The following is a 57,671-nucleotide window of genomic DNA, read 5'->3' as shown; positions in this document are numbered from 1 at the left end:
TCCGTCCAACGTCGCGTATAAAAAATGCACGGCGCGCGCAGGCATCTGCTGCAAACTGCCGTGCAACATGCTCATCATCGGCGTGATGCCTACGCCTGCACTAATCAAAATCAAGGGCACGCTAGTGTCTGTACCGATCACAAAGTCGCCGCAAGCTGGACTGACCCACAATTTATCGCCGACGTTGACTTCTGCGTGCAATAAATTAGACACCATTCCGGCTGGATTTCCTTGCTCATCCTTATCTTCCCGCTTGACGCTGATACGCCAGTGCGTCTGATGAGTGGCACCCGACAAGCTGTATTGCCGAAATTGCCGTAAATTCAAAGCAACTATGGTCGTTGCAATACTGATGTACTGGCCGGGCACGAAGGCAGGTAACGGCAAACCATCGGCCGACTCTAAATAAAAGGATGTAACGGTTTCGCTTTCTATTTGCTTGCGCGTAACGATCACCTCGCGCTGTTGTCCTGGTGTGATCTTGTGCGATGCATACAACTTCTTTTCTTCGGCGATAAACGTGCTGGCCAATGCACCATAAGCCTCAGCCCATGCCGCGATTAGTTCTGGCGTTGCCGCTTCACCGAGTACTTCGCCAATCGCCGCAAGCAAATGATGACCGACGATGGGATAGTGTTCTGCCCGAATACCGAGGCTTACATGCTTATGCACAATCCGACTAATGACCGGTGCTAGTGCATTAGCATTATCGATGTTTGCCGCATAAGCAAACAATGCGCTCGCTAAGGCTTGCTGTTGACTGCCATTTTCCTGATTCGCCATATTAAAAATATTTTTGAGTTCAGGATGCGCCTTAAACAAAAGGGTATAAAAACGCGTGGAAATAGCCACGCCGTTGTCACGTAATACTGGTACGGAGGCGTCAATGTAAGGACGAGCGGCTGCAGAAATCATGAATACTCCTATTAGTATATTTAAAATACTACAATTAGAATAAAAAAACAGCGCGACATAAGCGCGCTATTGACCAAAAAAATAGGAGGCCTGTTGGGCTAACTCTGCGCGTTACTAGTTGCGCTGTCCCAGTGCGCCACCTTATTGCGCCATCGTTGGTTGAAAATGCATGCGCGCAATGATGGCAGCGGTTTCAGGTCCGGCAGTTGCCGGCTGTACCAACTCGGCCAGGGAGTAGCGATTCATGTTGGTGTAAAACTCGCGCTGCCCGTTATCGAGTACGCGCTTCAAATAACAGTTCCCTTTCAAAATACATAAAGGCTGACTGCAATCAACCAGTTGCGTATGCCCTTCCATCACATTTAAAATATCGCCCAAATGTAGCGTCTCCGGCGCTCGCGCCATGCGCACGCCACCGTTACGCCCTGGGGTCGCCAAAATCCATCCTTGTTTAACCATCCGATTAACAACCTTGTTCAGATGATTTTTGGGAATATCAAAACGCTGCGCCAGTTCACCCACAGTGACTATTTCACGCGCAGGCATTGCGGCCAGATACATTAGGACGCGTAAGCCGAAATCGGTAAATTTAGTTAGCTGCATGGCGCTGATTCGTCAGTACAAAGGTAAGCAATGTAAGCAATGTAAGCAATGTAAGCAATGTAAGCAATGTAAGCATCATACATAAGTAGCATTTCATATGCAACAATTAGATGTGCAGAACTTTTACTGTGCATGCCTCTTTCGGAACCATGCATGGGCGGATGCAGATGGACTTACCCAGCAAGTCATTGCAACTCATTGCGCCATAAAAAAACCGATCCTAAGATCGGTTTTTATCAATCAAGAGGGGTTTAAAGCCCAAACTTTAATCAAATTTCTTCGTATAGCGGCAATGTCAAAAATTCTGCAAACGAAGACGAGGTCGACATCTCTTCAAAAATCGTGGCAGCGCGATCATAAGTAGCACCATCGCCAACCAGCGCTTTGACCTTAGCCAACTCTTCCGGAATCATCGCAACGACCATTTCAGCGGTGACTTTCTTGCCATTGTCGAGCACGCCTTTGGTTGAACGAATCCACTGCCAGACTTGTGCACGGCTAATTTCCGCTGTCGCCGCGTCTTCCATCAAGTTATGAATCGGCACGCAACCATTACCTGACAACCATGCGCCAAGATAGTGAATACCGACATTGATGTTGTAACGCAAACCAGCTTCGGTGATTGGCGCTTCTGGCTTGAAATCCAGCAGTTCTGCGGCCGTGACGTTGACGTCGGGACGTTGCTTGCTGATCTGATTCGGCTTATCGCCCAGTACTTTTTTGAACTCGGCCATCGACAATTCAACCAGACCCGGATGCGCAACCCAACCGCCGTCATAGCCGTCAGTCGCATCGCGTGCTTTGTCAGTACGTACGCCGCCCATGGCGATATCGTTCTTCTCCGGATCGTTTTTGATTGGGATCAATGCAGCCATACCGCCAATCGCCGGGGCATTGCGTTTGTGGCAGGTCTTCAGCAACAGCAACGCGTAAGAGCGCATGAACGGCGCGGTCATGGTGACCTTGGCGCGATCGGCCAGACAGAAATCCTTGTCCAGCTTGAATTTCTTGATGCAGGAGAAAATGTAATCCCAACGACCGGCATTCAGACCACTGCTGTGTTCGCGCAACTCGTACAGGATTTCGTCCATTTCGAACGCAGCCAGAATGGTCTCGATCAATACAGTCGCCTTGATCGTGCCTTGTGGCAGACCGAGTTCATTTTGGGTCATGACAAAAATGTCGTTCCACAAACGCGCTTCCAGATGTGACTCTAACTTCGGCAAATAGAAGTATGGGCCAGCACCGCGCGCCAATTGTTCTTTGGCGTTATGGAACATGAACAAAGCGAAATCGAAAATACCACCGGAGACGCGCTTGCCGTCAACCAGTACGTGCTTTTCATCCAGATGCCAACCACGCGGACGCACGACCAATGTCGCCACTTTGTCGTTCAGTTTGTAGGATTTGCCGTTTTGTTCCAGCGAAATCGTCTTGCGGATTGCATCACGCAGATTGATTTGACCAGTGATCTGATTATCCCAGACTGGCGAATTGGAGTCTTCAAAATCCGTCATGTAGCTGTCAGCGCCGGAATTGAAAGCGTTGATCACCATCTTGCGCTCTACCGGACCGGTAATTTCAACACGGCGACATTCTAGCGCCTGAGGAATCGGTGCAATCTTCCAGTCGCCGTCGCGAATATGCGCGGTATCTGGCAAGAAGTCCGGGCGCTCACCGGCGTCCAGACGAATAGCGCGTTCAACGCGGACCGCGAGTAGTTCCTGACGACGTGCTTCAAATGCGCGGCTGAGTTTAGCAACCAGTGCAAGCGCATCCGGCGTAAGAATTTCCGCGTAACCCGCCTGAATGGCACCGTTAATTTCTAAACCTGCTGGTAGTGTGAGTTGTGTCATTGCAATGCTCCTGTTTTTCGATATTTTAATGCTAGGTTTCAATTAAATTCTGGCAACTTTGATGCCGCTAGTGCATTAAGCCGTGGAGGCGTATTGTGCACTGCTACATTCTGGTTTGCACCATGTTCGGTATTCTAATTACGAAATGCCATTATTTTGATTTTACGTTATAGAGTATATTTAAACTAAATCGTCATAGGTGACCGCATTTATCATATGATCTATGCGTTTTAGTCACAAGTGGTAGAAACTTGTAAGTATTCAGAAATAACCGAGCCCGTGCCAAGTTGTGACCGCCATCCGCACCCTTCGGTCGAAAATAGAAACTAATTACAGCATGGATCAATTTAAGCAAATTTCAACCTTTGTAGAAATAGCTGCCAAAGGTAGCCTTTCGGCAGCGGCCCGGGCCGAAGGCATCGCGCCAGCGATGATCGGTCGGCGTCTGGATGCTTTGGAGGAGCGTCTGGGCGTCAAATTGCTCCAGCGCACGACGCGCAAGATCGCGCTGACCAATGAAGGCGAGGCGTTTCTGGAGGATTGCCAGCGTATTCTTTCCGATCTTGAGGATGCAGAGACGGCCGTCTCCGAACGAAGCGCGCATGCGAGCGGACATTTGCTCATTTCGGCACCCGCTGGATTCGGGCGGCAGCACGTTGCGCCCCTGATGCCGTCTTTTTTGACCGAACACCGTGATGTTACGCTCACTCTTAATCTGAATGACCGCGTGGTGGACTTGATAGGGGAAGGCATTGACGTCGCGATTCGGATTGCAACGCTCGCCGACTCCACATTGATCGGCACCAAGCTAGCCGATAACAAGCGCATCGTGGTCGCATCGCCTGCGTATATCAAGCGCCACGGCAAACCCCATACATTGGACGAGCTAGCCAAGCATAATTGCCTCGCCATGAGCAGCGACGGCAGTCAGCGTGGCTGGACTTTCCGCCAAAACGGCAAAATTGTGACACTTAAGGTCACAGGTAACCTGTTTTGTAATGACGGTCAGGTACTCCACGACTGGGCGATCAACGGCAAAGGCCTGGCGTGGCGCTCAATGTGGGAGGTGGGAACGGAGATAGAGTCCGGTCAACTGGTCACGGTGCTAGATGACTTTGCTGCGCCGGGGAACGACATCTACGCCGTGTTTGCGCAACGACGGCATCTGCCGTTGCGGATTCGGGCTTTTGTCGATTTTTTAAGGCATGCGTATGCGCAGGCGGATTATTGGGGTAAGGGTTGATTTTGGGGCTTGTATTTACCGAGTTATGCCCAGACAAAAATAGACCAACAACAGGTCCAATGATAGAGATTGAAGAGGTGTGCTTAAGTTACGCTCAGCCCCAAATACGGACTTTGGTTTTGAACAATGGGCTACCCGACCTTTTAGGTTGAATCCATACCAAGTTGAATTTTAATGATGTTTCAACAGCACGCATATCTGCCTGACTTAACTTTCCAAGCAGATCTTTAAGCCGTACTTTGTCGGCTGTCATGATCTGGTCGGCCATTACCTTACTTTTTTGACAAGCTAAAGTGATTACCGTCTCACTCGGATAAATACGTTCGACATTACTGCTTAATGGTACGACTTGTACTCTCGACATATGTCGGTTAGCTGCATCGTTACTTACAATCACCGCAGGCCGTGTTTTACGAATTTCAATGCCAACTGCCAAGGCAAACTCTACCCACCATACTTCATCGCACTTCATTTTCAACGTTTGGTAGGAGGGCATCACACCACTCACTGGCCTCTGCTTCCCGCGCAGCATCTGCCGCCATTGCTTCATAGCCGGCATCCAGAGAATCTTCTTTCAAAACATATGGACGCGCTAATCCTTCTAAAAACTTGCTAATATTGCCACGTCCAATAACTTTATGCAGACCAGCATAAACGGTCTCGTCAATCGTAATTGTCATCTTCCGGTGCATGATTTCACCCAATTTATATATGTGTACGTGTACACACTACTATAAATTGCCTATAGGTGCCGCCATCATATGAACTGCCGATCAGCAATTCTCCCCCTAAAACGCAATATCAATATTTCCTGCACTTAATTGTTATGTAGTACACTACTCACCAGCGGTACCACTAAGGTGCCGCGCCCTCCAAAGGGGAGTAGCTCTCAAATGCTGATGTGGTCCGGATATTCTCTGCGACATTGGCGTTTTACACGGTAGTCGTCATCACGGAACAAGCACAACGCTTGCGCCCGGTTACCATGACAGATGCAGGTAATCTGTTGAGCAAGACCTTTGTCAGCATGGAATCCATGCAGGCATTGTGTCGACCTTTCTCCTCACTACTCCTGTCATCCTCCATTCTGTTCGAGTTTAGCGTTGTTTACAGCTTAAAAAGCACCTTAAATGCGGCTTTAATACGGCTTGCAAGCGGCTTTTACTTTACATTTATGTTGACGGAGATTTTATGGATTTTTCAGCTTTATTTTCAATGCTGGGCATGGCCGACTGGGACATGGCCAAATTTTTTACCGCGCTTTTATCTATCGTAGTCATTGATCTGGTGCTCGCCGGGGATAACGCTATCGTGATCGCGATGGCCGCTCGCAATCTGCCTGATCATCTTCGCAAAAAGGCGATTATCTGGGGCACGCTGGGCGCTGTGGTTACCCGCGTAATAATGACTATCGCGGTCGTCTGGCTACTCAAAATCCCTGGACTGCTACTGCTCGGCGGCGCTGCGTTGCTATGGATTGCTTATAAGTTACTCAGCGATTCGAGTGGTCACACCATCGAAGGAAGCAAAATTACCAGCATGGCAGCGGCATTGAAAACCATCATTATTGCGGACACTGTCATGGGGATAGACAACGTTCTGGCCGTCGCGGGCGCAGCACACGGCAGTATTTTCCTGGTCATCGTTGGCTTGCTGATTTCGGTGCCTATTATGGTGTGGGGATCAACGCTGGCGTTAAAGCTGATCGAAAAGTTCCCGGTGACGATTTACATCGGTGCTGCGATTTTGGTGTATACGGCGGTGCACATGATTGTTACCGAACCGCTTATCGCCGGTTTTTGGGATAGCGTGCCCTGGTTGCGCTATGTCGCTTATATCTTCGGAATGGTCGTAGTACTGGGTGGCGGATGGATGGCATCCAAGTCTACAAGACAGGATAAAGCGGCATCGACAAAAACTGTTTGAAATAGATGGGGATTACGCAGGGTGGGAAGACCGAATCCGCCGAATCGGAGGCGGATACCGCACCTTCTGACGCGTCCTGTATAGCAGTCATTCTAAAATTCGCTGGCTAGGTGTGGCCAGCGTTTCCTTTACAACTATGCAGGTTACTGACGTTAAAGTGCCAGTAACCTGCTTTATCTTAGTGTTGCCCTCCTCCTAAATATGCCGCTTGCACTGCGGGATCGTTGCGTAATTTCTCCGCTGGGCCATGCACGGAAATACGACCGTTTTCCAAAACATACCCATAATCCGCAACGTTCAGTGCTGCCGCTGCAAACTGCTCAACCAGCAACATCGTCATGCCCTCCTGTTTTAAGCGCATGATGATTCGAAACACTTCTTCGACCAGAATCGGTGCAAGTCCCATTGATGGCTCGTCCAGCAAAATAACCTCAGGATTAAGCATCACCGCACGTGCCATCGCCAGCATCTGCTGTTCGCCGCCAGATAAGGTGCCTGCAAGCTGGGTTTGCCGCTCCTTCAGGCGTGGGAAAAGCTCCAGCGCTTTTTCCAGATCGTGCGCAATATCGCCGCGCGGACGTGCCTTAGTAAAACGAGGAAACGCGCCTAGCAACAAGTTATCGGTGACACTCATCGTCGCAAATACACGACGGCCCTCAGGCGAATGCGCCAGACCGGCGCGGGCGATCTTATGCGAGTCCAGACCGGTAACATCTTTGCCAGCCAGCATAATGGTTCCGGTACGAGGTTTTAGCATACCTGAAATGGCCCGCATGGTAGTGGTCTTACCGGCGCCGTTGGAGCCGACCAGCGTCACTACCTTACCTTTAGGTACCTCTAGAGAAATACCATGCAGTACTTCCACCTTGCCGTACGCGGCGTGTAAATTAGAAATTGTAAGCATCTCAAGCCCCCGCTTCGCTGGAAGTGTGTAGTATGACGTGGGCATCCGCTTCTGGGTCGCTAACGCTGCCCCCAAGGTAGGCTTCGATCACCGCAGGATCAGCCTGTACTGCAGCTGGCTTGCCTTCGGCAATTTTCTGGCCGAAGTCGAGTACAGTCACGGTGTCTGATATCGTCATAACGACATCCATATGATGCTCAATCAGAATAATAGTGATGCCATGTTCGCGGATCTTATGGATGATGGCAATCAACTCTACAATGTCCGGTGCAGTTAAGCCTGCGGCAGGCTCATCGAGCAGCAGCAACTCGGGGTTTAACCCCAGAGCCCGCCCGATCTCCAACAAACGCTGTTTGCCATATGGAAGGTTGCGCGCTTCTTCGTTCGCCAAATCTGCCAGGCCGACAAATTGCAAAATGCTGGCGGCCCGCACGCGCGCGGCCTGCTCTTCTTGTTTATAACGACGCGTATGGAACATAACGTCCGCTCCATTGCTTTGGAACGTGTGATGCAAGCCGACCAGAACGTTTTCTGTTGCCGTCATTTCACCAAACAACTGAACGTTCTGGAAAGTCCGCGCCACGCCACCCAGAGCGATGGCTGAGGGCGTCGACCCAGAAATTACCTTGCCATTAAATTCCACCACGCCAGCGGTCGGTTTATAGATGCCAGTCAGGACGTTCATCATCGTACTTTTGCCCGAACCGTTAGGGCCGATCAGTCCATGGACCGACCCTTTGACGATATTCAGGTCAACCTGATTCAACGCCTTCAGGCCGCCAAATTGCATTAATAATTGCTTGGCACTGAGCAAAGTGGTACCAATTTCAACGGTGCCGGAAGCTCCCGCCCAGACGGTATCGGCGACAGCCGTCACTGCTACCGACTTGTGAACTGAGAGGCCTTTTTTGGCAAATACGCCACGTACAAAACCTACGATACCGTCCTGAAGGTAATACACCACGAATAACGTCATCAGGCCGAATACCGTCAAACGCCAGTCCGTAATATTTTCTAACCGGTATGCAAAAATCGCCAGACCAATGGTCGCTAATACCGGCACCGCGATCTCACGCGCAGTTTTACGTTTTTTGAATAACAGGTACGCGCCTGACGCCACCCCTGCGACCGCAATCACTGTGGCAATATCTCGAAACAGGCTAATGTCCGACAGCAAGCTCGGCAACATCACCACAATGACCGCGCCGATTAATGATCCGGTGCGGCTCTTGCGACCGCCCATGATCACAGCCAGCAAGAACAGAATTGTCAACTCGAAGTTATAGGTATTTGGCGAAATGTACTCTTCCGAATACGCATACAAACTGCCAGCCAGACCAGCCAGTGCGGCGCTGATCACAAACGCGTAGACCTTGTAACGATATACCGACACGCCCATACAATCGGAGGCAATCGGACTATCGCGTAGGGCTTCAAAGGCGCGTCCGAGATGCGATTTCAGAATCCGATGGACTACCAACAGCGACAGCGCCATCAGCACTGCAACCAGATAGAAATATTCAACCTCGCTAAGCTTGTAACTCCCAAAGGATGGCTTGCTCAGCTTGATACCCATTGGACCATCAGTAAGGAATGACATTTCATTGATTAAAATGCCGGTGATGGTACCGAAGGCCAGCGTCACCATTGCCAGATATGGCCCGGTAACACGTAGCGCTGGCAAGGCCATAACAGCACCAAAGAATGCGGTCACCACCAAGCTGGCAGGCGCTGCGAGCAGAAACGGCCAGCCTAGCTTGAACACCAGAACGCCGGTAGTGTAGGAACCGATACCAAACAATCCCGCATGACCGAGCGATACCTGCCCGGTATAGCCGACCACGATGTCCAGACCAAACAAAAGGATGGCGTAAATCAAAATGGTTTCGGCAAGATGAATGTAATACGGATTATGGAATACCAGCGGAAACCCGCCCAGTACCACGATCCCGAGCAAGCCCAGTGCGAGTGATTTTTTGTTCATCATCACACCTTCTTAATAGCAGTTTTACCGAACAGGCCGGCAGGTTTAACGGCCAGAACCAGCAAAAGCAAAACCAAACCTGGCACTTCCTTGTAACCCGTGGAGACATAAAAGCCTGTCACTGTCTCGGCAATGCCCAAAATAAGGCCACCCACGATCGCGCCCATACCCGAGGTCAAGCCACCGATGATGGCAACCGCAAATGCTTTCAACCCCAAAGCCGCGCCCATCGTCGCGCCGGTTAAGGTCAATGGTGCCACCAATACGCCCGCGAAGGCGGCGGTTGCGGACGACAATGCGTAAGAGAACGTAATGACCATACTGGTGTTGATACCCATCAACCCCGCCGCATCCCGATCGTTGGACGTGGCAACAACCGCTTTACCATAAATCGATTTGCGGTTGAATAGCTCGACCGCCAGCATCATCCCGAGCGCGCCAAGAACTACAACGATTTGCATCGGTTGCACGCTTGCGCCAAAAACCTCAAACGGGGTAGCTGTCAAGGGCGTAGGAAACGTCAGGTCATCTTTGCCCCAGATGTTTTCTGCAACATTTCTAAAAATGATCGCCAGCGCGATGGTCGACATGATCCAGCCGAACTCGGATTTGATTTTGATCGCCGGACGCACGCCGATCCATTCCACCACGACGCCTTGCAATGCGCCAAACATAATGACTATCGGAATCATTAACCAGTAATTTAAAAACGGACCGCCATGAATGTTACCCACCAGACTCAGACCGACCAGCGCGCCCAGCATTAATGCTTCGCCCTGTCCAAAGTTGAGAGTGCCGGAGGTGGCGAAAGTAAGTTGATAACCGAAAGCGATGACAGCGTAGATCATGCCCAACGCAATGCCGCTAAAAACCAGCTGGAGAAAAATTTCCATATGTTTACCTCAAAGACTAAAAAATACAATAACAAATGCCAAGGTGTGGCAAGAAAAAAGCCAGTCCCCGGATCGCAAGGACTGGCCTGATCGTCAATATACGTTCATACAGCAAAGCCAACAAACGTATCTTGGTGGTGTCACTTAGCTAAAACGACACGGCCATCCTTAACAACACCAATATTTACCATTTCAGGCTTGATTGCGTCATGGTCGTCGTGGCTAAAAGGTTTGTTATACGTAGTAATGACACCCTCAACAGGCGTTTTCAAATTTTCAAGTGCTTCGCGAACTTTCGGACCGTCGGTTGTGCCAGCTTGCTTCATCGCCGCCGCTAGCAAGTAAATCGCGTCGTACCCTTGGGCAGCAGAGACGGCAGAAGGCATCCGATCTACCTTATAGGCTTTTTGATACGCAGCGATGAAGGTCTTGCGGACTGGCGTATTACCGTCTTGAATGAAAGTTTGCGGCATACGTGCACCGTCGCCGTTTTTACCTGCGTTGTCGATAAAATTACCCATCGACAAAGGCCAGCTGCCGATGATAGGCACCTTCCAATTGATTTTTTGCATGCCGTTTGCGATTTGGGCTAATTCTGGACCAATACCGTAAGTCAACACTACTTGCGCGCCGCCCTGCTTGGCTTTGAGCAGTTGCGCGGTCATGTCAACATCTTTCAGATTGTATTTTTCAACAGCAACCGGCTTGATGCCCTTATCTGCCAGGGCTTTCTCCAGATCTTTTTGCCCCAATTGGCCGTAATTGGTGGAATCTGCAAGAATCGCTACCTTCGTATATTTTAGACGTCCAACTGCTTCGTCAACGATCATTTTTGATTGAATTGTATCGTTGGCAGAGGTACGGAAAATATAGTTGTCTTTATTTTCCGGCGCGACGAATTGCTTGGTAATGATAGACCCGGTGGCCACGCTATTCATGACGGGGATTTTGGCTTCCTGATAAAAACGTTGCGATGCGAGCGCTACGCCTGTATTGGCAAAACCTACCGTGGCTACTACTTTTTCTTTATTGATTAATTCCTGCGCTACTTGCACGCCGCGTTCATTTTTTGCCTCGTCGTCACGCTCTACCAGTTGCAACTGACGACCCAGAATCCCACCTTTTGCATTAATGTCTGCCACGGCCAGCTTCACACCGTCACGCATGGAAACACCCATTGGTGCTGAACCACCGGTGAACGGTCCTGTAATGCCAATTTTGATAGGCTCAGCGGCAACGGCTGCGGTAACACCGACCATCGACCAGGTGAGTAATGCAGCAGTGACGAATACGTTAGTTTTATATGCCATGGTCTCTTCCTCTTTCCTATTATTTAAGTTCATCCTGCGCGCTTGACTTTGGTCACTGTCACGGCATGGAGACAATTCTTTGTTAGTCCGATTTTATTAGTATAAATTTAGCTTGGGCCTGCCCGAGGTTCTCAAATCAACACATTCCCGCATTCAACTTTGTCAAAATCTGCATTTTTGTTTTATTACCTAAAAATATCGGACAACGCAGCATTTCAGCCCACCCTTACAACTTCCTTACAAATTGGTTATTTTTAAAATCATTACATATATATTACGTACTATCCGCACAATCGGGAGCAAAGCGATTAAACCTTTTCATCACTTTGATGAAGTGTTTTCATGTATGCGGTTTCAAATTAATTTTCGATATCCGGATGGAATCGGGCACAAGCATTTTGATGCCTGCTGAGAAGGCTAAAAACGAGATGGAAATTTGTTTACGAGAAACATTTTGCGAAAAGTAAGTATAAAAATAGCAAAATCTGAATGCAATATATGGGGCGGCGAAACATCATTGCAGTCAAGTCAGTTAGGGCTCTACAGGTACTTCTGGCGTAATTTCATCGCAATTTGAGGGTACGGTATTTTCATTATTATTTTCCCTGTGGCAAACTATAAGGATCACGGGATCAATTATTAATGGGAAAGTAAGTAATGTTTGCATTACAGTGGTCGTCCATTTTTCTTGCCGCTTTCATGACATCGTTTTGTAATTTTCGATTGTTAAGTCTGGCGCTGCTCATTTTTGGTTATAGTGCCGCACTGGCGAACGGCCAACTCAGCTTAGCGGCAACTATCCCCATCATTTTGCTTATTTTAGCTGCCAGCGCTGTATCGGCGTACCGCAAGTGGCCTTGGAAATATTTCGGGCATGCCCTATTTATTGTCCTCGTCCTTGCGCTCGGTTTTCATTGGTTTCCAGGTTTTCATAACCCCAAGGTTTTTGGCCCAGAACACATCACGGCAGATGCGACCCCCTTCACCATGTACCTTAACCTGGATAAACCGTTAGCCGGTTTCTGGCTGGTGCTGCTCTTTCCGTGGATTCGACCATTGCACGAACTGCGGGTGTCGCTCATCTCGGGCATAAGCTGCATGCTAATCGCGACAGGAGCATGCATGACCCTGGCAGTATCGCTGGGGTTAGTCGCGTGGGCGCCTAAATTTCCTTCAGTCAGCTGGGTGTGGGCGCTCAACAATCTTTTGCTGGTTTCTTTTGCTGAAGAAGCTTTTTTTCGTGGCTACTTACAAGGTGGAATAAGCCGCATACTTAAACGATGCCCCTATAAAAATGCTTTGGCGATCAGTGTAGGGGCCGTTTTATTCGGCATGGCGCACGCAGGAGGTGGTTGGCAATGGATTGTACTGGCAAGCATGGCTGGCGTCGGTTATGGCGTGGCATATCACTTTGGCGGCTTTCAGGCTGCGATCCTGGCGCATTTCGGCCTGAATGCCACACATTTTTTTCTCTTTACCTACCCAATGCTACATCCAGCTTAAGCCGCCTCTACTAAGAGCATATTTTTATTTATATTCTTTGAAAAGTGTTGTCAGAGCACGAGGCGATGGCCTGTTCTAGCAATGTAAAATAAAGCCGGTCAAAAACACCGCAAGCAACGCATCTGGAAAAGAAGAAACCTTTACAACTTGCAGCGAGCACGCGCAGCAACTGAAGCCCTGTCGGTCAGGCAGGATAAAGAGGAACGAGAAGGGAACAATAGAAAAAGCAGGACGAAAAAAATCCCCAGCGCACCGGGGATTTTTAGAAACCGCTTGCTTCAGCTATTAGATAGGCTGAATGTTCGAAGCTTGCTTACCCTTAGGGCCAGCTGTAACTTCGAAAGAAACACGTTGGTTTTCTTGCAACGACTTGAAGCCGTTAGATTGGATTGCGGAGAAATGCGCGAACAGATCTTCACCGCCTTCATCAGGAGTAATAAAACCAAAACCTTTTGAATCATTGAACCATTTAACAATACCAGTTGCCATTACATTTCCTATTTCAGTTAAGTTGGGCTTGCGCCCGTTAGATCGTTTAAAGCAAGAAAGGAATGACAGACCAATACTGCACCACTAGCTCGAATCCTAAACGATTCCGCATTATACCGGATAATTCTTAAAAAATACAAAAAAATAAATGTATTCTTCAAACAATCATGTCTAGAAATCGCGCAAGGGAGTTTCCTGTTATTCCGTTGACCTCTTGCTCTACCATCTTTATAACTGATAAACGTGAAATGATGCAATTATTATCTTTAAAAACATGATAAAAAAAACATCCGTAAGGTTTCTTTGTGGCACTTTTCCGCTCTTACGCACTCTTTCATCGCCCTCACCCTATCGGAATGTTGCTTTTCGGCATGCGGCGCGACTGTAACGGGACTGTAATTCTCCTAAATATTTTTTATCGTGCAGGTCTTCCGCATAGTCGCAGGTCTTTAACCCTGCTTTTCGCAGGGAAGTAACGCTTTGAGCCCAAAATCGATATTGTCTTTTTTAATAATTAATTTCCATTACAGTAATATAATCAACGCACTTTTCCCCTTTGAAATAAAGACTTAAATAAGCGCGGTATCCGAAAAATGAAAAATGGGGCAGAACATGCCACCCCGACGCACAAAATTTAACTCTCGATCTTTCGTCCCTGATTTTTTTACATTTATTCTTACCTGCCAATGTCAGCCAATACCGAGACGTGCCCTTCCCCTGACTCTGATTCAGTATTAAGCCATCTGCCGTTTTCATTATTTTGGCGTGCGCGGGTGGCCTCTACTGTGGCAAACCAGATGCAAATCGTGGCAGTCGGGTGGCAGGTCTATCAAATGACGGGAAGCGCTTTTGATCTCGGTATAGTTGGACTGGTGCAGTTTCTTCCCGCGCTATTTCTAGCGTTGGTCGTCGGCCATGTCGCTGACCGCTATGATCGCCGTACCATTGCGCGTATCTGTTTGTTTATCGAGGGCGTTGCCGCTGCTGCGCTGGCTATCGGCAGTGTTCAGGGGTGGCTGACCAAGGATGCGATCCTGATCATTGTTTTCATTATCGGAGCCACGCGCGCGTTTGAATCGCCGACCATGCAAGCGCTGGTACCAGGATTAGTGCCGCCAAGGCTGCTGCCTCGTGCCGTCGCTTGGGCAGCGTCGGCTACACAAACTGCCGTGATTATCGGCCCCGCACTCGGGGGATTTATATACGCCATTGGCGCAAGCGCCGTCTATGCGATCAGTAGCGCTTTGCTCCTTCTTGCCAGCGTGCTTGTGAGCCGTATTCGAATAGAAACCGTTTTGCCCAAACGGGAGCCAGCCACGTTAACATCACTATTTGCCGGTATAGCGTTTATCAGGAGCCGACCTGCCGTGCTCGGTGCCATCTCGCTGGATTTATTCGCCGTGCTACTCGGCGGGGCGACCGCGCTGTTACCCATATTTGCGCATGACATACTTGCAACCGGTCCTCTGGGGCTAGGCCTGTTACGCTCCGCGCCTGCATTGGGCGCATTATCAGTGGGACTTTATCTCACGCGTCGCCCCTTAACCAAACGCGTTGGTCGCAGCATGTTCATCGCGGTGGCGATTTTTGGCGTGGCCACCGTCGTATTTGCGCTATCCCGATCCATGACCATATCCCTGATTGCGTTGGCGGTGCTGGGTGCGTCCGACATGATCAGCGTTGTTGTACGCTCTTCGTTTGTACAGTTAGAAACTCCAGATGCCATGCGAGGTCGCGTCAGTGCCGTCAATTCTGTCTTCATTGGTACATCGAATCAATTAGGTGAGTTCGAATCCGGCATAACTGCGGCGTGGGTAGGACCGGTCCCCGCAGTGTTGTTCGGCGGAATCGGAACCCTTGTCGTGGTCGCACTATGGATCAGGTTATTTCCCGAACTGTTTAAGGTCGATCGGCTCACTAGCTCGCCCGCCATGCCTGGCAAGCCTGCCACAGTCGCAGAAGCGGTGCCTTAATCAAACGCAAAAAAGGCCGCGTATAAAAGGCCGCTTATGATGCGACTAATTTATGCGTCGCCCCCGACAACCCAGGTGATGCTTTAGGTAAAGGTTAACACAGAAAATGCACTGCTGATGCGCTTCGCAGAATTAAGGCTACCTGCAGCGATCACTGGATACCGCTATAATTTAACGCCACCAATAACAGCTTATAGACACGACCGGCATACGCCTTAACGCATGTGCCGTCGCGACCAAAGGAACCACACAATGCAATATCGCGAACTCGGTCACAGCCATCTCAAGGTAAGTCAGATCACACTTGGCACGATGACATGGGGAGAGCAAAACACCGAAGCAGAGGCGCATTCGCAGATCGATATGGCGCTGGCACATGGCGTTAATTTCATAGACGTCGCTGAGATGTATCCTGTGCCACCCCGCCCCGAAACGCAAGGCTCCACCGAGCAATATCTGGGCAGCTGGCTTAAAAGTTCCGGCAAGCGCGATCAGGTATTGATTGCAACCAAGGCAACGGGTCCGGCGCGCAAACCTCACAATCCGCGGCATATCCGTGGAGGCATTAATAATTTTGATCGCAAAGGCCTGACCGACGCATTAAATGGCAGTCTGGAAAGGCTACAAACGGATTATGTGGATTTATACCAGTTACACTGGCCGGATCGTAGCGTCAACTGTTTCGGCAACCTAAATTACACCCATATACCAGATGAGGATACGGTGCCTATCGAAGAAACCCTGACCATACTGGCAGAGTTCATCAAGGCAGGAAAAATACGTCACATCGGTATTTCAAACGAGACGCCTTGGGGCATCGCGCAATTTCTCCGTGCCGCTGAAAAATTCGATTTGCCGCGCATCGTGACTATCCAGAATCCTTATAGTTTGCTAAATCGCACTTTTGAAATTGGCCATTCCGAATTTGCCTATCGTGAGCAGGTTGGCTTGCTCGCTTATTCACCCTTGGCATTTGGTGTTTTATCGGGCAAATATCTTAACGGCGCACGTCCAGCTGGCGGACGTTTAACCCTGTTTGAACGATTCAGCCGATACACCAATCCACAGGCCGAACGCGTCGTCGGGGATTATGTTGCCCTTGCAAAAAAACATGGTTTGGATCCCGCGCAAATGGCTTTGGCTTTCGTGACCAGCCGCGGTTTTGTGACCAGCAATATCATAGGTGCCACCACCCTAGCGCAATTGCAGAGCAATCTGGATAGTGTCAAAGTGACGTTGAGCGACGAGATATTACATGAGATTGAATTGATTCATACCCGTCAGCCGAACCCTGCACCTTAATGCAAACTAGCAAATAGAGTTAATAGCGTTCAGCAGAAAGTGTAGTTATTGGTACTTAGGGATACAAAGAACTTGCGAAAAATAGGACAAATTACTTGTCCTATTTTTTACTCTTATTCTCGCTCGGTCCCTGAGTGATAGTGATGACACGCTTACTATTACGGATATCGTCTCAGCGCAGACGGTCGCCAACACTGACATCAAGCCGAGTTTGAGTCACTCCCCACAACGATTGGAGGTGCGAGAACACGCGACCGTTCGGCATAGCGCTTCGCTAAAACGGCACAGACCATTAGCTGTATCTGGTGAAATAACATCAACGGCAATACCACCATCCCTACCGTATGGCTGGTGAAGAGGACGTTCGCCATTGGAATGCCACTTGCGAGGCTTTTCTTCGAGCCGCAAAATACGATAGTGATTTCATCTTCTTTATTGAAGCCTAATCGTCGACTGGTAAATGTCGCTATCGCAAGCATGGCAAACAGAAGCGCGGACAAAACGACCACTAACCCGAGCAAAGACACAGCTGGCAACTGCGACCATAACCCCTGCACTACAGCTTCGCTAAATGCGGTGTAAACGACCAGCAGAATCGATCCCTGATCAACGAATTTCAACAGCGCTTTATGCTTATCAACCCAAGTACCAATCCAGCGTCGTGCGATCTGTCCGGCGATAAATGGTAGTAATAATTGATAGACGATGTTCATGATCGAGTCAAATGAACCATGCCCCTGCCCGTGCGCAACCACGATTAAACCGACTAATACGGGTGTCAGAAATATCCCTATAAGATTAGAGGCCGAAGCGCTACATACCGCTGCCGGGACGTTACCGCGAGCAACCGAGGTGAACGCAATCGATGATTGCACCGTTGACGGTAACGTACATAAAAACAAAATCCCCAAGTACAAATCAGGCGTCACCAATGGCAAAAAAACGGGCTTGAATATCAAGCCCAATACAGGAAACAGAACAAAACTAAAGGTCAACACGGTCAAATGCAGACGCCAATGCATCGCACCTTCAATTGCCGCCTCACGCGATAATTTTGCACCGTGAAGGAAAAATAATAAGCCAATTGCAAAGGTCGTCAACAAATTGAAACCGTGGGCGACCTCGCCCTTAGCAGGTAAAAAACTCGCAAGAATCACGGTCGTAACGAGCATGAGGGTGAAATTATCTGGCAGAAACCGGGGACGAACCATGATGGGGTATAGGAGTGATTAAAGCGTTTAAAAGAGGCATAGGTGTTTACTTCGAACGACGGAGTAGCACCCTTATGCTGTTTTCTTCGGAAACTTACATGACGCGAGTACGCGATTATTCAGGATAATGATGCGTCTTTACCTCAACTTAAGAAACATATTCTACCCTGCCCGCACCAGACTTGCAGATTAGACACGTACTTCCGGTTAAATTTGCGGCGGCACGTTCGTTAATCTTCAACTCCGGCAAAAAAAAATGGCACCGCAGAGGTGCCATCGAAATCGAATTCATTGTAGGGTCATGGGGGCGCAACACTTACTTTTGAATTTGCGCTCTGAATATAAAGCATACCTTCCCTGTTACGTAAGCCTATTGCCAGCGATGCACGGCATAAAATGTTGCTACAGACTGCTAAGGACTTCGCGAAAATACCTTACGCAATATCACCATATCCAAAACATCAGCAACCACGCAAAATTCACGCACCCGAGGGCGGCTATTATCGGCGCCATACCGAGCAAGCGTCGGCCGGGCGCTGTTATATAGCGACCGGTAACACGCCACGCCAGCCAGGCGCTCCACAGCGTCGTCGCAATCAACAAAATCGCACGCAAGTCATTTGCCCAAAAAACCGGAATATGTTCGCCCCGCAATAGCGTCACTGTGGTGGCCGATAACCCCACAAAGACGCCGCAACCTGCCAATGGAATAGTTGACTGCACCAAGTGATTAAAGCGACTACGATCCCATCCGCCCAATAACCATGTACTAAAAGCGAACAGTACGGACAACACAGTGCCCATTACCAAGCCGGTCGTCAAAATATAGCTAACTACCAGACTGCCGTCCAGCCAGCTAAACACATCATTTTGCGCAGGATAGTTAGTAAATACCCACCACGGCGCGTTGGTAGCAAATGGCCACATAATGTCATTGTCAATCAACCACGTCGCTGTCGCTTGCTTGATCACGATGAACCATGGACTCGCCGACCAGTGAAATGCACCAATTGCGATTCCCATCAATCCATACAAAGCTAAAGCACTTTCCCATACGCTATTTTGCTTAGCGCCAAGGGACACTATTTCAACGGTTGGAGGACGCCATGTCAGCGTCACCGCATCGCGGTGATTACTACAACGCCCGCACATGTGACAATCTGCCGCGCCAGTCATTGCACGTAACGGCACTAACGGCGCGCAATTTATCGCGATCGTCTTTTTGCCATGGGTATTATAGGAAGCACGCCATGCCTCTTCATTCACCTTGTAATGAAAAGGTGCCAATTTTGCTAACAATCCAAATACGCCGTTGACCGGACAAAGATATTTACACCAGACGCGCTTTTCACGGCCATATAGATAACCGACAATAATGGCACCGATAGTGGAACCGCCCAAGACAAGCAGGACGGCTTTGGGATATTGATAAACACTGATCATTTGTCCGTAGACTGTCGTGAGCGCAAAAGCGACAAAAGGCCAGCCGCCCCACCGCATCCATCGCGGTATAGGTTTGAAAAGGCCACGTTTGCTGGCAAATTCAGTCAATGCGCCCTCGGGACACAATACGCCGCACCACACCCGTCCCATAAACACCATGCTGATTAGTACGAACGGCCACCAAAGACCCCAGAACGCAAATTGCGCAATCAAAGTGAGATTTGACCAGATATGGGCAGTTTCATCCGGTAGCGGCAAAAAGATCGGTACAAGAATCAACAATCCGTAAATGAGAACAACGCCCCACTGAATGCCTCGAATTAGGGGCGCGTTAAGGCGCATCCATTCTCCGACACGCGCCAAACGCGTTGACGAGGTCGGTGATACTGTTGATGCAGAGCAGGTATTCATGCGTTTAGGTTGCCAGTTTAGCCGCTGTGATATTTTTTGGGGTGGTCCGCTTTAAAAACACCGACACCAACACCCAATATCCTATGTAGACCAGTAAACTCATCAATGCCGGGTGAGCGCGATAACCGGTCAATACGCTGACTAAATTGCCAAAGGTTGCGCTATCGTCGAGTAGCCATGCGGTATTCCACATTGGGTCAACCAAGGCAGGGATAATATCCAGAGAAATTAGATGATCCAGCCCTGACATTAACAACCCTGCTGCAAGTAACAGCAACATGATTTCGGTCACTTGAAAGAAACGACGCCATGAAAATATTTTGCCGCCTAATTGCAAGAGATAGAAGGTCAGCACGGCTAAACCGAAACCGATCAGCGAGCCTATGAGCAAGGTTTGCGTACTTATGGCCTCCCCAGAATTCAGGCCATAGAGAAAGAGGACCGTCTCACTACCTTCACGTGCAATCGCCAATGCTGCCAACGCCAGGACGCCCCACCAGTTAGCAGTCTTCAAATTCGTTTTTAGCGAACTTTCCATGTCGCGCTTCATGGTACGGCCATTCTTGCGCATCCAATACACCATTTGCACAATCAATGCGGCGGCCAAAAGAACCATCGCGATCTGGTAGTAATCCTGCGCATCACCGGAAAGAATTTCGCTAAAACCTAATAAAGCAGCCCCCAAGCCGCATGCAGCGATAACGCCGAGGCCGACGCCCGCCCATAAATAAGGCAGTCCGCGACGCGTTGCTGCACCACCGTTCGAAAGCCACGCATGCAAAATGCCGACCACCAGCAACGCCTCAACGCTTTCTCTCCAGACGATAAATAATACCTGACCCATCTTTTATTTCTCCATCACTTGGTTATCAGCGCCGCGGCGCTGTATATGTTGGTTCTTTTGCTTTCACGTCTTCATAGTCAATGCAGACATCGCATTTTTTTGCCTGTTACGCACATAAGTGAAAATTCTGCCGATTCAATGGTGCGGTATATATGGTGCGGTATAAATTCTGTGCCATCAACGCGACCGTATCACCACAGCATTAGTTCTTACCGACGCGTCAAATGCCAATGTACCGCTAACCTCACCGAACCATTAAACAAGCAATGCATGGAATTACACGAGGCATTGCTATTTTGCAACGATAATGCCTTTAGCACTCAAGTGAAAATCATCAAAAAACTTATATTCTCCGGGTGATAACGGTGCGATGACGATAAAGGACTGCGCGCCCGGTGCAAGAACTTTTTCTTTACGCAACTGCACACTCTCAAACTCGACCGCAGACGTGCCGGTATTCTTAATTTCGATTTTGATTTTTACACCGCTAGGCACCTCAAGGCGGACTGGATTTAATACGCCGTCCTTCATCTCCAACTTGAATGTGGGCAGATCCGCTCCAAAAGAAACGTTTGCGGCGCACAACAAGCTCACAGCTAGCAGACCACGTAATTTTGCACCAACCATCAATGTAACTCCTGATCGAAAAATATCTACTTTAGTTAAGATCGCCATGCCAGATCACTAGACCGTATTAGCGAAACCCACCCGGATAACCCCAAATAATCTGACATTTATTGGCTCGCTAAGGCAGTGTTAGTAACCGCCTTTTTTGCCAACCCCTGCAAAAACGAAATCATTCTTTACTTCAAACGGCTTAAACCATGGGCCAACACCGGTTTCTTTATCCACATGCCGACCGAAAGGCGCAGCCATGTTGGAGGATGGCGGTGATATCTTCATGGTCAAAGTATATTTTCCCGGGCCGGCCAACTTGACGTTGTCGCCATAATGGGGACCGTCGTTGGCGACCATCGGCATCATGTCGCCCTTAATCACTTCTTTAGAGCCAACTTTTGTAAATTGGTATGAAATGACTAAATTCGGTATCCAATCGCCTTCAGCGAAACCATTTGGGTTGTCTTTAACAGCGCGGATATCAGCCTCTACGTGAATATCTGACAACTCGGCTTTGCGCATCATTCCTTCTGGTTCCATCTTGGTCGGCTGCAAATACACTGCGGCGACTTCCAGGCCATTAAAAATTTGCTGTTTGCCGATCGGGTATTCCGCGGCCATGACGTTACTCACAGAAAACGCACTCGCCAACATCACTAACGCCAAAACTTTCTTATCAGTCATATTAAATTTCGATCCCATTATGTCGTCCTTCAAAAACAGTAAATGATAATGATTATTGTTTGATTGTATCACTGCGATGGGCAAACCGCAGCATTGCAGGAGATTTGCCCCGCCGCCAGGTTGTGAGGTGGCCAAAACAATAACCTCCCGATTTACTGAAATCGATACCACGTTGCAATATCGCACTAGAAATCAGGGACTTATCTGGGCGCAGACTCTGAAATAGTAATTAATTCGTCAATCATGGCTCAAACGCAATTTACCGCTTTCCAATTTGCATTAGCTCGGCTATAATTTTGTCTTTCGCGGCTGTAGCTCAGCTGGATAGAGTACTTGGCTACGAACCAAGGGGTCGTGGGTTCGATTCCTGCCAGCCGCACCAGAAAACAAAAGAGTTGCCAGAGAAATTTGGCAACTCTTTTCTGGTTTTAAGCTCCTTAAAAAAAACCGCGCTAACTTTGAGCGTCAAGTCTGCTCTTCTGCTTCAGCATCGAACTTCGCTTCTCGTATAAGTGTCGAGCACGGCATGCCTGACTTTCCCCTCATCAACATTTCGAGTCCGGCTTCTCACCTATTTTGCGAATGATTTTTTTCCATCATTCCACCAAAAAATTATGCGACGTTTCGCTCATTTAAAATTTCCGATAAAGTTTTTCCCATTTTCTATAAAACACATATACAATGTCGATCTTTCGCGGCTGTAGCTCAGCTGGATAGAGTACTTGGCTACGAACCAAGGGGTCGTGGGTTCGATTCCTGCCAGCCGCACCAGACGTAAAAAGGGTCCATCGAAAGATGGACCCTTTTGTCTTTATGGCGTTTGATTTCATTTGAATGACCCATTACAAAAATAAACAAAATTATATTTGGCCGCACCGCCTTCATTGTGGGGCTTGTTTCCGCGCAACATCGTGACAAAACTACCGATCCTCTGAAATCGCAAGACCTTTTAATTTTCCCATCAGCAAGGTAGCGCTGCGTACTCATACGTGGTCGGTGGCCGCTCAGCAACAAATTATCCCTCCTAACGCCTGCAGCGCGCCGCTTGCACCTTATTACGATGGCGTAAAAAAACCCGGCGTTTTGATCGCCGGGTTTTTCTTTATAAGGTTACGTCATACAATAACCTTATACTAAGGGCCGCCCTGAGCCGCAGTGGACCACAGGTTTTTTACGCCTTGTGCTTCCACGGGAACTTCACGTCGCTATAAAGGTAAACATTACTATCGCCGGGGAGGATAAAGATCGCGACCCACCTCGTTAATTTGTTGCCGTAGCGCTCGTCGCTCGTCGGGAGATAAACGACCACGGGGAGCTTGTTGCCCAGCATCTCGGTTGCTACCTTCATTTTGATAGGGTCCGCCGCGGTGACTGTCACGTTGCGGTTCGTACTGAGGCGTGCCCCGTTGTTGCTGCTGCTGGTCGTCTCGTTCACGGTCATGCTCAGAGCGTGCGAACGCACCAGCAACTGCGGCCAGCATCAACAAGCTAAGACTCAATTTTCGGAACATCATATTCATAACGTTTTCTTCTGTGAATGCAGGATAACGGTTAAGATTTACCCGCTACGGAATCAGTGTAAGCCCCCTCACTTTTTGCGATAAGAGGTATTTGGTAAAGTTTGTAACACTTTGTAATCCCCATACCTTTGATATTTTTTGATGTGCACTCTGACGTTACCATACGACTATGAATACTCACAACACACCAACACAAACAGCCAACGCCCACCAGTACAAGATTCTGGTGGTCGATGATGATATTCGCCTCCGCGATTTGTTAAGGCGCTATCTGACCGAGCAAGGTTTTCAGGTAGTGACTGCTGAAAACGCGCAAGCTATGAACAAGCTATGGATTCGTGAGCGGTATGATCTGCTCGTGCTTGACCTGATGCTGCCGGGCGAAGACGGACTGGCGATCTGCCGCCGTCTGCGTGGTGCCGGGGACCAGACGCCGATCATTATGTTGACGGCAAAAGGCGAAGACGTTGATCGGATCGTCGGCCTCGAAATGGGTGCAGACGACTATTTACCCAAACCCTTTAATCCGCGCGAACTTGTGGCCCGGATCGGCGCAGTGCTGCGACGCAAAGGTCCGGATGAGTTGCCAGGCGCGCCATCTGAGACACCGCAGTCATTTGAATTTGGCGAATTCATTCTCGATCTGGGAACCCGTTCACTCAAGAAGAGTGGCGAATCCGTCCCGCTGACGACGGGTGAGTTTTCGGTGCTCAAGGTATTTGCACGGCACGCCCGCCAACCTTTATCGCGCGAAAAATTAATGGAACTGGCGCGGGGTCGAGAATACGAAGTCTTTGATCGTAGTCTGGATGTGCAGATTTCACGACTGCGTAAATTGATTGAACCCGATCCGGCCAATCCGCTATACATCCAGACTGTCTGGGGCCTTGGATATGTTTTCATCCCCGAAGGTCAGCCGCGCTGAATGACAATTTTATGAGCGCCCTATGACCACACCGCACCGTCTGGCGTGGCTAAAAAGCGGCCTTCTGTGGCGCACCTTCTTTTTGATGGCGTTCCTCATTACCATTAGCATGGTCGTGTGGGTCGCCAGTTTTCGCATTGTTGAACGGGGGCCGCGTGCTCAGCAGTTAGCGGCACAAATCATTTCTGTGGTGACAATCACGCGGGCTGCCCTCACTCACTCGGCCCCTGACTTGCGGCGCGAGTTATTATTTGATCTTGCCAGCAATGAAGGAATACGCATCTATCCGCTGGAAGAAAACGACAGGATTGACCCACCGCCGGACAGTGCCGTGATGCCGGAAGTGGAAACTGAAGTCCGTGCGCGCTTAGGTAACGATACAAGATTTTCTGCGAAAGTAAACGGCATCGGTGGGTTCTGGGTCAGCTTCACAATTGATGAGGACCAATACTGGTTGATGCTAGACCGCGAGCGGGTGGAGCGTACCTCGGGTTTTCAATGGTTTCAATGGGCTGCCGCTGCCATGCTGCTGTCGTTGCTGGGTGCGATGTTCGTCTCGGCGCTGATTAATCAGCCGCTAGCACGTCTGACCGCCGCCACTCGCGCAGTGGCTAGAGGTGAACAACCGGATCGTCTGCCCGAGACTGGACCGACAGAAATCGAAGACGCCAATCGCAGCTTTAACCAAATGGTTGACGATTTGCAGCGGGTCGACGCAGACCGGGCGATCATTCTTGCCGGCATCTCGCATGACTTACGCACACCTATATCGCGTATGCTGCTTGAGGTCGAAATGGCGCACTTATCAGATGATGCACGTATCGGCATGCAATCGGACCTGGCGCAGATGGATGGGATTATTGGCCAGTTCCTTGATTATGCCAAGCCAACCGACGTCAGCAGTTTTACCGTCATTGATCTGAGCAACTTCCTGCACGACGTCAAACAACATGCAGCGCGTCACACGGACATCCAAATCAACGCCAGGATCGCAGACAGTCTTTATATCAAAGGCAATGAAACTGAAATACGTCGGGTGTTCGCAAATCTCGTGGAAAATGCGCGCCGATATGGCAAATCAAACGGATCCGAAGTCGCCGAGATCGATGTTACTGCGATGCTTCAGCATGATAAGGTACTTATCGACATTTCTGACCGTGGGCCCGGCGTACCAGAAAGCGAGATGGAACGTTTGCTCAGACCTTTTACCCGCCTCGACACGGCGCGCGGTCAAGCTAATGGATCAGGATTAGGTCTTGCAATTGTCAATCGTGTCATCAAACGCCATGATGGAAAGTTACAGCTCTTTAACCGCAGTGGCGGTGGCCTGTCGGTTCAAATTACCCTGCCCTTCGTCAAAAATGGCGCAAGCAAGGCGTGACAAACTAGAAAAATGTGATCTTTGGGCGCAACCTAAGGTGCCCTCGCTGAGGCCTTCAACGGAATCCGCAAGAGGATGGCAGTCGATTTTACCTGGCCCACCCGTAGCGGTTCAGCGCTGAGAATGCTGCGCGGTATTTGGGTGCGTAGTATTAAACGTACTACGATCCGAATGACAACCGATACATTACAGCGGGAAATATTACAGGCGATATATAAGCGCCACCGCCTCGGCGGCAATGCCTTCTTCCCTGCCCAGATAACCCAACCGTTCATTCGTTTTCGCTTTTACGTTTACCTGACCAATACCGATACCGCAGTCCGCGGCAATGCGTTCTACCATCAGTCCGATATGTGGTGCCATTTTGGGCGCCTGAGCAATAATTGTGCAGTCAATATTACCCACACCAAATCCCGATACACCGACCCGCCGCACTGCTTCGCGCAATAACTTGCGTGAATCCGCGCCCGCAAACTCGGCATCGGTATCCGGAAAATGGCGGCCAATATCACCCATACCCGATGCCCCGAATAATGCATCAATGATGGCATGCAGTAAAACATCGGCATCCGAATGTCCCAACAAGCCCATACGGTGCGGAATCGTGACGCCGCCAATTATTAACAGTCGATCAGCGACCAGCGCATGGCAATCGTAGCCTTGCCCGATGCGAAATCCCGGTTGATTACTCATACGTACTCCTCAAAAAAATTTCTGCTAGTGCGATGTCATGGCGCAAGGTCACCTTAAAATTACGGGGGCTGCCCTCCACCAACTTTGGCAACAATCCTAACATCTCAATGGCGCTGGCCTCGTCTGTAATCGGCTGTGCCATTACCAGCGCGTTGACCAATGCGCGCTGCAATAAATGGTAGCGAAACATTTGCGGTGTCTGTGCCGCCCATAATTCGGCGCGGGATACGGTTCCTTGCGCGCGTACTGCCAAGTCCATGCTGTTCCCGTTTGGATGTGCCCGCTTAAGCGTATCAACCACTGGCAAGGCCAATAACCCACCGACTTCATCATCGTGCAACGCGGCCATCAAACGCGCAATCAGCGCCCCTGTCAGGCCCGGGCGGGCTGCATCGTGCACCAGCACCCAGTCTTCATCCGCCAAAACCTCCCGAATCGCATTAAGCCCGTTCAGCACCGTCAGGTGGCGACTCTCCCCGCCATGGTAAAGCACCGTCACGCGATCTTTCAAATGTGGCGCGGCTGCCAACAAATCCGCAATAAAGCCATCCTCGGCACTGACTACCACGTAGGTGTGCGTAATTGCCGGGCACGCAGAAAAACTTTCAAGTACATGCTGCAACATGGCTTTACCGGCAAGCGGCAAATATTGTTTGGGCAGCGTGGCGCCAATGCGTGCGCCTATGCCGGCGGCTGGAATCAAAGCGAAGTGTCGTGACAATTGCATACGATGGACGATTGAAAATGAAATAAGGAGAAATCGACTCTAACAAACCAATTCCAACCTCAGGAATGGCGTCACCGTAAAATATTATGCTTAATCATTACGCCCAATAAGGCTGATGAATAGACAATTGGTCCATAGTTTATAATGTGGCTCTGAATTTTAACTGTCAACTTGCGTAAACTGTGGCTTTTTTGTCGTCCGCCAGATGCTGCTTCTTCGCAGGCTGTCATTATTCTGCTCCGCTTTCGGGCATAACTGATATCGTCATAACCATAACAAAAGCGGCGCTGGAATCACAATCTGGTTATTCTGATTGTATAAGCAGGATGCAGGGCAGCAAATACGTTTCGGCGATTACCGCGTAGTAAGATTTTAAATAGGTTCACACATCAAAACCCAAAATCCGATGCACTTTGATCTAGAAAAATCGCTCCCCAAGCCGGGCGCACGTTTTGCGTTACCTGCGGTCCACGGATCAGCTGACGCCTACGCATTGGCCCACGCGGCCCTGAAACTTAAATCCCGGCAACAGATGTTGACCGTGATTGTCGCTAACGCCACCGATGCGCAGCGCCTGCTATCGGAAATACCGTGGTTTGCCGAGCAACAAATAAATGGGTCTGAGCATAGCGCGGCTAGCAAGGGTGAAAAATCCGGAACAGTGCCAAGTCAGCAAAATCAAGGTTTGCGCTGCCATTTATTGCCCGACTGGGAGACGCTCCCTTATGATGCGTTCTCTCCACATCAGGATCTGGTATCAGAACGCCTCGCTACGCTGTACGAAATCCAGAATGGTCATTGCGACGTATTGATCGTTCCCGCTACCACCGCCTTAGTGCGCATGGCGCCGCCGTCGTTTTTGGCGGCCTATACCTTCTTTTTCAAACAGGGCGAAATCCTAGATGAAGCGCGCCTGAAATCGCAGTTGACCCTGGCAGGTTATAGTCATGTGACGCAGGTGATATCGCCCGGCGAGTATTCGGTCCGAGGCGGCCTGATCGATATATTCCCTATGGGTTCGGTCCTGCCTTACCGGATCGACTTGTTCGGCGACACCATTGAGACTATCCGTACTTTCGATGCAGATACGCAACGCTCTCTCTACCCGGTGAAAGAAATCCGTCTGCTGCCAGGACGTGAATTTCCGATGGATGAAACGGCGCGGACTGCCTTCCGCAGCCGCTGGCGTGAAGTATTTGAAGGCGATCCTTCGCGCTCGGCGATCTATAAAGACATCGGTAACGGCATTGCATCAGCCGGTATCGAATACTATTTACCGCTATTTTTTGATGGCACGGCGACGCTATTTGAATACTTGCCCGCCACTACCACGTTTGCGCTGGTCGGCGATATTAACGACGCCATCATGCGCTTTTGGAGCGATACGCAATCGCGCTACAAGTTTTTAAGATATGACCGGGAGCGACCGTTACTGGCACCCGAAACAATTTTCCTCAGCGACGAAGACTTTTTTAAACTGGTCAAACCGCACGGACGGTGGATTATTCAACAAGGTGACACGCTGGCCGAAGATGGTAGCGCCGAGGAATCGGCAGCGTCGGCAACTTCAGCACCCTCGGCATCAGCGCTGTCCGCCGCTTTGCCGAATATCGCAGTCAATCGTCGGATCGACGACCCCCTCACCAATTTACGGGCATACCTGCTAAAGACCGATAAACGGGTACTGATTTGCGCTGAGTCCAACGGCCGCCGCGAAACGCTGCAGCAATATTTCACCGAATATAACCTGCCGCTGCAACCCTCCGAGAGTTATACCGACTTCATCACTTCGTCATCAAAATTGATGCTCGGTGTAGCGCCGCTGCATGTCGGATTTGAACTCGACGATATCGTCTTCATTACGGAAACCGAACTGTACGCAGGCAGCGGACGACGCATTGGCAAGAAAAAACAAGAAGGCGCGACGCAAGTCGAGTCGATGGTGCGCGATCTGTCAGAGCTTAAGATCGGCGATCCGGTAGTTCACATTAACCATGGCATCGGTCGCTACATGGGTCTGGTCAGCATGGATCTGGGCGAAGGCGAGACCGAATTTTTGCATCTGGAATACGCTAAAGATACCAAGTTGTACGTCCCGGTCTCACAACTGCATGTGATTTCCCGCTACTCAGGCGCGTCACCCGAAGATGCGCCATTGCATGCACTGGGATCAGGCCAGTGGGAAAAAGCCAAACGTAAAGCCGCGCAGCAGGTGCGTGATACGGCGGCGGAATTACTGAACCTGTATGCCCGTCGCGCGCTACGTCAGGGCCACACCTTCGAATTTTCCGCGCACGATTACGCTACTTTTGCCGATAGCTTCGGTTTTGAAGAAACTGTCGATCAGGCCGCAGCAATTAACGCCGTCATCGGCGACATGACCAGCGGCAAACCAATGGACCGCTTAATTTGTGGAGACGTCGGTTTCGGTAAAACCGAGGTAGCCTTGCGCGCTACGTTTGTCGCCGTACTCGGTGGTAAGCAAGTCGCGATTCTGGCCCCCACCACGCTGTTGGCGGAACAACATGCGCAGACCTTCGCTGACCGGTTTGCCGACTGGCCGGTAAAGATTGCAGAATTATCCCGGTTCCGCTCGGGCAAAGAAATTACGCAGGCCATGAAAGGCATGGCCGACGGCACCATCGACATTGTGATCGGTACGCATAAACTCCTATCAGGCGATGTCAAATTTGCGCGTCTGGGTCTGGTTATTATCGATGAAGAACATCGCTTTGGCGTGCGGCAAAAAGAGTCACTGAAATCGTTGCGCGCCGAGGTGGACGTGCTGACGCTGACAGCGACCCCGATCCCGCGCACATTGGGTATGGCGCTTGAGGGTTTGCGCGATTTTTCGATTATCGCGACCGCACCGCAAAAACGTCTGGCGATCAAAACCTTTGTCCGCAGCGAAGATGAATCCACCATCCGCGAAGCCTGCCTGCGTGAACTAAAACGCGGTGGTCAGGTCTACTTCCTGCACAACGAAGTCGAGACTATTCTCAATCGCAAAGCGATGCTGGAAGCATTATTGCCAGAAGCCCGCATAGCGGTTGCGCACGGACAAATGCACGAGCGCGATCTGGAAAAAGTCATGCGCGATTTTGTCGCGCAGCGTTTCAACATCTTGCTATGCACCACCATTATCGAAACCGGTATCGATGTGCCGACCGCCAATACCATTATCATGCACCGCGCCGATAAATTTGGTCTCGCACAATTGCATCAATTGCGCGGTCGGGTCGGACGTTCACATCATCAGGCTTATGCTTATCTGCTGGTCAACGACGTGCAAGGATTGACCAAGCTTGCGCAGCGGCGGTTGGATGCGATTCAGCAAATGGAGGAGCTCGGCAGTGGGTTTTATCTGGCGATGCACGATCTTGAAATCCGTGGCGCTGGTGAAGTATTGGGCGATAACCAGTCCGGTGAAATGCACGAGATCGGTTTTCAACTCTATTCCGATATGCTGAGCGAAGCTGTACGTTCACTCAAAAATGGCAAAGAGCCTGATCTGGCAGCACCGCTCTCCACCATGACCGAAATCAATTTGCACGTACCCGCGTTATTGCCGAACGATTATTGCGGCGACGTGCATGAGCGGTTGTCACTTTACAAGCGGTTAGCCAACTGTAATGTGCACGATAAAATAGACGACCTTCAGGAAGAGTTGATTGATCGTTTTGGCAAATTGCCGGATCCGGCAAAAGCATTAATTGAGACCCACCGACTGCGTGTGACGGCAAAACCGGTCGGCATCATCAAAATCGATGCGCATTCTGAAGCCGCACTATTGCAATTCGAGCCAAATCCACCGATTGATGCAATGAAGATCATAGAATTAATTCAAAAGAATCGGCATATCAAACTCAATGGGCAGGATAAATTGCGCATCACTATCAACATGCCCGATCTGGCTTCCCGCGTGAACCAGGTGAAGGCCACCATTCGGGCGCTCGTCGGCTAATGAATAACTCGCGGCATGAAGATCATGCGCCGATGGAACGTACTACCCGGATGTACCACTCGGATGCGCGTTTTACAGCATTATTTAATACAAAATAAGGAAAATAAAGAACATGAATTTAGTCCTGCAAAGCCTTCACCAAGACCGCGCCGCAGCCACGCGTATTGCTAAAAATATGGTTCAGAGTATCGCTCCTCTTGCGGGCAGCCAACTGGTCGACATTTCCGCCACCGCCTGGCGCTGCGAGGGGGTTGAATACTCGGACGCATTGAAAGCTGCGATTGATACGGCTTGTCACGCAGCGCAATTTGATTACGCGTTCGTGCCTTCTGACCGGACTCTGTCGGACTTCAAACTGCTTGCGATGGATATGGACTCCACTCTGATCACCATCGAATGCATCGATGAGATCGCCGACATGCAAGGCCTCAAACCACAGGTAGCAGCAATTACCGAGGCCGCCATGCGTGGCGAACTGGAGTTCAACGACAGCCTGATTGCCCGCGTAGCGCTGTTAAAAGGTCTGGATGCGTCTGCTCTTCAACGCGTGTACGAGGAACGGCTGCAACTATCGCCAGGTGCAGAAATCATGCTCGCGGCGATACAGGCTGCCGGTATCAAGACACTCTTGGTCTCCGGCGGATTTACGTTTTTTACTGATCGTATCAAGACGCGTCTGGGGATCGATTACACACACGCCAATGTATTAGAAATCGTCGATGGCAGACTGACTGGCAACGTCATCGGTGACATCGTCAACGCCGAAGAAAAGCAGAACACGGTAGCGCGTGTATGCGCGCAGCTTGGCGTCACCCCGAAGGCGGCAATCGTCATGGGCGACGGTGCCAACGACTTGAAAATGATGCACATTGCAGGGCTTTCAGTGGCCTTCCGCGCCAAGCCTTTAGTTCGTGCGCAAGCAAGTGTGGCCTTGAATTTTGTCGGTCTGGACGGAATCTTACCGATACTCGGCTGCTAACTGACTACCTAAGGCGGCCAACGTGAAGCAGCGTAATTTGGTGCCCCTTATGCAAGCCGACCCCAACCCGTTAAAAGGAGTTTAGCAATGACGCAAGAACTTGTATTCGATAACAAATTACATTCACTTAAAAATCTCGCGTGGTGGCTGTATTTATTTCATGGTGCCAGCCTGGTATTTTCGTTAGGGTTGTTTTCATTTATTCCGCTTATTATCAGTTACATGAAACGCGAAGAAGCCGCAAACACGTTCGTGTATAGCCATCACACCTGGCAAATTCGATCATTCTTGTGGTATCTGGTGTGGGCCGCAGTCGGCTTTGTTTTATTTCTAACTTTTGTCGGCATTCCACTCGCATTTCTGGTGTGGGGCGTCGCATGGTTATGGAAAGCCTATCGGTTGATTAAAGGCTTAATGGATTTGAATGACAACAAGCCGATGCCGGTTTAATTCGCACATCGGTTAGCGCCAACCGATACACGTTCACTAAAGATCGTAAGTGGGTTTTCAAAACTTGTTTACGATCTGTATATTTTTGTTACATCGTACCCAGTGCCTGCTCAATATCCGCGATTAAGTCCTCTGGATCTTCTAGTCCGATATTAAAGCGCACCAAAATACCTTCTTCGTGCCAATCTTTACGCATACCCTTGATGCGATAAGGAACGGCAAGACTATTGGCACCACCCCAGCTGAAGCCAATCTTAAATAATTTCAGGCTGTCTACAAAGCGGTCGGTTTGTTCTTCAGTGTAGCGCTTATCAAATAAGACTGAGAACAAACCGGCAGCGCCGGTGAAGTCGCGCTTCCAGATTTCATGACCCGGACAATCGGGAAAAGCTGGATGCAGCATCCGCGTAATTTCTGGTCGATGTTTAAGCCATGTAGCCACCGTTCGGGCGGCAGCGTCATGCGCTTCGAAACGAAGTTTCATCGACGATAAGCTACGCAGCACCAGATAAACATCGTCCATCCCAACGCCGAGGCCCAAATTATTGAAAGCAATTTCTACTAGCTTTGCCAGCGCCGGATCGCGCGTAATGACGGCTCCCATTAGTACATCCGAGCCTCCAGACTGGTATTTAGTGAGCGCTTGCATGACAATATCTACGCCATGATCAAAGGCCTTGAACGCCAGCCCAGCCGCCCAGGTATTATCCAGCGCTACCAGAACGCCACGGGCGTGTGCCGCAGCACAAATGGCTGGAATATCTGGCACTTCCATAGACACCGATCCCGGCGCCTCGGCCCAGATCAACCTGGTGTTGGGCTGGATCAGCTCGGCGATCCCCGCACCGATCATTGGATCGTAATAACGCGACGTAATCCCAAAATTAGAGGATAACCAGTTACTCAGCACACGGTTAGAACCGTACACGTTGTCCGGAATAAGGACATCGTCGCCAGTTTTAAGAAACGCGAAATCCACCAACGTGATCGCTGCCAGACCGCTGGGTGCGAGGCGACAATGCGTCCCGCCCTCAATCTGAGCCAAACGTGCCTCTAGCGTGAACGTAGTCGGCGTACCGTGCAAACCATAGTTATAGGCATTCTTATCGAGCCAGTCTCGATTACGCATCGCCGCGACATCTTTAAACAAGACAGTTGATGCGTGATAAATCGGGGTTGGAAATGCGCCAAAGCCTTGTGGAGCCACATAATCGCTATGAATGATGGCGGTTTGCAGTGATTTTTTGGTCATGTGCGGTATCCGGTTGATGAACTGTATTTAGCTAAAGTAGGCGGCTTCAGGAGGCCCGCATAGCACGCCGCAGGCCCTGTTCCCGCTACGCCCGCACGCCAGCTACGAGCATGACAATCCTGGACTTTATTCTTGACTAGATCACGTTAGAACAGATGGCTTAACGCCGATATTTTAACGCCGATATTTTAATACCGATGTATTAATGCCGATGTCTTAATACCGATGTCTTGATGACGACATTGATTTGCGCGGCAGCGAAAAAAATTGAAAGATATAAATAGATTTGGCGCGTGCCGCAAACGTTATTTAATGCCGGATTTGTTACGCGACGTATCGATTTGCACCGTCATAGCAAAAGGTTTAGTGATGGCATCGTCGGTTGTGGACCACATGCCAGTGAAGGTCGTGCCATTGAACTTACCCGACCACTCACCCGATACATCCTTACCATTCACTGACTCTTCCATCAGTACGTCACCGCCATCATACTCGCCAGCGACCAATATTTGGGCGGCTTGACCAATCGCAGAATACGTTCCTACCAAGCCTTCGGTCGGGTCGGGCTTTAACTGCAAGTGCATTTCAATCTTCGCATCGCCCAGCGTACCGCGCAATACCAAAGGTTTAGCAAACAAATCGACAGCCGGATGCGCCACGGAGGAGCCGACCAACGTCCGCGTTGCCAGCCCACCGGCGGCACCCGACACACCTGCGGTGGTGGCGCTATCACTTATCGGCACTGCAAAAGCCGAGTGTATCGCAGCAATCATGGCGGCTATCGCAACAAAACGCCATCTACGTAGACGTCCTTCGGAGCCATAGCCAGCGTCGTCAAGACAAGGCACCAGGTTTAGTACATCAGGATTGCGAGCACTGGTCAACGCCGTTTTCGCGCCGCGCAGTAGGCTCCGAAGGACGTCTAACATGTCATGCAGCGGCCCACAGATCATGCGAATCTGCCCCGGTGATGGTCACATCGACAAATTCGCCAACCACCAATTTTTTATGCGGTTCAAACGGCGGCTTAACGTACACCACGCCGTCGATTTCTGGGGCATCTGCGCTAGACCGACCCACGCCGCCGCTACCGTCGATTGCATCGATCAATACGCGCATGGTTTTGCCGACTTTGGCTTGCAAGCGCTTCTTCGAAATTTCTTCTTGTAGCAGCATCACACGTCCACGCCGTTCTTCGCGCAACTCTTCTGGTACTGGATTAGCAATGTTATTCGCGGTCGCACCGTCTACCGGCGAATAGGCAAAACAACCTAGTCGATCAATTTCAACTTCCTTTAAGAAATCCAGCAGATACTCAAACTCTGCCTCGGTCTCGCCGGGGAAGCCGGCAATAAACGTTGAACGTATCGTGATGTCCGGACACATGGCGCGCCATGCCTCGATGCGTTCGATATTTTTTTCACCGTTGGCCGGGCGCTTCATCCGCTTCAGGACATCGGGATGCGCATGCTGCAACGGCACATCCAGATAAGGCAAGATTTTGCCTTCCGCCATTAACGGAATAATGTGATCGACATGCGGGTAAGGATAAACATAATGCAGGCGAACCCATGCGCCATATTGGGCCGCAAGCTCGCCTAGTGCTGTAACCAATTGCGTCATGTGGGTCTTTACGGGCTTACCGTTCCAGAATCCCATACGGAATTTGACATCCACGCCATACGCGCTGGTGTCTTGCGAGATGACTAGCAATTCTTTTACGCCGGCCTTGAACAGGTTTTCTGCCTCCAGCATAATGTCGGCAATCTGCCGCGACACCAGATCGCCACGCATCGATGGGATGATGCAGAAGCTGCAGCGATGATTACAGCCTTCAGAGATTTTCAGGTACGCGAAGTGTTTCGGCGTGAGCTTGACGCCTTGCGGCGGCACCAGATCAAAAAATGGCGCATGCGGCTTAGGCAGATGCTTGTGCACAGCAAACATGACTTCTGTCAACGCGTGGGGACCGGTAACTTCCAGCACCTTCGGATGAATTTTCTTGATGATGTCGTCGCCGGCAGCGTCTTTTTTAACACCCAGACAACCGGTGACGATCACCTTGCCGTTTTCACTAAGGGCTTCGCCGATAGCGTCCAGCGACTCTTGTACAGCGGCGTCGATAAATCCGCAGGTATTGACAATTACGAGGTCTGCGCCATCGTAGGACTTGGCAGTTTCATAACCTTCTGCGCGCAACTGCGTCAGAATTTGCTCGGAATCAACTAGCGCCTTAGGGCAACCGAGGGAGACAAAACCAACTTTTGGGGCAACCGGGACGGCTACTGGGATAACATTTGACATGGTGATGAAAAGGGCGACTAAGCGAAGGCGCTATTGTACCCCTTCCGCCCGGGTGAATAGCTTAGAACCGGAATGGCGCGCAATATTAGTGCCAACATACGACAGCCACCCTCCGATTTGCTTGTTCGCCATGCATGTGAACTAGTGACAAGCCACAAACACAGCCCGTTTATTCTTTGTCTTTTTCAGGAGCCGGCGGTACAAAGGGAAAAGTGCCAAACATGTTTTTACTTTGGTTTTGCATTTTTTCTTGCATTTGTACAAACAGTGTTTTGCTCTGTTCAATATAGTTGCTCATCATGCCTTGCATCATTGGCCCCTGCACATTCATGAACTGTGCCCACATTTCAGGACTAAATGGTTTGCCATCGTAAAAACCCTTGGAATTTTCTGTTAACTTGTTTTGAATATCGATAAAGGCCTGAATATTCTTCTCAAGGTACGAACCCATCATGCCTTGCATTGCGTGACCATAATAACGAATGATTTGCGATAACGCAGCGCTCGAAAACATGGGTGTTCCGTTCGACTCCTCCTCCAGAATAATTTGCAGCAGGATACTACGTGTTAAGTCCTCGTCACTTTTGGCATCGATCACTGCAAACTCTTCATTTCCCAACACTAATTGCTTTACATCGGTCAGCGTAATGTAAGAACTGGTCTGGGTGTCATACAGACGACGATTTGGATATTTCTTGATCAGGCGCACAGAAATTTTTTTTGCAATGGTCATAGGAATTTCCAGTTTTTCGCGCATTAACGCATTTCAATTAAGTCAGGTGAGTCAATCCCGCACAACCATATTTTGCGCCAAATCGCAACAAGACGGGGGAGGATTAAGATATATTGCAACTAAAGCAATAATATCACTTTTGATGGGCAACTTTCGCCGAGCGTGAAGACTGCTTCCATCTTGGGTAAGAAGACCAAGCAATTCACATTACAAATATATGCCCTCTGCGAATGAACACAGAGGGCTTTACCGTCTGAACCGTTGGCTCGATGATTTAGGAGCGCAACCGATTAACCCATATGCAGGCCGCCATTCAGCGAAAAGTCGGAACCGGTTGCATACCCGCCCTCCTCAGACGCGATCCAGGCAATAATAGAAGCAATTTCTTCTGGCTTACCTAAGCGTTTGACCGGAATGCCTGAAATAATTTTTTCCAGTACTTCCGGGCGGATTGAACGCACCATGTCAGTACCAACATACCCAGGGGAGACCGTGTTAACCGTAACGCCTTTGGTCGCAACTTCTTGCGCTAGCGCCATGGTAAAACCGTGAATACCGGCTTTGGCCGTAGAGTAATTGGTTTGTCCGAACTGGCCCTTTTGACCATTGACCGATGAGATATTGATTATTCGTCCAAAACCACGATCGGCCATGCCGTCGATGACCTGTTTAGTGACATTGAATAATGAATTCAAATTGGTATCAATAACTGAGTCCCAGTCAGACTTTGACATTTTGCGGAACTGTCCATCACGCGTGATACCAGCGTTATTGACCAAAATATCGACTTCGCCAATTTCGGCTTTCACCTTATCAAATGCCGCCTTGGTCGAATCCCAGTCAGAGACGTTTCCTTCTGATGCGTGAATGTCAAAACCTTGGGCGCGCATACTCGCCAACCAGGGATCCTTCCGCTGCGAATTTGGGCCGCAGCCAGCGACCACGGTGTAACCATCTTGACAAAGACGAGTACAAATTGGGGTCCCAATGCCCCCCATTCCACCTGTTACATAAACTATTCGTTTGGACATTTTGTCTCCTCTTTTTTAATAAACAAAAACCGATGCACGCAGTGCATCCCTAAAACTCCCTTGGGGGGATTACTGTGGAATTCTAGTGCGGTCAACTTCGGCGAACAAACACGATTCTTAATTTAATCACGAACTAGTTCACAAAATAGATTGACCATATTTGCTTATTCTGCCCTTACTTTGACATAGCGCCCGGGGGCCGGTTCAATTAGTTTATATTGCGTGTTGCCGGGCTTGCGCGGTGCCGCTACTTTTTTCCCGCCGTGCTCGGTTAAAAATCCAGACCACTCCGTCCACCAGCTGCCCGGATGTTCCGTCGCACCATCGAGCCATTTCTCTGCAGCAACGCCGACGTTCGGATTAGTCCAGTAGCTGCGTTTATTCTTGGCCGGAGGATTAATCACACCAGCGATATGACCGGAGGCACCGAGCACGAACCGATTGCGACTAGCTTGCTTGGGATTGAGTAAAGTCGTTGAGGCGTAAGCAGACGTCCATGGCACAATATGATCTTCCCGCGAAGCAAAAATAAAAGTGGGCGCGGCGATTTTCCCCAAGTCAAGGCGTTCCCCCGCGACTGTCAATTTACCCGGCTCCTTCAGCGAATTTTCCAGATACATATTCCGCAAGTAATAGCAGAACATTGGGCCGGGCAAATTGGTGCTGTCGGCGTTCCAGTACAACAGATCAAAGGCGGTTGGCTCTTCACCTTTTAAATAATTCGACTCGACGTAATTCCACACCAGATCATTCGGACGCAAGCTGGAAAATGCGGAGGCAAAGTCACGGCCCGGCATCAGGCCGCCGGAGCCAATTTCTTGCTCACGCTTACTGATCTGCGCATCATCGATATAGACATCAAGAATGCCCGTATCGGTAAAATCCAGTAACGCTGTTAAAAGGGTCAGGCTCGCTAGCGGTTTTTCTCCGCGTGCATACATAGCTGCCAGCGCCGATGACAAAATTGTGCCGCCGACGCAAAAACCCAACGCATTGACCTGGTCCTGACCGGAGATTTCCTGCACTACATGGATAGCCTGGATGCCGCCCTCTTCTACATATTGATCCCACGTGGTTTTAGCATTCGATTCGTCCGCGTTACACCATGAAATTAAGAACACGGTATGACCCTGCTCAACCGCATATCGCACGAGCGAATTTTGCGGTTGCAAATCCATAATATAAAATTTATTGATGCACGGCGGCATGATCAGCAACGGACGCTCATGCACCGTTTTGGTCAATGGCTTATATTGAATTAGCTGAAATAAAGGGTTTTCAAATACTATCGAACCTTCGGTAGTGGCGACATCTTTGCCTATTTCAAAAGCTGTTTCGTCGGTCTGGGATATTTTGCCTTTTTGCATATCCGCGAGCAAATGCGCCATTCCACGCGTCAAACTCTCGCCCTTAGAATCAACCAGCAATTGCTGTGCAACAGGATTAGTTACCAGGAAATTGCTGGGCGACATCGCGTCGATCATTTGCTGAATGGCAAACCCGATTTTTCGTTTGGTTTTGACAGGCGCATCAACAGCGTCGGCCAGAGCGGTCAGATAATGTGCGTTCAGCAAATACACCGCTGCGTTAAATGCATACATTGGATTACTGGCCCAGGCCGCGTCATTAAAACGTCTGTCGGCCAACACCGGGGTGCGCGCAGCGATTGCATCCTCCCATAACGTGGTGAGTTGTCCGGTGTATTCCTGCTGCAGTTTCTGAAGCGCTTCGGGCACCAGTTTGATGCCCATTTCATTCAATTGCGCATCAGAAATGGGGGGCGTCGCCGGCTGGCCGGGGACAGAGCTAAACCACGATAACCATTTGTTAGGATCTGCAATTTGCGCCATACTTTTTGTCACGTCAGGGGACAAATTTTTCGTGAAGTGTTCCAGCATTAGCTTAGGTGCTTGCGATAACAATGCAGGGTCGAAGGCAGGGAATTTTTGAGTATTCATGCGGGTACCGGTGATTTCGCGTATTGTGCTGGATTGTCAGGGGTTAGATTTTCTTATTATATGTATATAGTCGCCATTGCCTGGATTTACGTCGTGCTCATGATGTCCATTACCGAACGAACAGCGGTCGCAGGTGTAATGACCTTTCTGTTCTATGGAGTAATTCCTTTGACAATAGTTTTATACCTGATGGGCACGCCTCAACGCAAGCGAAATCGACATAGAGCGGAACAAGTTAAGGGGATGCTTACGGCGAAGGATGCCACGATGCAATTTAACGACGAGTTAGTCGAATCAAATCGGGAATCGAGTCAAGCATCAAATCAAGATTCAGAACAAAAAACAGATCAAAAAATCGATTCCACGTTACTCACTGAACCCGCACTCGTCGAACCAGCGCTGCAACCGAAACAACAGCCTGATACAGAAACTATAGGGAAGAAATAGGCGCCATACAAAATATTTACCCAAACGGACTTCCAAACACAGTAACGCTGGAAAGCGCTGAGTCAGGGCTAAAAGTTACACACCGACATTAATCATGCCCGCGTCTGCCTCACCTGAAAATAGCAAAGTGAGACGATCGTAAACCGGTGCATGCTACTTCAACCATATTAGCGAGGCCATACGTCCAGTCACCTTGTCACGTCGAAATGAATAGAACTGCCGGTCGCTGACGGTACAAGCCCCTCCGCCGGAAACGCGATGTACGCTTACTTCACTCAAAACAGTTCGGGCGAGATGGTAGATATCCGCGAGATATTTAACGGCGTTACCTGAGAGCCCCACGATCGGTACGAAAGCAGCGTCAATCTGTGCCAACACCGTCGCCGATGCTAGCCGCTCCCGTGCGCTGCTTATAAAGGCCGCCCGTACGTCTTCACCGACCTCAAAATGTTGCGGCCCGATTGCCGGACCCAGCCAGGCCAATATCTCGCCCGCGCCAGCATCCCGCATGCACGCTACGGTTTGCTCGAGTACACCGCCCACCAGTCCCCGCCAACCGGCATGCGCTGCGCCCACTACGCGACCTGCGACGTCACAAAACAAAACAGGCAAACAGTCGGCAGTCATGATCGCGCAAACCACACCTGCACGCGTCGCGATGGCGGCGTCGGCATCCACCACATTCAAGGCTTTTGCAGCATCGACCACCCGCACTCCGTGAACCTGCGTCATCCATAACGGTTCGGCTGGTATATAGGGTGACAATAACCCCCGATTATGGGCAACATCCGCGGGATTATCTCCCACATGGTCACCCAGATTTAGTCCGCCGCCGCCCTCACCGTTATCGTAAGGGGGAAGACTGACGCCGCCGTGGCGAGTAGTAATCATAGCGCCGACATTCACAGGGGCATCGGTCCATGCGGGGATAATCAGTTTCATAAGATACGTCATAAATGTTTTACGCTAACGCGTCTTAGCGTCAGATGATGCGTAATTTAATTGCTTGAATAAAGTGTGGATTTGAAGTTTGAAGTTGAAGTTTAAATGTGACGTTTGAATGGGACGCTAGAACAGGAAGCTAAATGTAAAGCACTAGCGAAGCACGTGGGTACAGCGATCATGTACCCACGCGACACGCTGCAGGCTATACGCCTACAAATCGTTACACTCTATTCCGGGGCAGAAATACCCGAGCGCTCAATCAAATCAGCAAAATCGGCTGGGAGCGGCGTAAACCACTCACACTCATCTCCAGTTGAGGGATGGTTCAATCCAAGCCGCGTAGCCTGCAAAGCCTGGCGCGGGAACGCTGGCATCAAGTGCTGTTTGCCATATAACGTATCGCCGACCAAAGCAAAACCAATCGACAACATGTGTACACGAATTTGGTGCGTGCGCCCAGTCTCCAACTGGCAGCGCATCAGACTGACCGGACGCCCATCCAAAAGACCGCTTTGCAATCGCTCATAATGCGTGACAGCAGTTTTGGCGCTCAGACTTTCCGATACTGCCATCTTGATGCGATCGCGCGGGTGACGCGCCATTGCGGCATCGATAGTGCCATTCAGCTGCGGCGTGCCCCACACCAAAGCCAGATATTGGCGCTTAACCGTCCGTGCAGCCAATTGGCGGACCAAATCGGTTTGGGACTCTAACGTCTTGGCAACCACCATCAAGCCACTGGTATCTTTATCGAGTCGATGAACGATACCGGCGCGCGGCACGCCACCCAGTTCTGGCCAGCGAAACAGCAAGCCGTTTAAAAGTGTTCCAGACCAGTTTCCTGCCGCCGGATGCACGACCAGTCCCGCCGGCTTGTCGATCACAATAATATCGTCGTCTTCGTAAATGACCGAAAGCGTCATTTCTTCCGGCGTATAAGCGTGCTCATCTGGCGCTGGTTGCGGCAGAACAATCACCGTCTCGTCGCCAAACGCTATCATTTTGGTCGTGGCAACTTTGCCATCAACACTAACATGCCCCGCCTCCATCCATTGCTGAATGCGGCTACGCGAATACTGGGGAATCTGACTGGAAATTACTTTATCCAGTCGGGTTCCGCATACTTGCGGGGTCAACACCAATACGATAGGTGCAGCTGTATTTACCGCTGCATCAATTTCTTCGTTATCATCGATATCGGCTTCAAATTCTGCTTCCGTAGGGTTTTCAGCCAAATTTGGCTTTGTAAATGACGTCACTGCAAGTCCCATCGGCTATAATCCATCAATTGTTTACACGCATTCTTGCGAACCACCATGCAAAAAAAACTCTCCACACTAGCTGCTGTCGCATTCGCCCTCTCATTATCGGCATGTGGCCTCCTGCCCGACAAGGTCGATGAGACCGCAAACTGGTCTGCCCCCAAATTATACTCGGAGGCGAAGGATGAAATGAATAGTGGTGGTTACGATAAAGCAATTTCATATTTTGAAAAGCTCGAATCACGCTTTCCGTTCGGCACTTACGCGCAACAGGCCCAGATTGATATTGCTTACGCGCACTATCGGCAAGGCGACCAGCCGGAAGCACTCGCGGCGATTGACCGCTTTGTAAAATTGCATCCAAATCATCCAAATGTAGACTACATGTACTACTTGCGCGGTCTGGTTAATTTTAATGACAAAGTCAGTATTTTCGATTTTCTGTCCAAAGAAGACGCTACCGAGCGTGATCCAAAAGCAGCACGTGACGCTTTTGATGCATTTAAACAGGTTGTAACACGCTTCCCGGATAGTAGCTATGCGCCGGATTCGCTGGTGCGCATGAAATATCTGGTTAACGCGATGGCGCAATATGATGTGCACGTTGCCAATTATTACTTACGTCGTGGCGCCTATGTGGCGGCAGCAAATCGTGCCCAGAATGCAGTCACTGAGTACCGTGACGCCCCCGCCGTACAAGAAGCACTCTACATAATGGTACGCGCATACGACGCGCTGGGTATGAAAGAATTACGTGATGACGCCGCACGAATTCTGCAAAAAAATTATCCGGATAGCATCTATTATCGCGGTGGACCGATTAAAGCAGATAAGCCTTGGTGGAGAATCTGGTAGATTTTCAGCGTTAAACCATCAAAAGCCTCGCGATGCGAGGCTTTTTTATGATCGGACGGCTGTTAAAATTTTAGCGCTGGTAATAACAGGCGTAGTCGTTGGTAAAATAATTGCATTGAATAAATTAGTGAAAGAGTGAATTCGCCCCGCCCTATTCGCTGGCTTTATGGCCCATACAGGTAGAGAATCTTCAATAGGACCGGTTTATTTTTGACCCGACTGTTTAACGTTCAGTCCACTTCATCCCGTGGTGGAAATAATTCAGTTTACTACGGTAGACGAACTGCACCCGCAATACGTTTTGAGCCCAATAAAAAAGCGAAACACTAATTGACGTAAAATTGGTTGCCTCATATCAATCATTAGGAATTTTATGAAAATGCAAGACCTTACAGGTAAAGTCGCGGTTGTGACCGGCGCGTCGAGCGGTATTGGAGAGGCTGCTGCGCGCCTTTTGGTTCAAGAGGGAATGCACGTTGTCCTCGTCGCACGTCGTCGCCAACGTCTGGAGGCGCTAGCTGCAGAATTAGGTGATGCAGCATCTATCGTCGAAGCTGACGTCGCCGATACCGTGCAGGTACGGGCACTGTTTGACTTTATAGGCGAAAAATTTGGCGGGCTTGATTTACTTTTCAATAACGCAGGCTTGGGTATTCATGCGCCATTTGAAACCAGCCAGCCAGACGATTGGAAAAAAATGATCGATGCAAACTTATACGGGGTGTTAAATTGTACGCAGGCAGCGATCCCGCATTTGCGCGGTCGCGAAGGTGCAATGATCTGCTCAGTGTCGAGCGTTGGCGGTCGTTATGGTGTTGCCAACTGGTCGGTCTATAGCGCCACCAAATACGCTGTAGTCGGCTTTCACGATGCGCTGCGCAAGGAACTTGGACCAGAGCATATTCGCGTAACGGTCATTGAACCGGGTGCAGTATGGACAGAGTTTGGTGACAATGTGAGCACCGCGTTGAATGAGAGGCGCGAGCAACTTAATGCATTAACCTCCGAAAACATCGCGCAAGCGCTGGTCTATGCGTTTGCGCAGCCCGGCAACGTGTTAGTCGAAGAAATTTTGATACGGCCGGTTTTGCAGGTCGCTCCTTAATGTGTTATTGAGCCAAGCGTTGTGACAGGACGCGGGATATTGCCATTAAATTTACCTGCCATTTTTCGGAAAAGTAGCAAAAAGTATGGGACAGTTACCCGCGGTTCCGAAGCTAAATAGTTATTCGCTCCCGCGCTCCGGTTAACGATTTAAGCTACTTGGCGCTTTCTTAGCTTTTCTGCGCCGCTCCGGCTGCTTCTCTACCATCCCAGACCCGGCATCCCACTATTAACTTAGCATTCAAGGCGGGAAAAATGACGGAACGCGCTTGACTTAGAGCGCACTCTAACATTTACACTCGATACCATGACATCTTCCCTGACGATTCAACAAGCTGCAGCGGCAACCGGATTAACCGCGCATACGCTGCGCTATTACGAGCGCGTCGGTTTGATCGATCCGATACCCCGCCAGGATAATAAGCACCGGCTTTACCGCGACGAAGATATTGTCTGGATCGGCTTCCTGCTTAAACTCAGATCCACCGGTTTGCCGATACGAAAAATGTTGCGCTACGCAGAGTTGCGCAGGATGGGGAACCAACAGGAAAGCGTGTCTGAACGCAAGGCGTTACTTGAGCAGCACACATTGTCACTGGAAGCGACGCTGGCGGACTTGCAAAGCAATTTGACGGTTATGTACAAAAAAATCGCTATGTATGCCGCTATTGAAACTACTTACAGTGCGCAACCCGTGATTAACACTTTAGTTAAGGAGCATCAACATGAGCACAACTAATACCATGACTAACAATGCGACAAACGACAACCCGATGACCAGGCGCCAATTAGGTACTAACGGCCCTACTGTGTCGGCCATCGGTCTAGGTTGCATGGGAATGAGTGACTTTTATGCAAATCGTGATGACGTGGAATCAATCGCAACCATCCATCGGGCGCTTGAGCTAGGCATTAATTACCTCGATACCGCCGATATGTACGGTCCGTACACGAACGAAGAACTTATCGCCAAGGCAATCAAGGGCAAACGCGATCAAGTTTTTATCGCGACCAAATTCGGCTTCGTACGCGATAGCACAGACGTCAACGCGCGCGGAATTAACGGCAGTCCAGAATATATCCGCCATGCTGTCGAGGGCAGTCTTAAGCGCCTTCAGGTAGAGACGATTGATCTTTACTATCAACATCGCATCGATCCAAATACACCGATCGAAGATACCATAGGCACCTTGGCCGATCTGGTAAAGGCCGGAAAAATACGCTATATCGGTTTATCCGAAGCGTCTTCAGAAACGCTGGAACGCGCCCATAAAACCCATCCCATTACGGCGCTCCAAAGTGAGTATTCTCTGTGGACCCGAGATCCGGAACAGGGCGTGCTGGCGACCTGCCGCAAACTCGGTATTGGATTTGTGCCCTACAGTCCGTTGGGACGAGGATTTTTGACTGGCGCGATTACCGGTCCAGAGCAATTTGCCGAAGATGATTATCGCCGCAACAGTCCGCGCTTCCAAGGCGAAAATTTTGCCAAAAATCTATTGCTGGTAGATAAAGTACAAGAACTCGCGACACGCAACGGCTGTACACCGGGACAACTGGCTTTGGCCTGGGTGTTGGCGCAAGGCAACGATATCGTGCCGATCCCGGGTACTAAACGGCGCTCTTATCTGGAAGAAAATGTGAAGGCGGTCAGTATTGTTTTAAGCCAGGGCGAGTTGGCGGAGCTTGACGCGATCTTTCCGTTCGGCGTGGCAAGCGGTACGCGTTATGTGGAAAGCAGCATGAAAATGCTTAACGGATAAACCCGCCTCTTTTTGCCGGAAAGGGACGCTGTGGAGTTGATCCCAACTGATCTTTGGCGAGAAGTCTGCATAGCGCGAACCGTGCGAGGGTTCGCGCTATGCTTCCAAAATTTCATGCGATAGATGAACGGACCCAGCGATTTGCTTTTATCGGTTCAATGCGATACAGGCTTTGCAAAAACTGCTGGGTCGCGCGTTCCCATGAATAGGTCAGCGCATGCGCGCGGATCTTGTCGCGATCCAATCGCAGCGCATTCATGCAAGCGCGCGCAAGATCAAGTTCCAGACTTCCTGAGTAACCGTCCGCCACCACATCAATCGGACCGCATACCGGATATGCTGCTACCGGTACCCCACAGGCCATCGCCTCCAGCATGACTAAACCGAACGTGTCGGTATGACTAGGGAACACCAGAACGTCCGCACAATTGTAATAAGCGCTTAGTTCCTCATGGGATTTGCTACCCAAAAAATGCGCATCCGGATAACCTTGCTGTAGTTCTTCGCGCAACGGGCCATCGCCCACTATCCATTTGCTACCCGGCAGCTTGGCATTTAAAAATGCCGCAATGTTTTTCTCAACGGCCACCCTTCCTACGTACAAAAACAAAGGTCCTTTGATGCAGGAACGATCCTGTTCAGTCGGATGGAACCTCTCGGTGTCAACCCCACGCCCCCATAGCACCAAATGACGAAATCCACGCTTCTTAAGCGCTTCTAATACGTGAGGCGTAGGCACCATCACGGCTTTCGATGGACCATGAAACCAGCGCAGCCAGCGGTAGGTAAGTGCCAACGGTAGCATTGAGCGGGCACTCAGATACTCAGGAAAACGTGTGTGGTACGCAGTGGTAAACCCGATACCGTGACGCAAACAAAAGCGCCGGGCGGCCAGCCCCATCGGGCCTTCGGTCGATATGTGTATGCAATCCGCCTCAAAATCGCGCAACGCGGTTGCGACACGCGCATAAGGTTTGTAGGCGAGTCGAATTTCCGGATAAGTGGGACAAGCAAATGTAGCGGTACCGTCCGGAGTGACCAACAATACCTCGTGACCGGCGTTGCGCAAACAGCGACAGGTTTCCCGCAACGTATTGACGACCCCGTTAATCTGGGACAAAGAGGCATCCGTTATAAGGGCGATGCGCATAGTTCTCCTATTTTAGTAGTCACTATCGTGTTCTTCTGCCCCACGATTTCTTGCCAGGTGACTATGCGCAGGGCACCGCTAGCGTCCTCCACCAAAGCGGTCAGGCTCTCGACCCAATCGCCATCGTTGCAATAAATAATCCCGTTGATGTTGCGCATCTCGGGCTTATGGATATGTCCGCAAATGACGCCATCGAGCCCTTTCTTTGCCGCTTCTGCTGCTAAAGCATTCTCAAATGAGGAAATATAATTTACCGCATTTTTTACTTTAAGCTTTAAATATTGCGACAAAGACCAATACGGCAAGCCAGCACGCGCACGCCACCCATTGAACCACTGATTAAATTTCAGAATCACCGTATATAAACTGTCACCGACATAAGCCAACCATTTTGCGCAAGAGATGACGCCATCGAAGCGATCTCCATGCAGCACCAGAAAGCGCTTGCCCTCTGCTGTCGTGTGAATCAATTCATCGCGTATCTTGATACCGCCAAAATCAAGATCGATGAATTGTCGAATCGCCTCGTCGTGATTACCCGGAACAAATATAACTTCAGTCCCCTTACGGGCTTTTTTCAATACCGTCTGTACGACGTTGTTATGGGTCTGATCCCAATACCAGCGCCGCTTCAATTGCCAGCCGTCGATAATATCGCCCACCAGATACAGCGTGTCCGACTCAGTTGCGCGTAAAAACTCAAGCAGGCGCGCTGCCTGACAGCCGGTCGTGCCGAGATGTACGTCAGAAATCCAGATAGTGCGGAAGCGGATCGGTTCGCGTTTGACAGATGTTCCCGCGCCAGCAAAGCCGCTGTTCAAAAAACGCTCATCTGGCTTCATGGAGGACTCGATTCTGTTCGATAATGACGCGCATAACGACTGTCAAGTCTGGCTAGAGGTAAAAGCAGAAAAAAGTCCGCAGAATGAAAGTCGGGATCCCAGGCCGGATCGCCGCACACCCACGCACCACTCCGCAGATATCCCTTTAAAAGGGGTGGCATAACCGGCACGTGTCCGGCCTCTCGCTCGTGCACCGGGAACGGCGTATGTGGCCTGACACGATATTCGGCAGGTGAGAGACTTTCCTGATCTAGCGCGTGGTACAGAGCCGCCGCATTGTGACCGCCGTCGGCAAGGCTCACGCTGACACATCCCATTAAATAGTCGCAGCGCTCACGCCGCATGTATGCTGCTAATCCAGCCCACAAAAGCATGATGACGCTGCCGCTGCGATAGTCGGGATGAATGCAGGCGCGCCCCGCTTCCGCAAGACGGCCGCGCAAATGATCCAGGCGGCCAAGATCGAACTCCTTTTCAGAATAGTACGATCCCATCCTTCGCGAAGCGTGTGGACTCATCACCCGGTAGGTCCCCACCACGCGTAAAGTCTTGTTATCGCGAACAATCAAATGATCACAGTAAGCGTCAAACGCATCAATATCGAGACCATCTGGATTGACCAATGCAGACAAATTAAATGCCTCAATAAAAACCTTGTAGCGCAAACGTTGCACTTCGCGGACTTCTTCCTGCGTGGTGGCGATGCTAACGGTTAATTTGGGAGCAACCGGGTTGGCGTCGCGGGGAACGGTCAGTAATCGCATGCATCGTCCTTCTCAAATTTTGACAAGGCCAGATTAACGACGGATTACTTCAAGAAAATGACAGATATGTGTCGGTTTGATGACCTGGCAACAGCTTTCCGCAGACTCGGGCGAAGAGGTTGGGCGGTTGGGAGGTTAAAATAGCGAATACAATCGGCGTGGTATTTCAAAAATTCACAGAATTTTTTTACAGCGCTGAACCGTAACGGGATAGTCGAACCCATGTTTTTTGCATTGTAGCCAATGCTGGCAAGAGGCGTGCTGGAGCATTGCGCGATTCAGCTAAACCGAATCCGCATCTGTTGCGAACAAATCACCTTGCAACGATGGTTGCGATGTTGTTCGCGTATCTTTTTTCTCTAACGTGCTGACGCGCACGCCCAGTAGTCGCAGTTTTTGATGAAATGTGACACGCCGGAGGCATTCCCCCGCCGCGCGACGGATGGCGTTTGCATCGTCCGTTGACATTGGCAGCGTCACATCGCGGGTCACCGCGCTAAAGTCGGTAAACCGCAGCTTGATACCGACCGTGCGTCCGATATAACCTTTGCGTTGCAAATCGCTAGCCAGACGTTCACACAATTTTTTAAAAATTTCATAGAGCGTCGTGCGATCTGTCGTCGCGTGCAGGTCACGCTCAAAAGTTGTTTCACGACTAATCGATTTTGGCTCGGAATGCGTCACAACCGGCCGATCATCAATTCCGTGGGCCACGTTGTGCAGCCACGCGCCGTAACTGCTTCCGAATGTATCCTGCAATGCACCCGGATCGGCCTTGGCTAACTCCGCAATTGTGCGGATGTTTAACTGTTCTAATTTCTCGGCTGCCTTCGGACCGATTCCATTTATCTTACGCACGGACAACGGCCAAATGCGTATTTCCAGATCGGCCTCGGTCAGTATTGTTAAGCCGTTCGGCTTTTCCAGATCGGAACATATCTTTGCAAGCAGTTTATTCGACGCCACGCCGATAGAACAAGAAAGCCCAGTGGCATCGGTCACCGCTTTTTTAATGCGCGCTGCGACGATATGGATAGGCTCACTCTGATCGCTGAGATCAATATAAATTTCATCAATACCGCGATCTTCAATATGCGGCGTGATGCTGGCAACCGCTGCCTTAAACAATCTTGAGTAGTGTCGATAGGCGTCAAAGTCGGTCGGCAGCAACACGGCGTCCGGTGCCAGTTTGGCTGCCTTCATAATCCCCATTGCAGAAAAGATACCTAATGCCCGGGCCTCATAGGTTGACGTCGTAATGACGCCGCGACCAATGTAATGACGCAAAGTGGCATAACTGCGGCTACCATCGGCCAATACAACCGGCTGATGATCCGATCCCCCGCCAATTGCTACCGCCTGGCCGCGCAATTCGGGATAGCGTAATAATTCAACCGAAGCGTAAAAGGCATCCATATCCAGATGGGCCACATAACGTGGCTGGACCCGGACTTTAGAGGAAAATTCAGACATGATTGGCAATATATTTTATCTAAGCCGCCACACCAACCGCTGGTGCGGCGCGCTCGTGCTGGTGTAATGCATGCTGCTGTAATTCATGCTTGCCATGGTATATGCGCATCTGTGAAGCGGGCCATGAAATAGTCCAAAACGACATTATCGAGCAGATTATCAACACTTGACCGAACCAACGCCTTATGTGACACCAATTCCGTAGCGTAACGCAAACCAGCATTAAACCGGTTAAAGGCCGGGACATCTACGTTCCTTGCGCGACTTGCCGCCTTTCGTGCACGGTATTCCCATCCCCTCAGAAGATTCAGAGCCACGGCCCATGGTATCGCACATCGGCATAAGCATTGTCACGCAAACGCGGCACAATACCTTAAAAAGCCTGGGCGATTGTCCGTTGTATGAGACAGTCGAGGCAATAAAGAGAAATTAAACGTTCTTGCTGAAATTGATCATCTTTATATTGCGATCGCACTAACAGCCCTCGCCATTAAAAATAAAACAAAATCAAACAAGCTGCGACTTCTACCATAAATGCGCCTTAAGGAACCACACTGAAACAAAATATTTAACATATGTGAACAATTAAGGCTGTGAAAATATTGCATTTTAAAAAGTAGCGAGTAAATGCGATACAGTCTCTAATTAACACTGAAGGGTTAAATGTATGTGTTTTTTTGATGCATACAATCAAAGGTAATCTGTGAATTTATTCAATTTTAAAAAAATAAGACTCGGAAGGATGGCGATCGGTTGTCACGAAGATGGTATTCATGTAGTGCATATGAAGAAAAACGGGACAAGCAAACCCCGGGTGGAATTAATTTCCTTATATCGCTGTGATAAAACGGCACTTCAAAGTACTTTACATAAAGCAGCGCAAGACTTAAGCCTCCATCGTTATCAATGCCTCCATTTGCTGAATATCGGAGAATATCAATTACTCTCGATAGACCCGCTAAATGTACCGCCCGAAGAACTTAAAAAAGCAGTCCGATGGCGTCTGAAAGACATGCTGGATTATCATGTCGATGACGCTACCATAGACGTACTGGCTATCCCGCTCGATAAAAGTGGACCGTTGCATAACAATGCATTGTTTGCGGTGGTCGTTCGCAATAAGTTAATTGAACAACGCCAGCAACTGTTCGAGGGTGCCAATATTGCGTTGCGCGTTATTGATATTCCAGAGATGGCACAACGCAACATCGCCGCCCTTATTGAGCCGGAAGGCCATGCTGTCGCATTGCTATCTTTTAATACTGAGGGGGGGTTAGTTACCATTACGTTCGGCGGCGAGCTTTACCTTTCACGACGAATGGATACGACAATCACGCACTTACAGCGCGCTGACAAAAGCCAGCTTGAGCTGATTCATGAACGGATCACGCTGGATTTGCAGCGGTCACTGGATCATTTTGAGCGGCAATATCACTCTCTTTCACTATCAAAGCTGGTACTTTCACCCATGGGAGCTGAAGGCGCTGCGCTTGAAAATTATCTCTCGACCAACTTGTACATCCCGGTGGAGATATTAAATCTGGATACCATTCTGGATTTTTCCAAAGTGCCGACCCTTAACGATACTGAAAATCAACAGCGTTATTTCATAACACTCGGTGCGGCATTGCGCATTGATGAGAAAAAGTTATGAGCCAACAGATTAATCTTTTTAATCCGCTATTTTTAAAGCAGAAAAAATATTTTTCTGCGGTAGCGATGGTGCAGGCTCTAGGTTTGATACTTCTCGGCGCACTCTGTATTTCAACGTTTTCAGATTACGAATTCTCTAGTATTCGCAACGACGAAGTAACCTCAACAGCACAAGTAAACGTGGTGCAGGCTGAGCTGACCAAGGTTAGTGCGCAATACGTACCCAATCAAAAAGATCAACTATTGGCGGATCGCATCACTAAAGCAAATCTTGAGATCAAGTTCTTGCAACAGGCGTCGGAGACGCTTAACCGCGGTGATTTTGGTAATACGCTGGGATACTCGGCCTACCTGCTGGCATTTTCGCGTCAAATCGTGGATGGGGTGTGGCTGAGCGGTTTTAGTATTGTTGGCGCAGGTGCGGAAATGGATTTGCGCGGTCTGGCGTTACGTCCGGAATTGGTCCCGACATATATCGACAAGCTTAAAAACGAACCCATCATGCAAGGAAAAACTTTTTCCACACTCGAAATGCATATCCCCTCAAAGATAGCGGGCGATACCACGGGTTTGGCGAATGCACCGTCAGTCGCACCCTATTTTGCGTTTGATCTTCGGTCATCGGGCCTATCGAAAGAAAAAGCCATCACGCCGGTCGCCGCCCCTCCTACCGTCTCGCCGAGTATGACCACGCCTGGCGCTTCCGCTCCCCCCGATGGAAGCGCTATAAAGAAACCTGCGGAAACAGGCGGAGTAAAGCGGCAATGAAACAATATCTACAACAGGTGATCCTAAAAATTGATGGCAAGAGTCTGCGCGAACGCGCCATGATCTTTATCGGTGTGCTTTTCATTATTATATTGTTGCTTAATGCATTTTTATTTGGGCCGCAATTTGATAGACAAAAGAAAATGTCCCTGCACATTCAGACAAATCAGGCAAAAATTGCGCTCATGCAGACTACCATTCAGGAGAAAGTAAGAGCCCGGGCTTTTGATCCAAATATTTCGGATAATGCGTTATTAAAAAAATTGCAGGAGCAATCGCTACAGCTCCGTTCTGAATTGCTAGGATTAAACAATGTTCTGGTGAAACCTGAGAACATGACCTCACTTTTGCAAGATATTTTGAAACGTAATGGAGCGTTACGTTTAATCTCTCTCAATACTTTGCCTGTCACCAGCTTGACCCCTGCTGGGTCGAATGAAGTCAAAGATCCCGCGGATAAAACCCGCGTCGCGGAGGTTACCAAAGCGGTAGCGCCAGCGTCCGCTACACAGACCAGCGGCGGCGTTTATAAGCACAGCGTAGAAATAGTCGTACAAGGGACCTATCCCGATATGGTGCGATACATGTCAACGCTGGAAGCCCTGCCCTGGCAAATTTTTTGGGGCAAAGCGACCATGCAAACAAATACTTATCCCGAGGCCACATTCAATCTCACTTTATTCACTTTAAGCCTCGATGAAAAATGGTTGAATCTATGACAACATTCATCAAAAATACCGCCTTGACTATGGCTGCGGCAGGCGTTTTTTGCACAGCGTGGACATCGTTTGCAGACGCGCAAATAATGTCCGATCCCACGCGGCCTCCAGACGTAATCAATGCAGCGCCGGGCGATCCTGTGGTAACGGCCGGTCCCGTTTTGCAATCGGTACTTATTTCAAACAATAGCAAAATCGCGATTATTAGCGGCCAGACGGTAAAGTTAAACCAAAAATTCGGTGAATTTCATCTGGTTCGCATTAGTGAGACGGAAGCCATTTTACAAAACGGAAAAGCGCAGCTGTTACTCAAACTTTTCCCTGATATAAAAAAACAGTCTATCAATAAAAATACCGAAAAATTACCACCGCAAAATGTACAAATTAAGACAGTACCTTAAGCAAAGCATACCGAAGAAAACAGAGCACATTGCCGCTCGACCGATTTTGCGTCAATAATTTTGCGCAAATCGCAACAATCTACATCAACAGGCTTTAGAAAAGAGTATGAAGAAGACCCTTTTAGTTGTCTTGATAATAGGATTAGCGGGATGCACTTTACCTGCGCCGAAACGTGAAACGTACAATCTTATCAATACCGAAATGGACAGTGCGGTAGAGAATAATGCCAAGCGAGCGCAGCAGGAGGCGGTTTTCGCTTCACTTTTGCCGCCACTTCAGATTGAAATGCCTAAGACCCGTCAGCCGCTCGAAGAACGATTTAATTTGTCCTTCAATAATGTACCGGCGAGCCAATTTTTTATGGCACTGGTCGCAGGCACACAATACAACATGCTGGTCCACCCTGATGTGACTGGCACTATTTCAGCCAACCTTAAAAACGTCACACTATTTGAAGCGCTGGATGCCATCCGCGAGCTGTATGGCTACGAGTACAAGGTGCAAGGCAACCGTATTTACGTCAAGCCTCTGAGCCTGCAAACCAGTATTTTCCAGGTCAATTATCTGAGTGGCAGCCGCAAGGGTACCTCCGACATTCGCGTTATTTCTGGCTCGGTAATCGATGGGGTATCCGGTGGTAGTTCGGGTGGCGGCAACACATCAGGATCACAATCGGGAACATCCAGCCATTCGGTCGACACCAGCAAGATCAGTACGACTTCGAATAACGATTTTTGGGCAGAACTCAAAACGTCTTTGAACGCCATCATTGGCGACAAAGATGGCCGCAGCGTTGTCATCAGCCCGCAGTCCGGTGTGGTAGTGATTCGCGCTATGTCGGATGAGTTACGGAATGTCTCTACTTTTTTGAAGGCGACCCAATTATCAGTGGATCGCCAAGTTATTTTAGAAGCAAAAATTATCGAAGTCTCGTTAAATGACAATTTTCAGTCAGGCGTAAATTGGGCTGCCTTTGCAGCAAAAGGTAGCCGCACTTCCCTCGGTTATGTCGCACCCGGAACCACTCTGTCACCTAGCGCAGGAGCGACCCTGACAAGCGGGGGCAACAACGCGGTCACCGCAGTTAGCGGAAGCACACTGGGCGCAGCCAGCGCGGCTGCCGGGTCGCTGTTTGGTTTGGCTTTTCAGAATAGTAATTTTGCAGCGTTGATTTCATTTTTAGACTCACAAGGTACCGTGCATGTGCTGTCCAGCCCTCGTATCGCCACGATGAATAATCAAAAAGCGGTATTAAAGGTGGGCACAGATGAATTTTTTGTAACCAAATTAACGACGTCGCAAGGTGTTAGTTCTGGCAATACAACGTCGCTACCGGTCACAACGGTTGACGTCCACCCGTTCTTTTCCGGGGTATCACTAGACGTGACTCCGCAAATTGACGCCGTCGGTAATATCACGCTCCATATTCATCCCTCCGTGAGCCAGGTAACTACCGTCAACAAAGTAATTAATTTAGGCGCAAGCGGTGGTACATTAAGCCTACCGTTGGCCTCCAGCGCGATTTCCGAAACCGATAGTGTCGTTCGCGGGCAAGACGGACGCATCATTGCCATTGGCGGACTCATGCGGCAGTCTTCGTCGGCTGACCGTTCGCAAGTACCGGGAGCCGCAGACGTTCCTGTATTAGGTAATTTATTCCGCAGTAATAGCCGGGTAGCGCAAAAAAGTGAACTGGTCATCTTGTTGAAACCAACGATCGTACAGGGCGAGGATAGCTGGGATCAAGACATGCTCGATAGTCAGCGCAGACTGCAAGGGATGGTGCCGCGCGATTCAACTACCCTGCAACCAGCACAACCGATTCCAGCACAACAATAGCAATGTACATCGAACATTTTGGTTTGCGTGCATTGCCGTTTGGTATCACCCCTGATACCAGCTTTTTTTTCGCATGTTCGAATTATCAGGCTGCATTAAATACCTTATTGATTGCGGCCAAAAGTGGGGAAGGCTTCATCAAAATCACTGGCGAAGTCGGTACAGGAAAAACGATGTTATGCCGTAAATTCATGTCTTCCCTTGATGATAGTTTCGTCATGGCTTACATACCGAATCCCTCGCTTGAGCCACGCACGCTGATGCTCGCACTGGCGGATGAGCTGGAAATTTCATTGGCAGAGGATGTGAATCAGCATCGTTTAATGCAAGCCATCAATCTGCGCCTGATGAAGCTGGCCAGGCTTGGGAAAAAAGTAGTGCTGTGTCTGGATGAAGCGCAGGCGTTGCCGCTGGAAAGTCTGGAAGCACTGCGGTTGTTGACTAATCTGGAAACAGAAAAAAGAAAACTATTGCAAATCGTTTTATTCGGCCAGCCAGAATTAAACCAGAAACTACAAAATAACGCGATCAGGCAACTGACCCAGCGTATTACGTTTCAGTATGAAATCGCGCCGCTGACCCGGGACGATATGGCGTTTTACATCGACCATCGCCTGAGGGTTGCCGGATTCGCTGGTAGTACCTTGTTTACCCCTCGCGCCCTATCGCGACTATACAGAGCCAGTAAGGGGATTCCGCGGCTGGTAAATATTCTGGCACATAAGTCGTTGATGGCTACGTATGGAGAGGGTTCCCAGCAGGCTTCTGCGGCAAACGTTCATCTTGCAATCAAGGATACCTTTTTAGCAAAATCTCATCCATGGCGGTGGAGATTACTGTTTAGCTCACCATTTTTTATCGCCGTCATCGGTTTTGCTTTGGATTATTTTAAATGAGCCTTATCAATCAAATGCTGCGGGATCTGGACAAGCGTGGAGAGTCAGCGCCTGACCTCCCCGCCAGACCTGGTTACATCAAGGTAATACCAAAACCACCGGGGAACGCGCGGCTCATTTGGGCAACGGTATTGTTGGTATTGGCCTGTTGTGTGTTGCTGGTCTGGTGGTATTTAGGCCATGCTCAACCGCTTATCAAACCGATGTTGAAACCAGCCGTACTGGCGCAACCAGCGCCACCTGCTCAGCCTCAGAGCTTGAACGCTATCCCCGAAGACGCGACGCCACCGAAGAACGTGGTTCTTCCCGCTGCCGGATTGCCGGTCGCTCCCATGACTGCGACGGCCCTACCCTCAACCAATACGATCCAACAAAAAAGTCTGGAAGTAACAGCGGCACCGCAAAATTCTTCGACAACGATAGCACCGTCCCAACCTTTGATGCCTATGTCAGCGCCAGCAGCGAATGCGCTTGTGAAAAATGAAGTCAAGGCGAAAGACCTTAATTTCGCCAGCGATGCCAGCGAAACCAGCCATAACGGAGTTATTAATCCGACAGTTGACCAGGCCCTTGCAGCCACGAAAGAAAGGAAGACGCCACACGTTAGCGATGCAAAAATTGTTACCAAAAAATCGGTGAACATATCAGCACAAGACAGCAGTATGGCACTCCGCCCGGCCAAAGAAATCACGCCGCAACAGGCGATAGACAATCGTTATCGCAAAGCCATCTCTCTGATCGATGCCGGGCAATTACCGCA

The 57,671-nt window shown here is 49.8% G+C and carries 52 protein-coding genes and 2 tRNA genes (2 of these 54 only partly in view); 24 read left to right on the top strand and 30 right to left on the bottom strand.

Annotation, left to right across the window (positions count from 1 at the left end):
- The 3 genes from hmpA to aceB all read right to left on the bottom strand — a co-directional run.
- A protein-coding gene (hmpA, locus tag HAV38_RS03530) for an NO-inducible flavohemoprotein (protein ID WP_168052451.1) crosses the window boundary here: on the bottom strand, nt 1-915 show its 5' portion. 321 nt of this gene lie to the left of the window's left edge; 915 of the gene's 1,236 nt are visible here — the first part of the coding sequence; it begins with the start codon at nt 913-915; the stop codon falls past the left edge of the window.
- 141 nt (nt 916-1,056) lie between these two features.
- Entirely contained in the window at nt 1,057-1,518 is a 462-nt protein-coding gene (locus HAV38_RS03525; RefSeq protein ID WP_168052449.1) for an RrF2 family transcriptional regulator, read from the bottom strand.
- A gap of 269 nt (nt 1,519-1,787) precedes the next feature.
- Nucleotides 1,788-3,374 (bottom strand): malate synthase A, encoded by a 1,587-nt coding sequence (aceB, locus tag HAV38_RS03520; RefSeq protein ID WP_168052448.1) that lies wholly within the window; start codon nt 3,372-3,374, stop codon nt 1,788-1,790.
- Nucleotides 3,375-3,711: 337 nt separating this feature from the next.
- Here aceB and HAV38_RS03515 point away from each other — a divergent pair, with 337 nt between their 5' ends.
- On the top strand, nt 3,712-4,617 hold the full coding sequence (locus tag HAV38_RS03515) for a LysR family transcriptional regulator (RefSeq protein WP_168052446.1): 906 nt from the start codon (nt 3,712-3,714) through the stop codon (nt 4,615-4,617).
- A gap of 94 nt (nt 4,618-4,711) precedes the next feature.
- Here the strand turns inward: HAV38_RS03515 and HAV38_RS03510 are convergent, their stop codons facing one another.
- Together HAV38_RS03510 and HAV38_RS03505 are read right to left on the bottom strand one after the other, a co-directional pair.
- Nucleotides 4,712-5,113, bottom strand: a complete 402-nt coding sequence (locus tag HAV38_RS03510; RefSeq protein WP_245182174.1) for a type II toxin-antitoxin system PemK/MazF family toxin — start codon at nt 5,111-5,113, stop codon at nt 4,712-4,714.
- Nucleotides 5,076-5,297 (bottom strand): addiction module antitoxin, encoded by a 222-nt coding sequence (locus HAV38_RS03505; protein ID WP_245182173.1) that lies wholly within the window; start codon nt 5,295-5,297, stop codon nt 5,076-5,078. Before HAV38_RS03505 ends, HAV38_RS03510 begins: the two co-directional genes overlap by 38 nt.
- A gap of 511 nt (nt 5,298-5,808) precedes the next feature.
- Here HAV38_RS03505 and HAV38_RS03500 point away from each other — a divergent pair.
- Nucleotides 5,809-6,543, top strand: coding sequence for a TerC family protein (locus tag HAV38_RS03500; protein ID WP_245182172.1), 735 nt, complete (start codon nt 5,809-5,811; stop codon nt 6,541-6,543).
- A gap of 178 nt (nt 6,544-6,721) precedes the next feature.
- Here the strand turns inward: HAV38_RS03500 and HAV38_RS03495 are convergent, their stop codons facing one another.
- From HAV38_RS03495 to HAV38_RS03480, 4 genes are all read right to left on the bottom strand, one after another.
- A complete protein-coding gene (locus tag HAV38_RS03495; protein WP_168052442.1) occupies nt 6,722-7,447 on the bottom strand; it encodes an ABC transporter ATP-binding protein in 726 nt (241 codons plus the stop codon).
- 1 nt (nt 7,448) lies between these two features.
- Nucleotides 7,449-9,431, bottom strand: a complete 1,983-nt coding sequence (locus HAV38_RS03490) for a branched-chain amino acid ABC transporter ATP-binding protein/permease (RefSeq protein WP_168053506.1) — start codon at nt 9,429-9,431, stop codon at nt 7,449-7,451.
- Between the two features lie 2 nt (nt 9,432-9,433).
- On the bottom strand, nt 9,434-10,324 hold the full coding sequence (locus HAV38_RS03485) for a branched-chain amino acid ABC transporter permease (protein WP_168052440.1): 891 nt from the start codon (nt 10,322-10,324) through the stop codon (nt 9,434-9,436).
- A gap of 140 nt (nt 10,325-10,464) precedes the next feature.
- Nucleotides 10,465-11,634, bottom strand: a complete 1,170-nt coding sequence (locus tag HAV38_RS03480) for an ABC transporter substrate-binding protein (RefSeq protein WP_168052438.1) — start codon at nt 11,632-11,634, stop codon at nt 10,465-10,467.
- Nucleotides 11,635-12,291: 657 nt separating this feature from the next.
- Between HAV38_RS03480 and HAV38_RS03475 the strand changes: the two genes are divergently transcribed.
- Nucleotides 12,292-13,137 carry a CPBP family intramembrane glutamic endopeptidase gene (locus tag HAV38_RS03475; RefSeq protein WP_168052436.1) on the top strand — a complete coding sequence of 282 codons (846 nt, stop codon included), beginning with the start codon at nt 12,292-12,294 and terminating at the stop codon, nt 13,135-13,137.
- A gap of 285 nt (nt 13,138-13,422) precedes the next feature.
- On the opposite strand, the gene HAV38_RS03470 is transcribed toward HAV38_RS03475, so the two are convergent.
- Nucleotides 13,423-13,626 carry a cold-shock protein gene (locus tag HAV38_RS03470; RefSeq protein WP_010398811.1) on the bottom strand — a complete coding sequence of 68 codons (204 nt, stop codon included), beginning with the start codon at nt 13,624-13,626 and terminating at the stop codon, nt 13,423-13,425.
- 686 nt (nt 13,627-14,312) lie between these two features.
- Here HAV38_RS03470 and HAV38_RS03465 point away from each other — a divergent pair.
- Nucleotides 14,313-15,599 (top strand): MFS transporter, encoded by a 1,287-nt coding sequence (locus HAV38_RS03465; protein ID WP_168052434.1) that lies wholly within the window; start codon nt 14,313-14,315, stop codon nt 15,597-15,599.
- Between the two features lie 252 nt (nt 15,600-15,851).
- Nucleotides 15,852-16,901: an NADP(H)-dependent aldo-keto reductase gene (locus HAV38_RS03460; RefSeq protein WP_168052432.1), complete on the top strand. Its 1,050-nt coding sequence runs from the start codon at nt 15,852-15,854 to the stop codon at nt 16,899-16,901.
- Between the two features lie 200 nt (nt 16,902-17,101).
- Here the strand turns inward: HAV38_RS03460 and HAV38_RS03455 are convergent, their stop codons facing one another.
- The 5 genes from HAV38_RS03455 to HAV38_RS03435 all read right to left on the bottom strand — a co-directional run bounded on the left by HAV38_RS03455 (nt 17,102) and on the right by HAV38_RS03435 (nt 22,112).
- Nucleotides 17,102-18,112 carry a bile acid:sodium symporter family protein gene (locus HAV38_RS03455; RefSeq protein ID WP_168052430.1) on the bottom strand — a complete coding sequence of 337 codons (1,011 nt, stop codon included), beginning with the start codon at nt 18,110-18,112 and terminating at the stop codon, nt 17,102-17,104.
- Nucleotides 18,113-18,556: 444 nt separating this feature from the next.
- Entirely contained in the window at nt 18,557-19,966 is a 1,410-nt protein-coding gene (locus tag HAV38_RS03450) for a 4Fe-4S binding protein (RefSeq protein WP_168052429.1), read from the bottom strand.
- 4 nt (nt 19,967-19,970) lie between these two features.
- A complete protein-coding gene (locus HAV38_RS03445) occupies nt 19,971-20,810 on the bottom strand; it encodes an FTR1 family iron permease (protein ID WP_168052427.1) in 840 nt (279 codons plus the stop codon).
- A 291-nt stretch (nt 20,811-21,101) separates the two neighbouring features.
- The gene (locus HAV38_RS03440) at nt 21,102-21,437 is read right to left on the bottom strand and encodes a cupredoxin domain-containing protein (RefSeq protein ID WP_168052425.1); all 336 of its coding nucleotides are present in this window, start codon (nt 21,435-21,437) and stop codon (nt 21,102-21,104) included.
- A gap of 129 nt (nt 21,438-21,566) precedes the next feature.
- Nucleotides 21,567-22,112, bottom strand: a complete 546-nt coding sequence (locus HAV38_RS03435; RefSeq protein ID WP_168052423.1) for an iron transporter — start codon at nt 22,110-22,112, stop codon at nt 21,567-21,569.
- Nucleotides 22,113-22,417: 305 nt separating this feature from the next.
- Between HAV38_RS03435 and HAV38_RS03430 the strand changes: the two genes are divergently transcribed.
- Together HAV38_RS03430 and HAV38_RS03425 are read left to right on the top strand one after the other, a co-directional pair.
- Nucleotides 22,418-22,494 (top strand) — tRNA-Arg (locus HAV38_RS03430).
- Nucleotides 22,495-22,806: 312 nt separating this feature from the next.
- Nucleotides 22,807-22,883: transfer RNA gene (locus tag HAV38_RS03425), tRNA-Arg, on the top strand.
- Nucleotides 22,884-23,283: 400 nt separating this feature from the next.
- Here the strand turns inward: HAV38_RS03425 and HAV38_RS03420 are convergent.
- Complete coding sequence (locus tag HAV38_RS03420; RefSeq protein ID WP_184013364.1) at nt 23,284-23,553, bottom strand: hypothetical protein; 270 nt, start codon at nt 23,551-23,553, stop codon at nt 23,284-23,286.
- Nucleotides 23,554-23,801: 248 nt separating this feature from the next.
- Here HAV38_RS03420 and ompR point away from each other — a divergent pair, with 248 nt between their 5' ends.
- Nucleotides 23,802-24,557: an osmolarity response regulator transcription factor OmpR gene (ompR, locus tag HAV38_RS03415; protein ID WP_168052419.1), complete on the top strand. Its 756-nt coding sequence runs from the start codon at nt 23,802-23,804 to the stop codon at nt 24,555-24,557.
- A gap of 22 nt (nt 24,558-24,579) precedes the next feature.
- The gene (locus HAV38_RS03410; protein ID WP_168052417.1) at nt 24,580-25,938 is read left to right on the top strand and encodes a sensor histidine kinase; all 1,359 of its coding nucleotides are present in this window, start codon (nt 24,580-24,582) and stop codon (nt 25,936-25,938) included.
- A 201-nt stretch (nt 25,939-26,139) separates the two neighbouring features.
- On the opposite strand, the gene ispF is transcribed toward HAV38_RS03410, so the two are convergent.
- A complete protein-coding gene (gene ispF / locus HAV38_RS03405) occupies nt 26,140-26,631 on the bottom strand; it encodes a 2-C-methyl-D-erythritol 2,4-cyclodiphosphate synthase (RefSeq protein WP_168052415.1) in 492 nt (163 codons plus the stop codon).
- Nucleotides 26,624-27,358 carry a 2-C-methyl-D-erythritol 4-phosphate cytidylyltransferase gene (ispD, locus tag HAV38_RS03400; RefSeq protein ID WP_168052413.1) on the bottom strand — a complete coding sequence of 245 codons (735 nt, stop codon included), beginning with the start codon at nt 27,356-27,358 and terminating at the stop codon, nt 26,624-26,626. The genes ispF and ispD overlap by 8 nt, the downstream gene beginning before the upstream one ends.
- Nucleotides 27,359-27,764: 406 nt before the next feature.
- On the opposite strand from ispD, the gene mfd reads away from it, so the two are divergent.
- From mfd to HAV38_RS03385, 3 genes are all read left to right on the top strand, one after another.
- On the top strand, nt 27,765-31,322 hold the full coding sequence (mfd, locus tag HAV38_RS03395) for a transcription-repair coupling factor (protein WP_168052411.1): 3,558 nt from the start codon (nt 27,765-27,767) through the stop codon (nt 31,320-31,322).
- A gap of 112 nt (nt 31,323-31,434) precedes the next feature.
- Nucleotides 31,435-32,301 (top strand): phosphoserine phosphatase SerB, encoded by an 867-nt coding sequence (gene serB / locus HAV38_RS03390; protein WP_168052409.1) that lies wholly within the window; start codon nt 31,435-31,437, stop codon nt 32,299-32,301.
- Between the two features lie 87 nt (nt 32,302-32,388).
- A complete protein-coding gene (locus HAV38_RS03385; protein ID WP_168052407.1) occupies nt 32,389-32,751 on the top strand; it encodes a DUF4870 family protein in 363 nt (120 codons plus the stop codon).
- An 88-nt stretch (nt 32,752-32,839) separates the two neighbouring features.
- Here the strand turns inward: HAV38_RS03385 and HAV38_RS03380 are convergent, their stop codons facing one another.
- The 6 genes from HAV38_RS03380 to phaC all read right to left on the bottom strand — a co-directional run bounded on the left by HAV38_RS03380 (nt 32,840) and on the right by phaC (nt 39,969).
- Nucleotides 32,840-34,003, bottom strand: coding sequence for a cystathionine beta-lyase (locus tag HAV38_RS03380; protein ID WP_168052405.1), 1,164 nt, complete (start codon nt 34,001-34,003; stop codon nt 32,840-32,842).
- A gap of 305 nt (nt 34,004-34,308) precedes the next feature.
- A complete protein-coding gene (locus tag HAV38_RS03375) occupies nt 34,309-34,932 on the bottom strand; it encodes a hypothetical protein (RefSeq protein ID WP_168052403.1) in 624 nt (207 codons plus the stop codon).
- 1 nt (nt 34,933) lies between these two features.
- Nucleotides 34,934-36,307, bottom strand: coding sequence for a 30S ribosomal protein S12 methylthiotransferase RimO (gene rimO, locus HAV38_RS03370; protein WP_168052401.1), 1,374 nt, complete (start codon nt 36,305-36,307; stop codon nt 34,934-34,936).
- Between the two features lie 169 nt (nt 36,308-36,476).
- Entirely contained in the window at nt 36,477-37,040 is a 564-nt protein-coding gene (phaR, locus tag HAV38_RS03365) for a polyhydroxyalkanoate synthesis repressor PhaR (RefSeq protein ID WP_168052399.1), read from the bottom strand.
- A 290-nt stretch (nt 37,041-37,330) separates the two neighbouring features.
- Nucleotides 37,331-38,071: a 3-ketoacyl-ACP reductase gene (locus HAV38_RS03360; RefSeq protein ID WP_168052397.1), complete on the bottom strand. Its 741-nt coding sequence runs from the start codon at nt 38,069-38,071 to the stop codon at nt 37,331-37,333.
- Between the two features lie 164 nt (nt 38,072-38,235).
- Entirely contained in the window at nt 38,236-39,969 is a 1,734-nt protein-coding gene (gene phaC / locus HAV38_RS03355; RefSeq protein ID WP_245182226.1) for a class I poly(R)-hydroxyalkanoic acid synthase, read from the bottom strand.
- 48 nt (nt 39,970-40,017) lie between these two features.
- Between phaC and HAV38_RS03350 the strand changes: the two genes are divergently transcribed.
- The gene (locus tag HAV38_RS03350; RefSeq protein ID WP_209216666.1) at nt 40,018-40,476 is read left to right on the top strand and encodes a hypothetical protein; all 459 of its coding nucleotides are present in this window, start codon (nt 40,018-40,020) and stop codon (nt 40,474-40,476) included.
- Between the two features lie 153 nt (nt 40,477-40,629).
- On the opposite strand, the gene pgeF is transcribed toward HAV38_RS03350, so the two are convergent.
- On the bottom strand, nt 40,630-41,418 hold the full coding sequence (gene pgeF / locus HAV38_RS03345; RefSeq protein WP_168052395.1) for a peptidoglycan editing factor PgeF: 789 nt from the start codon (nt 41,416-41,418) through the stop codon (nt 40,630-40,632).
- A gap of 230 nt (nt 41,419-41,648) precedes the next feature.
- Nucleotides 41,649-42,692 (bottom strand): RluA family pseudouridine synthase, encoded by a 1,044-nt coding sequence (locus tag HAV38_RS03340; protein ID WP_168052393.1) that lies wholly within the window; start codon nt 42,690-42,692, stop codon nt 41,649-41,651.
- 45 nt (nt 42,693-42,737) lie between these two features.
- Between HAV38_RS03340 and HAV38_RS03335 the strand changes: the two genes are divergently transcribed.
- The 4 genes from HAV38_RS03335 (at nt 42,738) to HAV38_RS03320 (ending at nt 46,405) form a co-directional block, all read left to right on the top strand.
- Nucleotides 42,738-43,538: an outer membrane protein assembly factor BamD gene (locus HAV38_RS03335; RefSeq protein ID WP_168052391.1), complete on the top strand. Its 801-nt coding sequence runs from the start codon at nt 42,738-42,740 to the stop codon at nt 43,536-43,538.
- A 373-nt stretch (nt 43,539-43,911) separates the two neighbouring features.
- Nucleotides 43,912-44,643 (top strand): SDR family oxidoreductase, encoded by a 732-nt coding sequence (locus HAV38_RS03330; protein WP_168052390.1) that lies wholly within the window; start codon nt 43,912-43,914, stop codon nt 44,641-44,643.
- A gap of 306 nt (nt 44,644-44,949) precedes the next feature.
- Nucleotides 44,950-45,381, top strand: a complete 432-nt coding sequence (locus HAV38_RS03325; RefSeq protein ID WP_168052388.1) for a MerR family transcriptional regulator — start codon at nt 44,950-44,952, stop codon at nt 45,379-45,381.
- The gene (locus HAV38_RS03320) at nt 45,368-46,405 is read left to right on the top strand and encodes an aldo/keto reductase (protein WP_245182170.1); all 1,038 of its coding nucleotides are present in this window, start codon (nt 45,368-45,370) and stop codon (nt 46,403-46,405) included. Before HAV38_RS03325 ends, HAV38_RS03320 begins: the two co-directional genes overlap by 14 nt.
- 112 nt (nt 46,406-46,517) lie before the next feature.
- Here the strand turns inward: HAV38_RS03320 and HAV38_RS03315 are convergent, their stop codons facing one another.
- The 4 genes from HAV38_RS03315 to dinB form a co-directional block, all read right to left on the bottom strand.
- Complete coding sequence (locus tag HAV38_RS03315; protein ID WP_168052386.1) at nt 46,518-47,555, bottom strand: glycosyltransferase family 4 protein; 1,038 nt, start codon at nt 47,553-47,555, stop codon at nt 46,518-46,520.
- The gene (locus tag HAV38_RS03310; RefSeq protein WP_168052384.1) at nt 47,537-48,397 is read right to left on the bottom strand and encodes a UDP-2,3-diacylglucosamine diphosphatase; all 861 of its coding nucleotides are present in this window, start codon (nt 48,395-48,397) and stop codon (nt 47,537-47,539) included. The genes HAV38_RS03315 and HAV38_RS03310 overlap by 19 nt, the downstream gene beginning before the upstream one ends.
- Nucleotides 48,394-49,161, bottom strand: a complete 768-nt coding sequence (locus HAV38_RS03305; RefSeq protein WP_168052382.1) for a GNAT family N-acetyltransferase — start codon at nt 49,159-49,161, stop codon at nt 48,394-48,396. The genes HAV38_RS03310 and HAV38_RS03305 overlap by 4 nt, the downstream gene beginning before the upstream one ends.
- A gap of 282 nt (nt 49,162-49,443) precedes the next feature.
- On the bottom strand, nt 49,444-50,634 hold the full coding sequence (dinB, locus tag HAV38_RS03300; protein ID WP_168052380.1) for a DNA polymerase IV: 1,191 nt from the start codon (nt 50,632-50,634) through the stop codon (nt 49,444-49,446).
- An 814-nt stretch (nt 50,635-51,448) separates the two neighbouring features.
- On the opposite strand from dinB, the gene HAV38_RS03295 reads away from it, so the two are divergent.
- From HAV38_RS03295 to HAV38_RS03265, 7 genes are all read left to right on the top strand, one after another.
- Nucleotides 51,449-52,288, top strand: coding sequence for an agglutinin biogenesis protein MshI (locus HAV38_RS03295; protein WP_245182169.1), 840 nt, complete (start codon nt 51,449-51,451; stop codon nt 52,286-52,288).
- Nucleotides 52,285-53,055 (top strand): PilN domain-containing protein, encoded by a 771-nt coding sequence (locus HAV38_RS03290; protein ID WP_168052378.1) that lies wholly within the window; start codon nt 52,285-52,287, stop codon nt 53,053-53,055. Before HAV38_RS03295 ends, HAV38_RS03290 begins: the two co-directional genes overlap by 4 nt.
- A gap of 59 nt (nt 53,056-53,114) precedes the next feature.
- The gene (locus HAV38_RS03285; RefSeq protein WP_168052376.1) at nt 53,115-53,774 is read left to right on the top strand and encodes an MSHA biogenesis protein MshJ; all 660 of its coding nucleotides are present in this window, start codon (nt 53,115-53,117) and stop codon (nt 53,772-53,774) included.
- Nucleotides 53,771-54,175 carry a hypothetical protein gene (locus tag HAV38_RS03280; protein ID WP_184013363.1) on the top strand — a complete coding sequence of 135 codons (405 nt, stop codon included), beginning with the start codon at nt 53,771-53,773 and terminating at the stop codon, nt 54,173-54,175. Before HAV38_RS03285 ends, HAV38_RS03280 begins: the two co-directional genes overlap by 4 nt.
- Before the next feature lie 106 nt (nt 54,176-54,281).
- A complete protein-coding gene (locus HAV38_RS03275) occupies nt 54,282-56,015 on the top strand; it encodes a secretin N-terminal domain-containing protein (protein WP_168052374.1) in 1,734 nt (577 codons plus the stop codon).
- 2 nt (nt 56,016-56,017) lie between these two features.
- Complete coding sequence (locus HAV38_RS03270; protein ID WP_168052372.1) at nt 56,018-56,911, top strand: ExeA family protein; 894 nt, start codon at nt 56,018-56,020, stop codon at nt 56,909-56,911.
- Nucleotides 56,908-57,671, top strand: the 5' portion of a protein-coding gene (locus HAV38_RS03265; protein WP_168052370.1) for a tetratricopeptide repeat protein. It continues 505 nt past the right edge of the window; only the first 764 of its 1,269 coding nucleotides appear in the window; the start codon lies at nt 56,908-56,910; its stop codon lies off the right edge, out of view. The genes HAV38_RS03270 and HAV38_RS03265 overlap by 4 nt, the downstream gene beginning before the upstream one ends.

Source organism: Glaciimonas immobilis (assembly GCF_011947285.1).
GTDB lineage: Bacteria > Pseudomonadota > Gammaproteobacteria > Burkholderiales > Burkholderiaceae_D > Glaciimonas > Glaciimonas immobilis.
This window is presented reverse-complemented; position numbering and strand designations above follow the sequence as displayed.

What these genes read in the sequence shown, in the direction of transcription:
- HAV38_RS03525 (WP_168052449.1), bottom strand. Translation starts at nt 1,518, where the DNA reads ATGCAGCTAACTAAATTTACCGATTTCGGCTTACGCGTCCTAATGTAT.
- aceB (WP_168052448.1), bottom strand. Translation starts at nt 3,374, where the DNA reads ATGACACAACTCACACTACCAGCAGGTTTAGAAATTAACGGTGCCATT.
- HAV38_RS03515 (WP_168052446.1), top strand. Translation starts at nt 3,712, where the DNA reads ATGGATCAATTTAAGCAAATTTCAACCTTTGTAGAAATAGCTGCCAAA.
- HAV38_RS03510 (WP_245182174.1), bottom strand. Translation starts at nt 5,113, where the DNA reads ATGCCCTCCTACCAAACGTTGAAAATGAAGTGCGATGAAGTATGGTGG.
- HAV38_RS03505 (WP_245182173.1), bottom strand. Translation starts at nt 5,297, where the DNA reads ATGACAATTACGATTGACGAGACCGTTTATGCTGGTCTGCATAAAGTT.
- HAV38_RS03500 (WP_245182172.1), top strand. Translation starts at nt 5,809, where the DNA reads ATGGATTTTTCAGCTTTATTTTCAATGCTGGGCATGGCCGACTGGGAC.
- HAV38_RS03495 (WP_168052442.1), bottom strand. Translation starts at nt 7,447, where the DNA reads ATGCTTACAATTTCTAATTTACACGCCGCGTACGGCAAGGTGGAAGTA.
- HAV38_RS03490 (WP_168053506.1), bottom strand. Translation starts at nt 9,431, where the DNA reads ATGAACAAAAAATCACTCGCACTGGGCTTGCTCGGGATCGTGGTACTG.
- HAV38_RS03485 (WP_168052440.1), bottom strand. Translation starts at nt 10,324, where the DNA reads ATGGAAATTTTTCTCCAGCTGGTTTTTAGCGGCATTGCGTTGGGCATG.
- HAV38_RS03480 (WP_168052438.1), bottom strand. Translation starts at nt 11,634, where the DNA reads ATGGCATATAAAACTAACGTATTCGTCACTGCTGCATTACTCACCTGG.
- HAV38_RS03475 (WP_168052436.1), top strand. Translation starts at nt 12,292, where the DNA reads ATGTTTGCATTACAGTGGTCGTCCATTTTTCTTGCCGCTTTCATGACA.
- HAV38_RS03470 (WP_010398811.1), bottom strand. Translation starts at nt 13,626, where the DNA reads ATGGCAACTGGTATTGTTAAATGGTTCAATGATTCAAAAGGTTTTGGT.
- HAV38_RS03465 (WP_168052434.1), top strand. Translation starts at nt 14,313, where the DNA reads ATGTCAGCCAATACCGAGACGTGCCCTTCCCCTGACTCTGATTCAGTA.
- HAV38_RS03460 (WP_168052432.1), top strand. Translation starts at nt 15,852, where the DNA reads ATGCAATATCGCGAACTCGGTCACAGCCATCTCAAGGTAAGTCAGATC.
- HAV38_RS03455 (WP_168052430.1), bottom strand. Translation starts at nt 18,112, where the DNA reads ATGGTTCGTCCCCGGTTTCTGCCAGATAATTTCACCCTCATGCTCGTT.
- HAV38_RS03450 (WP_168052429.1), bottom strand. Translation starts at nt 19,966, where the DNA reads ATGAATACCTGCTCTGCATCAACAGTATCACCGACCTCGTCAACGCGT.
- HAV38_RS03445 (WP_168052427.1), bottom strand. Translation starts at nt 20,810, where the DNA reads ATGGGTCAGGTATTATTTATCGTCTGGAGAGAAAGCGTTGAGGCGTTG.
- HAV38_RS03440 (WP_168052425.1), bottom strand. Translation starts at nt 21,437, where the DNA reads ATGGTTGGTGCAAAATTACGTGGTCTGCTAGCTGTGAGCTTGTTGTGC.
- HAV38_RS03435 (WP_168052423.1), bottom strand. Translation starts at nt 22,112, where the DNA reads ATGACTGATAAGAAAGTTTTGGCGTTAGTGATGTTGGCGAGTGCGTTT.
- HAV38_RS03420 (WP_184013364.1), bottom strand. Translation starts at nt 23,553, where the DNA reads ATGACCGTGAACGAGACGACCAGCAGCAGCAACAACGGGGCACGCCTC.
- ompR (WP_168052419.1), top strand. Translation starts at nt 23,802, where the DNA reads ATGAATACTCACAACACACCAACACAAACAGCCAACGCCCACCAGTAC.
- HAV38_RS03410 (WP_168052417.1), top strand. Translation starts at nt 24,580, where the DNA reads ATGACCACACCGCACCGTCTGGCGTGGCTAAAAAGCGGCCTTCTGTGG.
- ispF (WP_168052415.1), bottom strand. Translation starts at nt 26,631, where the DNA reads ATGAGTAATCAACCGGGATTTCGCATCGGGCAAGGCTACGATTGCCAT.
- ispD (WP_168052413.1), bottom strand. Translation starts at nt 27,358, where the DNA reads ATGCAATTGTCACGACACTTCGCTTTGATTCCAGCCGCCGGCATAGGC.
- mfd (WP_168052411.1), top strand. Translation starts at nt 27,765, where the DNA reads ATGCACTTTGATCTAGAAAAATCGCTCCCCAAGCCGGGCGCACGTTTT.
- serB (WP_168052409.1), top strand. Translation starts at nt 31,435, where the DNA reads ATGAATTTAGTCCTGCAAAGCCTTCACCAAGACCGCGCCGCAGCCACG.
- HAV38_RS03385 (WP_168052407.1), top strand. Translation starts at nt 32,389, where the DNA reads ATGACGCAAGAACTTGTATTCGATAACAAATTACATTCACTTAAAAAT.
- HAV38_RS03380 (WP_168052405.1), bottom strand. Translation starts at nt 34,003, where the DNA reads ATGACCAAAAAATCACTGCAAACCGCCATCATTCATAGCGATTATGTG.
- HAV38_RS03375 (WP_168052403.1), bottom strand. Translation starts at nt 34,932, where the DNA reads ATGTTAGACGTCCTTCGGAGCCTACTGCGCGGCGCGAAAACGGCGTTG.
- rimO (WP_168052401.1), bottom strand. Translation starts at nt 36,307, where the DNA reads ATGTCAAATGTTATCCCAGTAGCCGTCCCGGTTGCCCCAAAAGTTGGT.
- phaR (WP_168052399.1), bottom strand. Translation starts at nt 37,040, where the DNA reads ATGACCATTGCAAAAAAAATTTCTGTGCGCCTGATCAAGAAATATCCA.
- HAV38_RS03360 (WP_168052397.1), bottom strand. Translation starts at nt 38,071, where the DNA reads ATGTCCAAACGAATAGTTTATGTAACAGGTGGAATGGGGGGCATTGGG.
- phaC (WP_245182226.1), bottom strand. Translation starts at nt 39,969, where the DNA reads ATGCTGGAACACTTCACGAAAAATTTGTCCCCTGACGTGACAAAAAGT.
- pgeF (WP_168052395.1), bottom strand. Translation starts at nt 41,418, where the DNA reads ATGAAACTGATTATCCCCGCATGGACCGATGCCCCTGTGAATGTCGGC.
- HAV38_RS03340 (WP_168052393.1), bottom strand. Translation starts at nt 42,692, where the DNA reads ATGGGACTTGCAGTGACGTCATTTACAAAGCCAAATTTGGCTGAAAAC.
- HAV38_RS03335 (WP_168052391.1), top strand. Translation starts at nt 42,738, where the DNA reads ATGCAAAAAAAACTCTCCACACTAGCTGCTGTCGCATTCGCCCTCTCA.
- HAV38_RS03330 (WP_168052390.1), top strand. Translation starts at nt 43,912, where the DNA reads ATGAAAATGCAAGACCTTACAGGTAAAGTCGCGGTTGTGACCGGCGCG.
- HAV38_RS03325 (WP_168052388.1), top strand. Translation starts at nt 44,950, where the DNA reads ATGACATCTTCCCTGACGATTCAACAAGCTGCAGCGGCAACCGGATTA.
- HAV38_RS03320 (WP_245182170.1), top strand. Translation starts at nt 45,368, where the DNA reads ATGAGCACAACTAATACCATGACTAACAATGCGACAAACGACAACCCG.
- HAV38_RS03315 (WP_168052386.1), bottom strand. Translation starts at nt 47,555, where the DNA reads ATGCGCATCGCCCTTATAACGGATGCCTCTTTGTCCCAGATTAACGGG.
- HAV38_RS03310 (WP_168052384.1), bottom strand. Translation starts at nt 48,397, where the DNA reads ATGAAGCCAGATGAGCGTTTTTTGAACAGCGGCTTTGCTGGCGCGGGA.
- HAV38_RS03305 (WP_168052382.1), bottom strand. Translation starts at nt 49,161, where the DNA reads ATGCGATTACTGACCGTTCCCCGCGACGCCAACCCGGTTGCTCCCAAA.
- dinB (WP_168052380.1), bottom strand. Translation starts at nt 50,634, where the DNA reads ATGTCTGAATTTTCCTCTAAAGTCCGGGTCCAGCCACGTTATGTGGCC.
- HAV38_RS03290 (WP_168052378.1), top strand. Translation starts at nt 52,285, where the DNA reads ATGAGCCAACAGATTAATCTTTTTAATCCGCTATTTTTAAAGCAGAAA.
- HAV38_RS03285 (WP_168052376.1), top strand. Translation starts at nt 53,115, where the DNA reads ATGATCTTTATCGGTGTGCTTTTCATTATTATATTGTTGCTTAATGCA.
- HAV38_RS03280 (WP_184013363.1), top strand. Translation starts at nt 53,771, where the DNA reads ATGACAACATTCATCAAAAATACCGCCTTGACTATGGCTGCGGCAGGC.
- HAV38_RS03275 (WP_168052374.1), top strand. Translation starts at nt 54,282, where the DNA reads ATGAAGAAGACCCTTTTAGTTGTCTTGATAATAGGATTAGCGGGATGC.
- HAV38_RS03270 (WP_168052372.1), top strand. Translation starts at nt 56,018, where the DNA reads ATGTACATCGAACATTTTGGTTTGCGTGCATTGCCGTTTGGTATCACC.